Annotated in this window: 55 protein-coding genes (2 of these 55 only partly in view); 18 read left to right on the plus strand and 37 right to left on the minus strand. The window is 72.2% G+C overall.

Annotated elements, in window-relative coordinates; genetic code table 11:
- Positions 1–2,811: the 3' portion of a bifunctional [glutamine synthetase] adenylyltransferase/[glutamine synthetase]-adenylyl-L-tyrosine phosphorylase gene (locus ACIRGB_RS27580; RefSeq protein ID WP_403870468.1), read on the plus strand. The gene continues 186 nt to the left of window position 1, outside the view; only the last 2,811 of its 2,997 coding nucleotides appear in the window; its start codon lies off the left edge, out of view; it ends in the stop codon at positions 2,809–2,811.
- Between the two features lie 114 nt (positions 2,812–2,925).
- Here the strand turns inward: ACIRGB_RS27580 and ACIRGB_RS27585 are convergent, their stop codons facing one another.
- Together ACIRGB_RS27585 and ACIRGB_RS27590 are read right to left on the minus strand one after the other, a co-directional pair.
- Positions 2,926–3,789 (minus strand): phosphatase PAP2 family protein, encoded by an 864-nt coding sequence (locus tag ACIRGB_RS27585; protein ID WP_403870471.1) that lies wholly within the window; start codon positions 3,787–3,789, stop codon positions 2,926–2,928.
- Between the two features lie 97 nt (positions 3,790–3,886).
- Entirely contained in the window at positions 3,887–4,921 is a 1,035-nt protein-coding gene (locus tag ACIRGB_RS27590) for a LacI family DNA-binding transcriptional regulator (RefSeq protein WP_403870474.1), read from the minus strand.
- Positions 4,922–5,117: 196 nt separating this feature from the next.
- Here ACIRGB_RS27590 and ACIRGB_RS27595 point away from each other — a divergent pair, with 196 nt between their 5' ends.
- Positions 5,118–5,474, plus strand: coding sequence for a 5-carboxymethyl-2-hydroxymuconate Delta-isomerase (locus ACIRGB_RS27595; RefSeq protein WP_403870477.1), 357 nt, complete (start codon positions 5,118–5,120; stop codon positions 5,472–5,474).
- 3 nt (positions 5,475–5,477) lie between these two features.
- On the opposite strand, the gene ACIRGB_RS27600 is transcribed toward ACIRGB_RS27595, so the two are convergent.
- The 5 genes from ACIRGB_RS27600 to ACIRGB_RS27620 all read right to left on the minus strand — a co-directional run bounded on the left by ACIRGB_RS27600 (position 5,478) and on the right by ACIRGB_RS27620 (position 10,767).
- Positions 5,478–6,143 (minus strand): TetR/AcrR family transcriptional regulator, encoded by a 666-nt coding sequence (locus ACIRGB_RS27600; protein ID WP_403870709.1) that lies wholly within the window; start codon positions 6,141–6,143, stop codon positions 5,478–5,480.
- An 80-nt stretch (positions 6,144–6,223) separates the two neighbouring features.
- A complete protein-coding gene (locus tag ACIRGB_RS27605) occupies positions 6,224–7,291 on the minus strand; it encodes a PDR/VanB family oxidoreductase (protein WP_403870480.1) in 1,068 nt (355 codons plus the stop codon).
- Positions 7,288–8,178 carry a metal-dependent hydrolase gene (locus tag ACIRGB_RS27610; RefSeq protein WP_403870483.1) on the minus strand — a complete coding sequence of 297 codons (891 nt, stop codon included), beginning with the start codon at positions 8,176–8,178 and terminating at the stop codon, positions 7,288–7,290. The genes ACIRGB_RS27605 and ACIRGB_RS27610 overlap by 4 nt, the downstream gene beginning before the upstream one ends.
- Before the next feature lie 86 nt (positions 8,179–8,264).
- Entirely contained in the window at positions 8,265–10,196 is a 1,932-nt protein-coding gene (locus tag ACIRGB_RS27615) for a hypothetical protein (protein ID WP_403870485.1), read from the minus strand.
- Between the two features lie 61 nt (positions 10,197–10,257).
- Positions 10,258–10,767: a tetratricopeptide repeat protein gene (locus ACIRGB_RS27620; RefSeq protein WP_403870488.1), complete on the minus strand. Its 510-nt coding sequence runs from the start codon at positions 10,765–10,767 to the stop codon at positions 10,258–10,260.
- A 132-nt stretch (positions 10,768–10,899) separates the two neighbouring features.
- Between ACIRGB_RS27620 and ACIRGB_RS27625 the strand changes: the two genes are divergently transcribed.
- Positions 10,900–11,346 carry a hypothetical protein gene (locus tag ACIRGB_RS27625; RefSeq protein ID WP_403870491.1) on the plus strand — a complete coding sequence of 149 codons (447 nt, stop codon included), beginning with the start codon at positions 10,900–10,902 and terminating at the stop codon, positions 11,344–11,346.
- A gap of 93 nt (positions 11,347–11,439) precedes the next feature.
- Here the strand turns inward: ACIRGB_RS27625 and ACIRGB_RS27630 are convergent, their stop codons facing one another.
- The 8 genes from ACIRGB_RS27630 to ACIRGB_RS27665 form a co-directional block, all read right to left on the minus strand.
- Positions 11,440–12,921: a DUF1996 domain-containing protein gene (locus ACIRGB_RS27630; protein ID WP_403870494.1), complete on the minus strand. Its 1,482-nt coding sequence runs from the start codon at positions 12,919–12,921 to the stop codon at positions 11,440–11,442.
- 159 nt (positions 12,922–13,080) lie between these two features.
- Positions 13,081–13,734, minus strand: a complete 654-nt coding sequence (locus ACIRGB_RS27635; protein ID WP_403870497.1) for a LuxR C-terminal-related transcriptional regulator — start codon at positions 13,732–13,734, stop codon at positions 13,081–13,083.
- Positions 13,719–14,996 (minus strand): sensor histidine kinase, encoded by a 1,278-nt coding sequence (locus ACIRGB_RS27640; RefSeq protein ID WP_403870500.1) that lies wholly within the window; start codon positions 14,994–14,996, stop codon positions 13,719–13,721. The genes ACIRGB_RS27635 and ACIRGB_RS27640 overlap by 16 nt, the downstream gene beginning before the upstream one ends.
- A gap of 52 nt (positions 14,997–15,048) precedes the next feature.
- Positions 15,049–16,077, minus strand: coding sequence for an SDR family oxidoreductase (locus tag ACIRGB_RS27645; RefSeq protein ID WP_403870503.1), 1,029 nt, complete (start codon positions 16,075–16,077; stop codon positions 15,049–15,051).
- 76 nt (positions 16,078–16,153) lie between these two features.
- A complete protein-coding gene (locus ACIRGB_RS27650) occupies positions 16,154–16,741 on the minus strand; it encodes a winged helix-turn-helix domain-containing protein (protein ID WP_403870505.1) in 588 nt (195 codons plus the stop codon).
- A gap of 341 nt (positions 16,742–17,082) precedes the next feature.
- A complete protein-coding gene (locus ACIRGB_RS27655) occupies positions 17,083–18,012 on the minus strand; it encodes a DUF6891 domain-containing protein (protein ID WP_403870508.1) in 930 nt (309 codons plus the stop codon).
- A 56-nt stretch (positions 18,013–18,068) separates the two neighbouring features.
- On the minus strand, positions 18,069–19,100 hold the full coding sequence (gene glnII / locus ACIRGB_RS27660) for a glutamine synthetase (RefSeq protein WP_403870511.1): 1,032 nt from the start codon (positions 19,098–19,100) through the stop codon (positions 18,069–18,071).
- 137 nt (positions 19,101–19,237) lie between these two features.
- The gene (locus tag ACIRGB_RS27665; protein WP_403870514.1) at positions 19,238–19,714 is read right to left on the minus strand and encodes a MarR family transcriptional regulator; all 477 of its coding nucleotides are present in this window, start codon (positions 19,712–19,714) and stop codon (positions 19,238–19,240) included.
- Between the two features lie 113 nt (positions 19,715–19,827).
- Between ACIRGB_RS27665 and ACIRGB_RS27670 the strand changes: the two genes are divergently transcribed.
- Positions 19,828–20,700, plus strand: a complete 873-nt coding sequence (locus tag ACIRGB_RS27670; protein ID WP_403870517.1) for an alpha/beta fold hydrolase — start codon at positions 19,828–19,830, stop codon at positions 20,698–20,700.
- 3 nt (positions 20,701–20,703) lie between these two features.
- Here ACIRGB_RS27670 and ACIRGB_RS27675 read toward each other — a convergent pair whose 3' ends face one another.
- Both ACIRGB_RS27675 and ACIRGB_RS27680 read right to left on the minus strand, forming a co-directional pair.
- Positions 20,704–21,375: a hypothetical protein gene (locus tag ACIRGB_RS27675; protein WP_403870520.1), complete on the minus strand. Its 672-nt coding sequence runs from the start codon at positions 21,373–21,375 to the stop codon at positions 20,704–20,706.
- 117 nt (positions 21,376–21,492) lie between these two features.
- Positions 21,493–21,852, minus strand: a complete 360-nt coding sequence (locus ACIRGB_RS27680; protein ID WP_403870522.1) for an arsenate reductase family protein — start codon at positions 21,850–21,852, stop codon at positions 21,493–21,495.
- 175 nt (positions 21,853–22,027) lie between these two features.
- On the opposite strand from ACIRGB_RS27680, the gene ACIRGB_RS27685 reads away from it, so the two are divergent.
- Complete coding sequence (locus ACIRGB_RS27685; protein WP_403870525.1) at positions 22,028–22,342, plus strand: hypothetical protein; 315 nt, start codon at positions 22,028–22,030, stop codon at positions 22,340–22,342.
- 83 nt (positions 22,343–22,425) lie between these two features.
- On the opposite strand, the gene ACIRGB_RS27690 is transcribed toward ACIRGB_RS27685, so the two are convergent.
- The gene (locus ACIRGB_RS27690) at positions 22,426–22,797 is read right to left on the minus strand and encodes a winged helix-turn-helix transcriptional regulator (RefSeq protein WP_403870528.1); all 372 of its coding nucleotides are present in this window, start codon (positions 22,795–22,797) and stop codon (positions 22,426–22,428) included.
- Positions 22,798–22,890: 93 nt separating this feature from the next.
- On the opposite strand from ACIRGB_RS27690, the gene ACIRGB_RS27695 reads away from it, so the two are divergent.
- Positions 22,891–23,730, plus strand: coding sequence for an SDR family oxidoreductase (locus ACIRGB_RS27695; RefSeq protein WP_403870531.1), 840 nt, complete (start codon positions 22,891–22,893; stop codon positions 23,728–23,730).
- A 37-nt stretch (positions 23,731–23,767) separates the two neighbouring features.
- Here the strand turns inward: ACIRGB_RS27695 and ACIRGB_RS27700 are convergent, their stop codons facing one another.
- The gene (locus tag ACIRGB_RS27700; RefSeq protein WP_403870534.1) at positions 23,768–24,076 is read right to left on the minus strand and encodes an ArsR/SmtB family transcription factor; all 309 of its coding nucleotides are present in this window, start codon (positions 24,074–24,076) and stop codon (positions 23,768–23,770) included.
- Positions 24,077–24,137: 61 nt separating this feature from the next.
- Here ACIRGB_RS27700 and ACIRGB_RS27705 point away from each other — a divergent pair, with 61 nt between their 5' ends.
- Both ACIRGB_RS27705 and ACIRGB_RS27710 read left to right on the plus strand, forming a co-directional pair.
- Positions 24,138–25,127, plus strand: coding sequence for a zinc-binding dehydrogenase (locus ACIRGB_RS27705; protein ID WP_403870537.1), 990 nt, complete (start codon positions 24,138–24,140; stop codon positions 25,125–25,127).
- Between the two features lie 87 nt (positions 25,128–25,214).
- Positions 25,215–26,147: a zinc-binding alcohol dehydrogenase family protein gene (locus tag ACIRGB_RS27710; protein WP_403870711.1), complete on the plus strand. Its 933-nt coding sequence runs from the start codon at positions 25,215–25,217 to the stop codon at positions 26,145–26,147.
- 109 nt (positions 26,148–26,256) lie between these two features.
- Here the strand turns inward: ACIRGB_RS27710 and ACIRGB_RS27715 are convergent, their stop codons facing one another.
- Positions 26,257–26,649, minus strand: a complete 393-nt coding sequence (locus ACIRGB_RS27715) for a winged helix-turn-helix transcriptional regulator (RefSeq protein ID WP_403870540.1) — start codon at positions 26,647–26,649, stop codon at positions 26,257–26,259.
- Between the two features lie 119 nt (positions 26,650–26,768).
- Between ACIRGB_RS27715 and ACIRGB_RS27720 the strand changes: the two genes are divergently transcribed.
- The 5 genes from ACIRGB_RS27720 (at position 26,769) to ACIRGB_RS27740 (ending at position 33,041) form a co-directional block, all read left to right on the plus strand.
- The gene (locus ACIRGB_RS27720) at positions 26,769–29,009 is read left to right on the plus strand and encodes an LLM class flavin-dependent oxidoreductase (RefSeq protein WP_403870543.1); all 2,241 of its coding nucleotides are present in this window, start codon (positions 26,769–26,771) and stop codon (positions 29,007–29,009) included.
- Positions 29,006–29,908, plus strand: a complete 903-nt coding sequence (locus ACIRGB_RS27725; protein ID WP_403870545.1) for an LLM class flavin-dependent oxidoreductase — start codon at positions 29,006–29,008, stop codon at positions 29,906–29,908. The genes ACIRGB_RS27720 and ACIRGB_RS27725 overlap by 4 nt, the downstream gene beginning before the upstream one ends.
- A complete protein-coding gene (locus ACIRGB_RS27730; RefSeq protein ID WP_403870548.1) occupies positions 29,905–30,810 on the plus strand; it encodes a LuxR family transcriptional regulator in 906 nt (301 codons plus the stop codon). The genes ACIRGB_RS27725 and ACIRGB_RS27730 overlap by 4 nt, the downstream gene beginning before the upstream one ends.
- 158 nt (positions 30,811–30,968) lie before the next feature.
- On the plus strand, positions 30,969–32,408 hold the full coding sequence (locus ACIRGB_RS27735; protein ID WP_403870551.1) for an aldehyde dehydrogenase family protein: 1,440 nt from the start codon (positions 30,969–30,971) through the stop codon (positions 32,406–32,408).
- Positions 32,409–32,435: 27 nt separating this feature from the next.
- Positions 32,436–33,041, plus strand: coding sequence for an antibiotic biosynthesis monooxygenase (locus ACIRGB_RS27740; protein WP_403870554.1), 606 nt, complete (start codon positions 32,436–32,438; stop codon positions 33,039–33,041).
- A 223-nt stretch (positions 33,042–33,264) separates the two neighbouring features.
- Here ACIRGB_RS27740 and ACIRGB_RS27745 read toward each other — a convergent pair whose 3' ends face one another.
- From ACIRGB_RS27745 to ACIRGB_RS27775, 7 genes are all read right to left on the minus strand, one after another.
- Complete coding sequence (locus ACIRGB_RS27745) at positions 33,265–34,392, minus strand: Gfo/Idh/MocA family protein (RefSeq protein ID WP_403870557.1); 1,128 nt, start codon at positions 34,390–34,392, stop codon at positions 33,265–33,267.
- Positions 34,393–34,549: 157 nt separating this feature from the next.
- Complete coding sequence (locus ACIRGB_RS27750) at positions 34,550–35,272, minus strand: alpha/beta fold hydrolase (protein WP_403870560.1); 723 nt, start codon at positions 35,270–35,272, stop codon at positions 34,550–34,552.
- Positions 35,273–35,323: 51 nt separating this feature from the next.
- Positions 35,324–36,229, minus strand: coding sequence for an NADP-dependent oxidoreductase (locus tag ACIRGB_RS27755; RefSeq protein WP_403870563.1), 906 nt, complete (start codon positions 36,227–36,229; stop codon positions 35,324–35,326).
- A 49-nt stretch (positions 36,230–36,278) separates the two neighbouring features.
- A complete protein-coding gene (locus tag ACIRGB_RS27760) occupies positions 36,279–37,361 on the minus strand; it encodes an MBL fold metallo-hydrolase (protein WP_403870566.1) in 1,083 nt (360 codons plus the stop codon).
- Between the two features lie 47 nt (positions 37,362–37,408).
- The gene (locus ACIRGB_RS27765; protein ID WP_403870569.1) at positions 37,409–38,524 is read right to left on the minus strand and encodes an NAD(P)-dependent alcohol dehydrogenase; all 1,116 of its coding nucleotides are present in this window, start codon (positions 38,522–38,524) and stop codon (positions 37,409–37,411) included.
- Between the two features lie 195 nt (positions 38,525–38,719).
- On the minus strand, positions 38,720–39,811 hold the full coding sequence (locus tag ACIRGB_RS27770; RefSeq protein WP_403870572.1) for a Gfo/Idh/MocA family protein: 1,092 nt from the start codon (positions 39,809–39,811) through the stop codon (positions 38,720–38,722).
- Positions 39,812–39,888: 77 nt separating this feature from the next.
- A complete protein-coding gene (locus tag ACIRGB_RS27775) occupies positions 39,889–40,860 on the minus strand; it encodes an aldo/keto reductase (RefSeq protein ID WP_403870575.1) in 972 nt (323 codons plus the stop codon).
- Positions 40,861–40,970: 110 nt separating this feature from the next.
- Between ACIRGB_RS27775 and ACIRGB_RS27780 the strand changes: the two genes are divergently transcribed.
- The gene (locus ACIRGB_RS27780; RefSeq protein ID WP_403870578.1) at positions 40,971–41,651 is read left to right on the plus strand and encodes a MarR family winged helix-turn-helix transcriptional regulator; all 681 of its coding nucleotides are present in this window, start codon (positions 40,971–40,973) and stop codon (positions 41,649–41,651) included.
- Here ACIRGB_RS27780 and ACIRGB_RS27785 read toward each other — a convergent pair.
- Complete coding sequence (locus ACIRGB_RS27785) at positions 41,648–41,908, minus strand: hypothetical protein (protein ID WP_171987129.1); 261 nt, start codon at positions 41,906–41,908, stop codon at positions 41,648–41,650. The genes ACIRGB_RS27780 and ACIRGB_RS27785 overlap by 4 nt on opposite strands.
- Before the next feature lie 159 nt (positions 41,909–42,067).
- On the minus strand, positions 42,068–43,477 hold the full coding sequence (gene glnA, locus ACIRGB_RS27790; protein ID WP_403870582.1) for a type I glutamate--ammonia ligase: 1,410 nt from the start codon (positions 43,475–43,477) through the stop codon (positions 42,068–42,070).
- Between the two features lie 220 nt (positions 43,478–43,697).
- Here glnA and ACIRGB_RS27795 point away from each other — a divergent pair, with 220 nt between their 5' ends.
- The gene (locus ACIRGB_RS27795) at positions 43,698–44,165 is read left to right on the plus strand and encodes an RDD family protein (protein WP_052839906.1); all 468 of its coding nucleotides are present in this window, start codon (positions 43,698–43,700) and stop codon (positions 44,163–44,165) included.
- Between the two features lie 116 nt (positions 44,166–44,281).
- On the opposite strand, the gene ACIRGB_RS27800 is transcribed toward ACIRGB_RS27795, so the two are convergent.
- The 4 genes from ACIRGB_RS27800 to lipB form a co-directional block, all read right to left on the minus strand.
- Positions 44,282–44,986 (minus strand): DUF4191 domain-containing protein, encoded by a 705-nt coding sequence (locus tag ACIRGB_RS27800; RefSeq protein ID WP_403870585.1) that lies wholly within the window; start codon positions 44,984–44,986, stop codon positions 44,282–44,284.
- Positions 44,987–45,055: 69 nt separating this feature from the next.
- Entirely contained in the window at positions 45,056–45,286 is a 231-nt protein-coding gene (locus ACIRGB_RS27805) for a hypothetical protein (protein ID WP_403870588.1), read from the minus strand.
- A 244-nt stretch (positions 45,287–45,530) separates the two neighbouring features.
- Positions 45,531–46,484, minus strand: a complete 954-nt coding sequence (gene lipA / locus ACIRGB_RS27810; RefSeq protein WP_403870592.1) for a lipoyl synthase — start codon at positions 46,482–46,484, stop codon at positions 45,531–45,533.
- Positions 46,485–46,658: 174 nt separating this feature from the next.
- Complete coding sequence (lipB, locus tag ACIRGB_RS27815; RefSeq protein WP_403870595.1) at positions 46,659–47,459, minus strand: lipoyl(octanoyl) transferase LipB; 801 nt, start codon at positions 47,457–47,459, stop codon at positions 46,659–46,661.
- Between the two features lie 235 nt (positions 47,460–47,694).
- On the opposite strand from lipB, the gene ACIRGB_RS27820 reads away from it, so the two are divergent.
- Complete coding sequence (locus ACIRGB_RS27820; protein ID WP_403870598.1) at positions 47,695–49,158, plus strand: regulator; 1,464 nt, start codon at positions 47,695–47,697, stop codon at positions 49,156–49,158.
- A gap of 14 nt (positions 49,159–49,172) precedes the next feature.
- Here ACIRGB_RS27820 and ACIRGB_RS27825 read toward each other — a convergent pair whose 3' ends face one another.
- Both ACIRGB_RS27825 and ACIRGB_RS27830 read right to left on the minus strand, forming a co-directional pair.
- Positions 49,173–50,525 carry an NAD(P)/FAD-dependent oxidoreductase gene (locus ACIRGB_RS27825; RefSeq protein ID WP_403870601.1) on the minus strand — a complete coding sequence of 451 codons (1,353 nt, stop codon included), beginning with the start codon at positions 50,523–50,525 and terminating at the stop codon, positions 49,173–49,175.
- Between the two features lie 155 nt (positions 50,526–50,680).
- Positions 50,681–51,625, minus strand: coding sequence for a TIGR01777 family oxidoreductase (locus ACIRGB_RS27830; protein ID WP_403870604.1), 945 nt, complete (start codon positions 51,623–51,625; stop codon positions 50,681–50,683).
- A gap of 72 nt (positions 51,626–51,697) precedes the next feature.
- Here ACIRGB_RS27830 and ACIRGB_RS27835 point away from each other — a divergent pair, with 72 nt between their 5' ends.
- Entirely contained in the window at positions 51,698–52,222 is a 525-nt protein-coding gene (locus ACIRGB_RS27835) for a GNAT family N-acetyltransferase (protein WP_403870606.1), read from the plus strand.
- Here the strand turns inward: ACIRGB_RS27835 and ACIRGB_RS27840 are convergent.
- Positions 52,212–53,396: a MarP family serine protease gene (locus tag ACIRGB_RS27840; RefSeq protein WP_403870608.1), complete on the minus strand. Its 1,185-nt coding sequence runs from the start codon at positions 53,394–53,396 to the stop codon at positions 52,212–52,214. The genes ACIRGB_RS27835 and ACIRGB_RS27840 overlap by 11 nt on opposite strands.
- A 109-nt stretch (positions 53,397–53,505) precedes the next feature.
- Here ACIRGB_RS27840 and ACIRGB_RS27845 point away from each other — a divergent pair, with 109 nt between their 5' ends.
- Entirely contained in the window at positions 53,506–54,423 is a 918-nt protein-coding gene (locus ACIRGB_RS27845) for a peptidoglycan recognition protein (RefSeq protein ID WP_403870714.1), read from the plus strand.
- Positions 54,424–54,445: 22 nt separating this feature from the next.
- On the opposite strand, the gene ACIRGB_RS27850 is transcribed toward ACIRGB_RS27845, so the two are convergent.
- Positions 54,446–54,824 carry the 3' portion of a DUF4240 domain-containing protein gene (locus ACIRGB_RS27850; RefSeq protein ID WP_403870717.1) on the minus strand. Its footprint extends 143 nt past the window's final position, so the window shows 379 of its 522 coding nt (coding positions 144–522); its start codon lies beyond the right edge, outside the window; its stop codon occupies positions 54,446–54,448.

Consider the following 54,824-nt stretch of genomic DNA (forward strand, 5'->3'; position numbering starts at 1 on the left):
CTCCTGGAGGCGCAGCCCGACCCCACCGCCCGCCGGGAGCTGCTGGACACCCTGATAGCGGCCAAGCCGCTGCGCGACCGCCTCCTCGGGGTGCTCGGCGCCTCCGAGGCGCTCGCCGACCACCTCGCCCGGCACGCGGGGGACTGGCAGGCCCTCGTCACGTACGAGCCGCGCGACCTGCACCGCGGGGTCGAGGAGTTCGAGCGGGGACTCGCCGAGGCCACCGACCCGGTCTCCCTGCGCGTCGCCTACCGGCGCTGCCTGCTGTCCATCGCCGCCCGCGACGTGTGCGGCACCATCGACCTCGCCGAGACCGCCGCCGAGCTGGCCGACCTCGCCACCGCCACCCTGCGCGCCGCCCTGGCCCTCGCCGAGGCCGCCGCGCCCGAGGACGCCGCGCGGTGCCGGCTGGCGGTGATCGCGATGGGCAAGTGCGGCGGCCACGAGCTGAACTACGTCTCCGACGTCGACGTCATCTTCGTGGGCGAGCCCGCCGACCCGGACGCCGACGAGACCAAGGCGCTGCGCGCCGCGACCTCGCTGGCCTCGCACATGATGCGGATCTGCTCCGAGAGCACCGTCGAGGGCTCCATCTGGCCCGTCGACGCCAACCTCCGCCCCGAGGGCCGCAACGGCCCCCTGGTGCGCACCCTCAGCAGCCACCTCGCCTACTACCAGCGCTGGGCCAAGACCTGGGAGTTCCAGGCCCTGCTCAAGGCCCGCCCGGTGGCCGGCGACCCCGGGCTCGGCGGCGAGTACGTCGCCGCCCTCCAGCCCCTGGTGTGGCAGGCCGCCGACCGCGAGAACTTCGTCCCGGACGTGCAGAAGATGCGCCGCCGGGTGGTCGAGAACATCCCCGTCGCCGAGGTCGACCGGCAGCTCAAGCTCGGGCCGGGCGGCCTCAGGGACGTCGAGTTCGCCGTGCAGCTCCTCCAGCTGGTGCACGGGCGGGCGGACACCTCCCTGCACAGCGGCACCACGCTGGACGCGCTGGCGGCCCTCGCCGCGGGCGGCTACGTCGGCCGCGCCGACGCCGCCCAGCTCGACGAGGCGTACCGCTTCCTGCGCTCCATGGAGCACCGCATCCAGCTGCACCGGCTGCGCCGCACCCACCTCGTGCCCGAGGACGAGGCCGACCTGCGCCGCCTCGGCCGCTCGCTCGGCCTGCGCACCGACCCGGTGGCCGGGCTGCTGCGCGCGTGGAAGCGGCACGCCTCCGTCGTACGCCGGCTGCACGAGAAGCTGTTCTACCGGCCGCTGCTGGACGCCGTCGCCCAGCTCGCGCCCGGGGAGGCCCGGCTGAGCCCCGAGGCCGCCCGGGAACGCCTGGTCGCCCTCGGGTACGCCGACCCGGCCGCCGCGCTCCGGCACCTGGAGGCGCTCGCGTCCGGCGTCACCCGCAAGGCCGCCATCCAGCGCACCCTGCTGCCCGTGCTGCTCGGCTGGTTCGCCGACTCCGCCGACCCGGACACCGGCCTGCTGAACTTCCGCAAGGTCTCCGACGCGCTCGGCACCACGCCCTGGTACCTCAGGCTGCTGCGCGACGAGGGCGCCGCCGCCGAGAACCTCGCCCGGGTGCTCTCCGCCGGGCGGCTCGCCCCCGACCTGCTGATGCGGGCCCCGGAGGCCGTCGCGCTGCTCGGCGACGGTGCCGCCGGAGGACTGCGGCCGCGCGGCCGGGCCCAGCTGGAGCAGGAGACCCTCGCCGCGGTCCGGCGCGCGGACGACGCCGTGCAGGCCGTCACCGCGGTGCGCGGCGTACGGCGCCGGGAGCTGTTCCGCACGGCCGCCGCGGACATCGTCGGCTCCTACGGCACCGACGCCCAGCCCGTCGCGGCCGACCAGGGCGCCCTGGTGGACCTGGTCGGCGGTGCCGTGTCCGACCTGACGGCGGCGACCCTGGCGGGGACGCTGCGGGCGGTCGTGCGGGAGAAGTGGGGCGACGTCCTGCCGACCCGGTTCGCGATCATCGGCATGGGCCGCTTCGGCGGCCACGAGCTGGGCTACGGCTCCGACGCGGACGTGCTGTTCGTGCACGAGCCCCGGGACGGGGTGGACGAGCGGGAGGCGGGCGACGCCGCCAACAAGGTCGTCTCCGAGATGCGGCGCCTGCTCCAGGTGCCGAGCGCCGACCCGCCGCTGCTGATCGACGCCGACCTGCGGCCCGAGGGCAGGTCCGGACCGCTGGTGCGGACCCTGAAGTCGTACGCGGCCTACTACCGGCGCTGGTCGCTGGGGTGGGAGTCGCACGCGCTGCTGCGCGCCGAGTTCGTCGCCGGGGACGAGGAGCTGGGGCGGCGCTTCATCGAGCTGATCGACCCCCTGCGCTACCCGGCGGGCGGGCTCGGGGAGGACGCCGTACGGGAGATCCGGCGGCTGAAGGCCCGCATGGAGTCCGAGCGGCTGCCGCGCGGGGCCGACCCCAAGCTGCACGCCAAACTGGGGCCGGGCGGTCTCTCCGACGTGGAGTGGACCGTGCAGCTGTTCCAGCTGCGGCACGGGCACGAGGTCGCCGGGCTGCGGACCACCAGGACGCGTCCGGCGCTGGCCGCCGCCCGGGACGCCGGGCTGGTCTCGGCGGAGCACACCGAGATCCTCGACGAGGCATGGGTGCTGGCGACGCGGGTGCGCAACGCGGTGATGCTGGTGCGGGGGCGGGCGGCCGACACCTTCCCGACCGACCCGCGCGAGCTGGCGGCCGTGGGCCGCTACCTGGGCCACGGCCCGGGCCACGCGGGCGACATGCTCGACGCATACCGCCGCACGGCCCGAAGGGCCAGAACGGTGGTGGAGGACCTGTTCTACACGTGACGCCGCCCCCAACTGCGGGCAATCGTGCCGCTGGGGCGGCACGGGTGGGCGCAGGCGGCACCCCGCTACGCCGGGCTGCGCACCCACCCCCGGCATGCTCACGCCGGGCACCCCTCAAGCCCGCCCGGGCAACCACACCCTCCGCCGCCGCGCAGCGACCGGCACCACGCGAGGCAACCGGTACGGCATCCGCCCGTACCAGAAGCAAGCCACCCCGTACCCGAACGCCAGACACAGCAGACCCCCCACCGCGTCCAGCCAGAAGTGGTTCGCCGTCGCCACGATCACCACCAGCGTGAGCGCCGGATACACCAGCCCCAGCACCCGCACCCACGGCACCGACGCCAACGCGAAGATCGTCAGGCCGCACCACACCGACCACCCGATGTGCATCGACGGCATCGCGGCGTACTGGTTGGACATGTTCTTCAGGTCACCGGACGCCATCGACCCCCACGTCTGGTGGACCATCACCGTGTCGATGAAGTGCTCGCCGTTCATCAGCCGGGGCGGCGCGAGCGGATACAGGTAGTAGCCGACCAGGGCGACACCCGTGGTCGCGAAGAGCACCAGCCGGGTCGCCGCGTAACGGCCGGGGTGGCTGCGGAAAAGCCACACCAGGACACCCAGGGTCACCACGAAGTGCAACGTGGCGTAGTAGTAGTTCATGCCGACGATGAGCCAAGTCACCGAGTTCACCGCATGGTTGACGGATTCCTCGACGGCGATGCCCAGTTGCTGCTCGACGCGCCAGATCCAGTCGGCGTTGCGCAGGGCCGCCGTCCGCTGTTCCGGCACCGCGTTGCGCACGAGCGAGTACGTCCAGTAGCTGAGCGCGATCAGCAGGATCTCGAACCAGAGGCGGGGCCGGCGCGGGGTGCGGAGCCGACGCAGGAGGCTCTTCCCCGTCCGCTCTGTGACGGGGTGCGGAACGCCGTCCTCCTGGCGTTCCCGAGTCCTCACGGTCGCGTCACCCATAGGCATGAAGTCTGCCAGAAAAGCCCTCTCCCCCCGATCATCCCCCAGGTGGATACGACCCGCATCCGACCCGGAGCCGCCGCCGGCCCCGCAGGGGTCAGGGGCGGCCCCGCCCGCCCGGTGCCGACGCCGTCGAGCCGCGCACCACCAGCTCCGGCATGAACACGAACTCGCTGTGCGGCGCGGGCGTCCCGCCGATCTCCTCCAGCAGCGTCCGCACCGCCGCCTGCCCCATCGCGGGGACCGGCTTGCGGACGGTCGTCAGCGGCGGGTCGGTGAAGGCGATCAGCGGCGAGTCGTCGAAGCCGACGACGGAGACCTCCCCGGGCACGTCCAGCCCGTGCTGCCGGGCCGCCCGTATCGCGCCCAGCGCCATCATGTCGCTGGCGCAGACCACCGCCGTGCAGTCCCGTCCGATGAGCGCCAAGGCCGCCGCCTGGCCGCCCTCCAGGGTGTACAGCGAGTGCTGGACCAGCTCTTTCTCCACCGTCTCGGCGCTCAGCCCCAACTGCTCCTGGAGGCTGCGCACGAAGCCCTCGATCTTGCGCTGCACCGGCACGAACCGCTTCGGCCCGAGGGCCAGGCCGATCCGGGTGTGGCCGAGCGAGACGAGGTGCGTGACCGCCAGGCTCATCGCGGCCCGGTCGTCGGGGGAGATGAACGGCGCCTGCACCCGCGGGGAGAAGCCGTCGACGAGGACGAACGGCACGCCCTGCGCGCGCAGCCGCTCGTAGCGCTCCGGGTCGGCGGTGGTGTCGGCGTGCAGCCCCGAGACGTAGATGATGCCGGCGACCCCGCGGTCGACCAGCATCTCGGTCAGCTCGTCCTCCGTGGAGCCGCCCGGCGTCTGGGTGGCGAGGACCGGCGTGTAGCCCTGGCGGGTCAGCGCCTGCCCGATGACCTGGGCCAGCGCCGGGAAGATCGGGTTCTCCAGCTCCGGGGTGATCAGGCCCACCAGGCCCTCGCTGCGCTGCCGCAGCCGCACGGGTCGCTCGTAGCCCAGCACGTCGAGGGCGGCGAGCACGGACTGGCGGGTGGCGGTGGCGACGCCCGGCTTCCCGTTGAGGACGCGGCTGACGGTCGCTTCGCTCACCCCCGCTTGGGCGGCGATGTCGGCAAGCCGTGTGGTCACAGGGGTGGACTGTACCTGTCGGCCGCCGCCTTGCCCACCGATCGGGCGCCGCGGGCCGATCACCGCACCACGCCTCCCCTCCCGTGCGTACCAAGGACGACATGAGCCGGCAGCCGCCCCCGCGCACGGAGCGACGGAAGGGGGCAAGGGGGCTGCGGTTAGGGTGAGCCCTGCTGTTCACGCAACGGGAGGGCTCATGCCGCAGATCACCGTCGACTACTCCGACCGGCTCGCCGACGGCTTCGACCGGCCCGCCTTCGCGCGGGCCCTGCACGAGGCGGTCGTCGAGATCGCGGCCGCGAAGCCGCCGGCCTGCAAGACGCAGTTCCGCCCCACCGAGGACACCGTGGTCGGCCCCGACACCGAGGGGCACGCCGTCGTGCACGTCACGCTCGGACTGCTCGCCGGGCGCACCGACGAGACCAAGGCGCGGCTGACCGAGGCCGTCCTGGACCTGCTGCGGCAGTACGCCAAGCCGGGCGACGGCCTCGCCCTGCACGCCTCCGCCGAGGTTCGCGACCTGGACCCGTCGTACCGGAAGTTCGAGAGCTAGGGCCTATCCGGCCAGTGCGATCAGTCGGCCGACCAGGTCCCCGAAGGGGCCGTCGGCCGGCTCGTCCGCGATGACGCGGCGCAGGAGGGCGCCCATCTCCTCGTCGTAGGCGGCGCTCACCGCCAGCAGCGCGGCGAAGTCGTGCACCAGCTGCGCCTCCAGCTCGGCGCGCGGGATGCGGCGCCCGTCCAGCCAGAGCAGCGCCGTCGACTCCGCGAGCGAGATCCAGGAGCGGACGACCAGTTCCAGTCGCGCGGACGGCTCGGTGACGTCCAGATGCGAAAGGATCTGGACATACGCGGCCTGCCGTACGGAGTCCACGAGTGCGTTGGTCGTCGAGGAGCCGACGGCCGGGCCCCCGCGCATCAGGGCCGAGAAACCCGGGCCGTGCGCGTCGACGAAGTCGAAGTAGCGGCCCATCACGCGCAGCAGCCGCGCGCCCAGCGGGCCCTCGCGCGGTTCCGCGAACCGGGCCGCCAGGTCGTCCGAGGCACGCTGCAACGCGGCCTCGTACAGGCTGAGTTTGCCGGGGAAGTAGTGGTAGACCAGCGGGCGCGAGATGCCCGCAGCCGACGCTATCTCGTCGATGGAGACCTCGTCGGGCGAGCGGCGGCTGAACAGCTCGAGCGCGACGCCGATCAACTGCTGCCGCCGCTCCTCGACGCCCATTCTGCGGCGTACCCCGGTAGTCATACGAACACCTTACCGATCGAATCCAGCCCCGAACGGGCCGGACCGGGCATCGGTGTTCACATGTCGAGCACGAGCCGCGTACCGAAGCACCGGGACACACAGATGAGCATCGAGTCGCCGCGCTCCGCGTCGGTCAGCAGCTCGTCCCGGTGGTCGATCTCGCCCTCCAGCACCTTCTGTTGGCAGGTCCCGCACCAGCCCTGCTCGCAGGAGTACGGGGTGTTCGGCAGCTCGGCGCGCACGGCGGCCAGCACCGAGGAGCCGCCGGGCACGGTCAGGGTGCGCCCGCTGCGGCGCAGCTCCACCTCGAACTCCCCGTCGCCGCCGGCCGTCGTGCGCGGCGCGAACCGCTCCAGGTGCAGCGCGGCGCCCGCCGGGAGGCGTTCGGCGACGGCCGCCATCAGGCCCTCCGGGCCGCAGCAGTACACGGCCGCGCCCTCGGGCAGGTCCGCCAGGAAGGCGTCGAGATCGGGCCGCCCGTCCTCGTCCTCGGCGACGAGGGTGACGAGCCCGCCGTCCGGGTCCAGCTTCTCGATCTCCTCCAGGAACGGCATCGACGCCCGCGTCCGCCCGCCGTACAGCAGCCGCCAGTCGGCGCCCTCCGGCAGCGCCCGCAGCATCGGCAGGACGGGGGTGATGCCGATGCCCCCGGCGACGAACGCGTAGGCGGGCGCCTCGACCAGCGGGAAGCGGTTGCGCGGCCCGCGCACCTCCAGTTCCGTGCCCTCCTGCACCTGCTCGTGCACCTCGCGCGAGCCGCCCCGCCCGTCCTCGACGAGCCGCGCGGCCACGGTGTACGACGAGGTGTCCTCCGGGTCGCCACACAGCGAGTACTGCCGCACGAGACCCGAGGGCAGCACCAGGTCCAGGTGGGCGCCCGGCTCCCAGCGCGGCAGGTCGGTCCCCTCCAGGCGCAGCCGCACCACCCCGTCGGCCAGCCGCTCGTGCGCGGTCACCAGCAGCGTCAGCGCGCGGGAGCGGGGCCGCCCGGAGACCGGCGGGTCCAGCGCGGGCAGCGGCCACAGCGGCGAGCCCTGGACCCGGCGCCGCAGCGCCCGGCGGACGACGAGCGCGGCACCGGCCGCGAGGAGCAGAGCCGGCACCGACTTCGGACGCGGCCTCATGCGGCACTCTCCTGGGACTTCTCGGCGGCCGAGGCGGCCACGGCGGCGGGGGAGCCGGCGAGGTAGGCGACGGCCTGCTCGGTCGAGCACTCCTGGGACGGGTGGTACGAGCGGCTCAGATAGCCGGGTATGGACCGGGTGATCGCGCCGGTCGAGGGCAGCAGGCCCTGCCGGCCGCGCCGGTGGAAGTCCCGGAAAGTGGCCCGGCCGTCGACGAGCGTCGGGTCGTTCGCCATGAAGAACCTGGTCCCGCGCTGCCACAGGAACACCAGCGCGGCGAACGCCGTCGCCCAGGTCCGCACCCGGCGCGCGTAGTCCCCGTCCAGGTGCTGGAAGAGGTCGAAGGCGACGGACCGGTGCTCGACCTCCTCGGCGCCGTGCCAGCGCAGCAGGTCCAGCATGGTCGGATCGGCGCCCCGCCGGTCCAGCGCCTCGGCGTTGAGGACCCAGTCGCCGAGGAAGGCCGTGTAGTGCTCGATCGCCGCGATCAGCGCCACCCGCTCCAGCAGCCACCAGCGGCGCGGGCGGCCCGGCGGCAGGGTGCGGTCGCCGAGCAGCATCTCGAAGAGCCAGTCGACCTGCGCTGTGTACGGCGTCGGGTCGAGCCCCTGGTCCCGCAGGTGCGGCAGCACCTCGTCGTGGGCCTGGGAGTGCATCGCCTCCTGCCCGATGAACCCGATGACGTCCGCGCGCAGCCGCTCGTCCCGGATGGACGGCAGCACCTGTTTGTAGACGTGCACGAACCACCGCTCCCCGGCGGGCAGCAGCAGGTGCAGCACGTTGATGGTGTGGGTCGTGAAGGGGTCCCCCGGCACCCAGTGCAGCGGTGTGTCCTCCCAGGCGAAGGACACCTTCCGGGCCTTGAGCGGGACATGCTTGTTAGACATGGCGTCAATGTACTGACGGGTACGGTCCGGCGGAACCCTCCTGCCGGTACTTGTTGACGCCAGTGTCAAGTAGCTCGGTGCGGGCGCTAGCGCAGGCCGCCGATCGTCCGCCCGCCCTCCAGCGTGCCCTTCAGCTCGGCCCGCGCGCCCTGCTCGGCCTTGGCCGTCAGCAGGTTGCCGTCGGCGGCGTCCTCGATGCCGCCCGTCGCCTCGACCGACTCGGTGTCCGGGCCGCCCGCCGCGAGCAGGTACCAGTGCCCGCCCTCCGACTTCCACAGCACCCCGGCCAGCACCTGCGGATCACGCTCGCCGCACGCCGGCACGTCCTGCGCCTTCGCCGCCACCGCGCCCTGCGTCCCGCCCGGCGTCCGGAACTGCGCCAGCACCCGGGCCCCCTCACCGCGCCAGGTCTCGGCGCGGGTGCACACCCAGTCCCCCGACCCCGTCCCGTCGGGCAGCGGCTGCGTCGCGAACTCCCAGGCGTTCACCGACCGCACCCCCTGTCCGCGCACCGAGCCCAGCGAGCAGGCGTACGGCGCCCAGGCACCCAGCGCCTTCGCGCCCGAGGCGTCCTTCGCGGCACCGGGGCGCCCGGTGGTGAGCCGGGCCGGCACCAGCTCGCCCAGGTCGGTCACCACCCGGGTGTCCGAACCGTCGGTCAGCTCCAGCACGTTCCACGACGTGCACGCCCCGGACCGCTGCTGCACCGGGCTGGCCAGCGGGGACGTCACGCCGTCGGTGAGCGTCAGCTCCTTGGGCCCGGAAGCCGGCCCGGCGAGATCACGCCCGGCCGCCTCCGTCACCCAGGGCGCCGTCAGATAGCGGACGTTGCCGTCGGCCCGGCCCAGGACCACCGCGGTCGCCGTGGCCCGGCCGGCCCCGTCGGTCCGCGCGAAGTCCAGGGCGGCACCGGCGGAACCGTCCGTCGGCTCGGCGTACCGGACGAGGCGCAGACCGTCGTGCAGGATCACCACCCGCGCGGTGTCCACGTTCCCGGCGTACAGCAGCTGCGGCGGACCGGCCGGACCACCGGTCTGGGTCCCCGGCGTCGCGGACACCCCCACGCTCTCGCCGGGCCGGGCCCACACGGCCAGGGCGCGGCGCAGCAGCTCCTCGTCGCCGGTGAGGTCACCGCGCGCCGGCCACACCGAGAAGTCCGTGCGCGCGGACGTCTCCCACGCGGCGGGCGCGGCCTTCGTCAGCCTGCCCGGATCGAGCGCCGCCTCGGCCGCGGGGTTGCGCGCGTACGGCGGGGCGGCGGCGCCGTCCGGCCCCCAGCCGTCCCCGGGCAGGCCGAGCAGCGCCCCGCACACCACCAGCGCCGCCCCGGCGACCAGCGCGGCCTTCATGTGCTGCCGCCGACGCAGCAGATCGGTCGGCCGGGCCTGCAACGAGCAGGGGTCGAACTCGGGCGAGCCGAGCAGCGCGTACTGCCCCTGCACCCCGTCGGCCTCCCGCAGGGCGGCGTGCACGTCGGCGACCCCGGCGGCCGTCAGCACCTGCCGCACCCCGTCGTCGGGGAGCCGCTCCAGACCGCGCAGCACGTACGCCGCCCGGCCGGGACCGGAGAGGGCGGACAGCGCCTGGTCCAGGGCGAGTTCGTCCGCGCCGCCGGAGCGCGGGAAGAGCTTGAGGCCGCGTACGTGGGGCAGCAGCGGCGGCAACTGGGACCGCTTGGGCCACGCCCGCCGCCGCAGCGGAAACCCCGCCTCCAGCGCCGTGCGCACCACCCGCAGCCGCACCAGCGCGTACCCGGGGTCGACCTCGCGGCCGGTCGCCTGGGCCGGGATCACCGGGGTCGTCGTCCGGTTGCGGGGCAGGGCGCGCTGGGTGAGGGCGTGCGCGGACAGGACGCGGCGGCCCCGGCCGAGACCCGGCGGCAGCACCAGGTAGGCCAGCCGGGCCAGCCGCGGATAGTGCTCGACGAGCGCGGCCTCGGCCTGCTCGACGTCGACGACCGGGTCGGCCGAGGAGGCGGCGGACGGTGCGGGGCGCGGGGCGACATCCTGTGGCTGCACGTTCAGCAGAACGAGCCAACCGGGCGATGGTCACCGTACGCCCGGCCCGCGTGGGGTGACGTTACTCCTCCGGTTCCACCAGCAGCCGCGCGTAGGTGGCCATCGAGCGCTGGTAGCGCGGCAGATGGGGCGCGAGGGCGCCGAGCACCAGGGCCAGGCCCTCGCGGTCGCGGCCCATGCTGGACAGGCAGAGCGCGAGCGTGGCCCGCACGGCGTCGTCCAACTCGTCCGACGGCGCCACCAGTTCCGGCGAGAGCAGCTTCACGCCCTCCTCCGGGTGCCCGGTGTTGCGCAGGGAGCTGGAGAGCTGGATCTTCGCCCGGCGCCCCTTGTAGGGGCTGGCCTCGCCGAGCCCGCGCTCCAGCGCCTCGCGGTACAGCGGCACGGCCCGGTCGGAGTGGCCCGTCGAGTCCCAGGCGCAGGCCCGCTCGAACAGGCCGAGGGGGCTGTCGGCGGGCAACTCGTCGGCGAGGGCGTCGATGACCGCCCGGAAGTCGGCGGCATCCTCCTCGGCGTAGTCGTCGAATGCCGCCCAGGCGGCCGTCACGCGCTCTTCCCAGTCCTGGTCCACGGTGCCACTCTCGCACGCCCTGCGCACAACGGCACCCAGGCTCCTGAGTACTTCGCGCCCCGCGCCCGTATCGATGACGAGAGCCCCCAGGGGCTCCGTGCGGCATGTCGCCACAGCGGACCGGAGGAACACATGAGGCTGACCCGACCGATGCTCGCGCCGGCCGCCCTGGCGGCGGCCCTGGCACTGACGGGCTGCGGCGCCGGCGGGGACGGTGCGGACGCCGTGCCCGCGACGGCGGCCGGCAGCCTGGAACACCTGGCCGCCGAGGCCGAGTGCACCCCGGACATGCAGACCGACGCCGACACCATCCGCCAGGCCCTGTGCGGGAAGGGCGACGGGAAGTACGTCCTCGCCACCTTCTCCACCGACCGCGGCCAGCGCGAGTGGATCAACACCGCCAAGGACTACGGCGGCTACTACCTGGTCGGCCGCAAATGGGTCGCCGTCGGCCACCAGGACGTGGTGGCGGACCTGCGCGGCCGGCTCGGCGGGACGCTGGAACAGGGCGTCCGGCACGGGGGCGGCGGCGGTGGGCACTCGGCCGGGCACGGCGAGCACGCCGGGCACTCCGGCTGACCGGACGCGGACGCGCGACAACGCGAGAACGCGAAAAGGGGGCCGGTGACGGAAGTCCGTCACCGGCCCTCTTCCCCTACCGGGCCGGTACCGCTACTGGCAGTCCTCGCCGCGGTTGATGCAGTCGACCACCTCGTTCATCAGGTCCTCGTCCATGACGTTGATGAAGTCGTTGTGATCGGTGATCGGCTTGTGCAGCTGCTCCGGGAAGCTGTCCACGGCGTACGGGTTCCGCACCTGGCCGTTCTCGACGACCGGGGTGGGGATGTCGTACGCGAGACGCACCTGGAGCTGGGGCACGGCCTGGAAGCCGTTCGGGCAGCTGCCGTCCTCCTGGACGAACGCCATGTGGTCCCGGTGGTTGGCGCTGTCGATGTTCTGACCGTCCCAGCAGCTCTGGAAGTTGGTCGTCCGCAGCACCTGGCTGCCCTCGGGGCACAGCGGGTACTTGTCCGTCACCTGCCGGTCCTCGAAGCCCGAGCAGCTCCACGAGGTGTTGGCGTTCGCGTCGCCGTTGGTGAAGGACTTGGCGTCACCGGTGATGACGCGCAGGAACTTCGGCATCGCGACCACGTCGCCCTGCCGGCTGCCGACGAACGTCAGCTCGGCCTTGGCCGGCTTGAGGATCTTGCCGACGTTGCCCTCGGCGCCACCGCCCTGGTCGTTCGCGTCGAACTCCTGCGTACCGTCCTGGAGGCGCAGCACCGGCCAGTAGTACGTGGACCTGTCGCCCTGGTTCTGGCACGAGGTGTCCGCGTTCGCCAGGTCATCGTCGCTGGAGAAGGCGTCGTTGTCCTGGTTGCCGACGTAGTCGTGGGTGTGGTGCGCGCCGTTGTCGACGCCCGGGGCGGCGATCAGGTTGTCGCTGTTGAACAGGTTGTTCTCGTTGACGCCGCACTCCGTGGTGAAGGTGCCGGTGGAACCGCCGTCGGCGGCCAGGCCGTTGCGGCTGTTGCGGGAGTTGGGCTGGACGTCGTTGATGTCGATGAAGTCGTCGGCGACCGGACCGGCGACACCGTTGCCGTTGTCGTCCTGGTCCTGGCCGTCACCGTTCTGACCGCCATCGCCCTGGCCGTCGTCCTGGCCGCCGCCGTCCTGCTGCGGGTCCGCGGGGCGTCCCTGGCATCCGGCCAGCTCGTCCAGGTTGTCGTCGGCCTTGCCGCCGGCCCGGTTGATCTCCAGCTGGATCCGGTCGATGAGCGCCTTCCGCCGGTCCTTGAGCGGCCCGAGAATGCTGTTCTGCACGAACTGCGCGTCACCCTCCTGCGCCCGCCGCGTGGTGGCCAGGCGCTGGTAGGCGTCGGTGATCTGGCTGTCCATCGAGGCCAGTTCGCCGTCCACCTCCCCGCGCGCCCGGTCCGGCACGTCCCGGATCCGCTGACCGACGTCGGGGCAGTCGATCGTGGCGACCTGCGCGCCGGCCGACCTCGTCCGGTTCTGGCCGGAGTGCTCCTCGTGCGCCGAAGCGTAGAAATTGGCCCAGACCAGCCCGCCCCCGCCGACCGCCAGGGCCGCCGCCCCGGCTACGATCTTGGTGGCCAGCGGCGTACGGCGTTTTCTTGTGTTGCGTCCCATGGAACTCCTCAAACTTCCTTGCGGGGGCATCGCTTGCGGGGCATCGGGGGCGCCCGACAGGAGTGAAGCGGCTCCCCTCCATACGGAAGCCGCTCCAGAGGTGTTCACCCGTGGGGGGAATTGCCGGGTCCCGTGGGACCCGTGGGACGTGCGCAGGAGTCAGCGGCCGCGGTCCAGATACGCCAGAACGGCCAGGACACGGCGGTTGTCGTCGTCCGAGACCTCGAGGCTCAGCTTCGCGAAGATGTTCGCCGTGTGCTTCGCGATCGCCCGCTCCGTGACGACGAGCTTGGCGGCGATCGCCGCGTTGGTCCTGCCCTGCGCCATCAGCTCCAGCACCTCCACCTCGCGGGGGGTGAGCCGCTCCAGCGGCCGGTCCTCCGCTGCGCGCCGGCTGAGCAGCTGCTGGATGACCTGCGGGTCCATCGCCGTACCGCCTGACGCCACCCGCCGTACGGCGTCCACGAACTGCTCCGCGTCGAACACCCGGTCCTTGAGCAGGTACCCCACCCCGCCGCTCCCGTCGGCGAGCAACTCCCGGGCGTACAACTGCTCCACGTGCTGGGAGAGGACGAGGACCGGCATCCCGGGCCGGTCGCGGCGGGCCTGGAGCGCGCACTGCAAACCCTCGTCGGTGAGTGTGGGCGGCAGCCGGACGTCGACCACGGCGACGTCCGGCTTCAGTTCGGCCAGTGCCCGGGACAGCTCGGGGCCGGTCTCGACGGCCGCGGCGATCTCGAAGTCGTGGGCCTCCAGGAGCCGGACCAGTCCGTCGCGCAGCAGGAACAGGTCTTCGGCTAGGACAACGCGCAAGGGATCTCCATGGTGACCATGGTGGGGCCGCCCGCGGGCGAGCTGACGGCCAGGACACCGTCGAATGTACCGAGTCGCCGCTCCACCCCGGCCAGGCCCGAACCCGCCTCGATCCGGGCGCCGCCCTTGCCGTTGTCGGTGACGGAGGCGCGCAGCGTGCCGTCCTCGTGGTGGATGTCGATCCAGATCCGGTCGGCGCCGGAGTGCTTGACGGCGTTGGTGAGTATCTCGCTGACCGCGAAGTACGCGGCCGACTCCACGGGGGCCTCGGCGCGGCCCGGCAGGTCCACCTCGACCTCGACGGTGACGGGCAGCCGCAGGGCCAGGGCGCGTACCGCGTCGCCCAGGCCGCGTTCGGCGAGTACCGGGGGATGGATGCCGCGCACGAGGTCGCGCAGCTCGGTCAGGGCGTCGGCGGAGGACTGCCGGGTCCGCGCGAGCAGTTCCCTGGCCTTCGCCGGGTCCTTCTCCAGCAGCGCCTCGATGGTGCCCAGGTCCATGCCGACGGCGACCAGCCGGGCCTGCGCCCCGTCGTGCAGGTCGCGCTCGATGCGGCGCAGTTCGGCGGCGGAGGTGTCGACGGCGTCGCGCCGGGTCTCGGTCAGTACCCGCACCCGCTCGGCGAGTTCGCCCTGGCCGGACCCGAGCACCGCACCTGCGAGCTGGAAGTGGGCGCGCAGCAGGAGCGGGCTGAGCCGGCCCGCGGCGAGCAGGAGCACGGCGCCCAGGACGGCGGCGAAGAGGGCGGAGATCTGGCCGGTGACCGGGACGAAGCCGTACCAGTACCCGTCGGGCAGCACCCGCCACAGCCCGGCCCCGATGGCGAAGCCCTCCAGCGGGTAGAGCGGCAGGACGGCGGTCAGCAGCGCGGTGGCGAAGCCCGCCGTCATGTCGAGGGGCAGCCAGCCGATGTCCCGCCAGGTCGCCGGGTCCCGGAGCATCCCGAAGGTGCGGGCCCACGGATTGGCCTTCGGCGGCAGCGGCCGGTACATCCGCGGGATCCGCACCCCGCCCCACTCGGCGGCGAGCAGCCGCCGCCGGTCCGCGAACGCCCGTACCCCCGTCAGCACCCACGGCGTGGTGACGATGCCGATGCCGATCGGGACGAGGGCGATGGAGACCACCGTCAGGCAGAAGCAGATCACCGCGCCGGGCAGGGAGATGAGCGCCAGCGCCAGCCCCCGTACGGCCGGCAGCGCCATGCCCCTGGTCCGCGCGAGTGTCCGTGACCGCCGGGTGCCGCTCTTCGTCTCGATGCTCATGACGTCAGTCTCGCCGAGCCCACGGTGCGGGTCACGGGGCCGGACACCCCGATCAGGGGGTGGTGTCAGGTACACCTCGGCCCGGTCCGTCGGCGGCGAGCACCTTTGCCTCCGTCTCCGGGTCCAGGCCGACCGGGGGCCGGTCCGGGCGCTGGGGTGCGGTGCCGCCGAGGGTTTGCAGCCAGGCCCAGGTGTCGGCCGCGGTGTCGCGGGCGGGGCGACAGGCGAGGCCCGTCGCCAGGGCCCGGGAGACGTCCGCGGTGTGCAGCGCGTCGTGCAGGTCGCTGCCCGGGGGCGTCCACACCGGCAGCTGTACCCATGGCTCGATGCCGGCGGAGAGGACGGTCTCGGGGTCGGTCCAGCGCAGCTCCGCGGTGCCGCCCGTGACCGTCGCGCAGGCTTCGAGCAGGCCGCCCGTCGTGGTGTGCCCGGGCGGGGAGACCAGGTTGTAGGGCCCGCTCAGCTCCCGCTCCACCGCGCCGAGCACCCAGGCGGCGAGGTCGCGCACGTCGATGTACTGGAGGGGCAGGTCCCGTGGGCCCGGCGCGAGGACCGGGCCGCCGCGGGCCATTCGGTTCAGCCACCAGGGCAGCCGGCCGACGTTCTCGTAGGGGCCGAGGATCAGCCCGGCCCGCACGAGCACCGAGCGGTCCGCGCCGAAGGCGTCCAGGACGGCGAGTTCGGCGCCCCGCTTGTCCCGGGCGTAGTCGCGCTGCCCGGCGTCCGCCGAGGCGTCCCCGACGAGCGGGGCGTCCTCGGTGTACCCGGCGGGCGGGGCCCAGGCGTACACCGAGCAGCTCGACACGTACACGTACCGTCCGGCGCGGTCCCGCAGCAGCCGCGCCGCGTCCCGCACCGCGCGGGGCGCCGCCGACCAGGTGTCGACGACGGCGTCCCAGGTGCCCTCGGCCAGCGCGTCGAGCCCGTCGGGCGCGGTGCGGTCGCCGTGCAGCGCCCGCGCTCCGGGGGGCGGGGCGTGCCGTCCGCGGTGCAGGACGGTCACCTCCCAGCCGCGGCCGAGCGCCGCCTCGACCACGGACCGCCCCACGAACTCCGTACCGCCCAGCACCAGTAGTCTCATGCCGCCACTGTGCCGGGCGCGACGGCCGGGGGGAACGGGCCTCTGCCGTCAGCAGACGGATGCGGTGGCCGGGGGCTCAGCGGCCGGTGGGCGGCGTGTACTTGTAGCCGACGCGCCGCACGGTCTGGATGGTGTGCCGGTGCTCCGCGCCGAGCTTGCGGCGCAGCCGGGCCACGTGCACGTCGACGGTGCGGCCGTCGCCGACGTGTCCGTAGCCCCACACCGTGGTGACCAGCTGGTCGCGGGTGTGCACCCGGTTGGGATGGGTGACGAGGTGGGCGAGGAGTTCGAACTCCAGGTAGGTGAGGTCGAGTTCGCGTCCGTCCACGGCGGCGGTGCGCCGGGCGGGATCGATCCGGACGAGCGGGTTCTCCGCCTGGTCCCGGGCCGGGCCCTGGGGCAGGGCCTGCTCCGGGGTCCGGAACGGCGGCTGCTGGTCGGCCGGGACGAGGACGAGGTAGCCGACCATCGGCGGGTGTCCCGGCAGCGCCGGCAGGGTGTGCGCGGGTGCGGGCAGCCAGGTGGCGCCCGGTGGCAGCAGGTCCGCGACGTCCGCCACCTCGTCCGGGGCGACGGCGCGCAGCCGGTGCCGGGGGCCGCCGGAGTCGGGGCGGGCGGTGGGGGAGTCGAGGGTGACGGTGGACAGGGAACGGGTGGTCGCCATGAGACGTCAGCTCTTTCGCGCGAGAGGTTCGTCGGGTGGGGCGACGGGCGCGAGGTTCGGGGTCGGGCGCGTCGCGGGACGTACGTCGTGCGCACCGGCGGCAGGCGCGGAAGGCCTGTGCGATACCGCTGCTAGCGGGCCGGCGCGATCGTCGCGCGGCAACACACCCGGTCGAAGTCGTCGTGCTGACGGGAAGGCCAGAAGGGCTCGAGGTCATGGCGACCCGTCGCTGCGTACTTCCGGAAGCTGGCCATGGGCTCATTGAAGCAGACGGCGGCCGGGGAGAGGAGACTCCTCTCAGGGTGTGGACGCCGACTGGCCTGAACCTGTCGCCGGTCCGGTCAACCCTCCAGCCGTTTGCGCCAGTTCAGCGGGTCGACGGCGATCGCCCTGCCCGGATCGCCGTCCCACTCCGTGGACAGCCCGGACCCCGCGAACGCCGCCACGACCTCGTGTCCGACGGCCGCCGTCGTCTCCTGCGAGCCGTCGAAACCGCCGTAATGCAGCATGAGTCCGTGGCCCTCGGCGGCGGCCTCGGTGCTCTGCCGGTGGAAGAAGACGAAGCCCCGGGCGCCCTCGCGCTCCGCGGCTATCTCCGCGGTGCCGCAGCCCCGGCAGCAGGTGAAGTTCTCCCGGGCGGTGACACCGGCCGCGTCCAGGGCCCGGAAGACCCGGGTCAGGCGGTCCGGGTCGGTGGTCTCCTCGCCCCAGGTCTCCTGCTCGGCGAGCCGCTCCAGCCACAGCCGGTCCACCAACCGCCAGGCCTGGGCCCGGGACACCGGCCGCTCGCCGTACTCACCGCCGACGAGGTGGTCCTCCGCGATCTCGACCAGCGCCTTGCGGCCGTCGTATCCGCAGCGCAGCCGCTCCCGGATCAGCCGCTCGATCTGCCGCCGGACCTCGTCGGGCAGCTCCGGAACGTCCTCCCGGGGTCCCAGGTCGATCGGCTCCCAGGCGACGCCCGCGTCCCAGCCGGGCTCCTGGCGGGCCCAGCCGGTCAGGAGGCCGGCGACACGGTCGTGGTCGTCGAGGTCGGCACCGAAGAACGCGTCCGCGGCGGCCCGGTGCTCCAGCCGGTACTGCCCGCCCTCCTCGTGCCACACCTGCGCGAACACGTCGGGGATGTCCGGTATCCGCTGCACCACCAGGAAGCGGTCGCCGGCGTGGCCGATGCGCGCCACCAGCTCCCGCAGCTCCGCCGCCCGCGGCCGGGTGTGCGTGTGCCCGTTCTCCGTCTCGACCCTGAGGGCGAGGACACCGTCGATCTCCATGTCCCCACCCTCGCACGCGCCACTGACACCGCGGCCCGGGGCCGCGGCTGCCGGGCTCAGACCTGGCCGGCCTTCTCCAGCGCCGTGCAGCAGGTGTCGACGAGCAGGCGCGTCACCACGTACGGATCGACGTTGGCGTTGGGCCGGCGGTCCTCGATGTAGCCCTTGCCGTCCTTCTCGACCTGCCACGGGATGCGCACCGAGGCGCCGCGGTCGGAGACGCCGTAGGAGTACTCGTTCCACGGGGCGGTCTCGTGCAGGCCGGTGAGGCGGTCGTCGATGCCGGCGCCGTAGTTCTTGACGTGGTCAAGGGGCTTGGAGCCCTCACCGAGCGACTCGCAGGCGGTGATGATCGCGTCGTACCCCTCGCGCATCGCCTTGGTGGAGAAGTTGGTGTGCGCGCCCGCGCCGTTCCAGTCGCCCTTGACCGGCTTGGGGTCGAGGGTGGCGGAGACCTCGAAGTTCTCCGCGGTGCGGTAGAGCAGCCAGCGGGCCACCCACAGCTGGTCGGAGACCTCCAGCGGCGCCAGCGGGCCGACCTGGAACTCCCACTGGCCGGGCATGACCTCGGCGTTGATGCCGGAGATGCCGAGACCGGCCTTCAGGCAGTTCTCCAGGTGCGCCTCGACGACGTCGCGGCCGAAGATCTCGTCCGAGCCGACGCCGCAGTAGTAGCCGCCCTGCGCGGCCGGGAAGCCGCCCTCGGGGAAGCCGAGGGGGCGGGTGCCCTTGAAGAAGGTGTACTCCTGCTCGATGCCGAAGACCGGCTCCTGCGCGGCGAAGCGCTCGGACAGCTCGGCCAGCGCGGCGCGGGTGTTGCTCGGGTGCGGCGTCATGTCCGTGTCCAGGACCTCGCACAGCACCAGGATGTCCTCGCCGCCGCGGATCGGGTCGGGGCAGGAGAAGACCGGCCTGAGTACGCAGTCCGAGGAGCTGCCCTCGGCCTGGTTGGTGGAGGAGCCGTCGAAGCCCCAGATCGGCAGGGCGTCCAGGCCGGCGGGGGCGTCCGTGATGATCTTCGTCTTGGAACGGAGCTTGGCCGTCGGCTCGGTGCCGTCGATCCAGATGTACTCAGCCTTGAAGGTCACGGGGCCACATCCTTCGGGGGTGGGTCTCGGCGCACGTGCGGGTGCGGCGGCGCGCGGGCGGCAGGGGTGCCGCGTCTACTGCGGTGCAGCGTGCCAACGGGCGATTTCCCGACCGTTGCCCGTATGTGAACCCCGTGTTACTCGGGGTCGTTGTGGCCGGCCTCACGCCCGTCGTCCCGGGCCGCCTCCCGTACGCCGGTCAGGAAGCCCCTGATCGCCGCCCGTTCCCGCTCGTCGTACCCGCGCAGCAGCTCCACCGCCCGCCCGATCAGCGGTCCGAAGTGGGACCAGCCCAGCGCCACGGCCCGCTCGTCCACCTCGACGGTGACCCGGCGCCGGTCCCGTTCGTCGCGCACCCGGCGTACGTGTCCGGCCCGTTCCAGCCGGTCGACCAGTGCCGTGGTGCCCGCGGAGTTCAGCCCGAGCGCGGCGCCCAGGCGCCCGGCCGTCATCGCCTCGCCCGCCCGCGCGGCGTCCATGAGCGCGATGAGTGCCCGGACGTCGGTGGGGTGCATGCCGTTGCGCTGGGCGAACCGGGCGCTGTGCGCGCCCAGTTCGACCGCGACCGCGCGCAGGAGGTGGACGAGCTCCATCTCCGGTCCCTGGTCGGGCATGGGGACGCTCCCTTCGGTCCGTGCCGCGATCTTCTCGCTCGACAAGTATCTCGTTCGGCGAGATAATACCGGAGGAACAGAAACAGGGAGCAGACGAAACAGGGGGCACGCTCATGAGCGCTCGCGGTCCGTACGACGCCGGCCGTTTCCAGGACGCCTACGACAAGGTGATGGCCAAGTGGCCCGCGGGGACCGAGGCGGTGACCGTGCCCACCCCCTTCGGCGAGACGCACGTCAACGTGACCGGCCCGGCCGACGGCCGCCCCCTCGTCCTGCTGCCGGGCGGCGGGGCGGCGACCTCCGCGTCCTGGTACGCCCAGGCCGCCGAGCTGTCCCGCACCCACCGCGTGCACGCCGTCGACCTGATCGGCGCCCCCGGCCGCAGCACACCGGCCGGCGACCGCCACCCCCGTACGGTCGCCGACCTCACCGGCTGGCTGGACGCGCTCCTCGACGGCCTCGGCATCGAGGAGACGGACCTCGGCGGGCACTCCTACGGCGCCTGGATCGCCCTGCACCACGCCCTGCACGCACCCGCCCGGGTACGCCGCCTGTTCCTCCTGGACCCGACCCAGTGCTTCGCCGGGTTCAAGGCGGCCTACCTGCTGCACGCGCTGCCGATGCTGCTGCGGCCGACGCCCCGCCGGGTCCGCGCCTTCCTGGACTGGGAGACCGGCGCGACGCCTCTCGACGCGGACTGGCTCGCCCTCCAGGAGGCCGCCGTCGGCTTCCCGGAGCGAAAGCCGGTCACCGGACCGCGCCCGGCCCCGGAGGCGCTGCGCGCCCTGGACGTACCGGTCCTGCTGCTCCTGGCCCAGCACAGCAGGACGCACGACCCCGCCGAGGTGGCGGCCCGGGCGTGGACCCTGCTGCCGCACGTGGAGACGACCGTCCTGCCGGACGTCTCCCACCACGGGCTGCCGCAGTCCGCGCCGTCCGGGCTCGGCCGCCGCCTCGGCGACTTCCTGGCCGCGCCGGGCGCCTGAGCCTCAGCCGACCTGCTCGATCAGCGCCCGCCGGATCAGGAACTTGCCCTCCTCGCGGACCTGTTCGAACGCCGCGTCGTTGAGCAGCGCGCAGCTTCCCGAGACCGAGTTGACCTGCACGGTCGTGGACTTGCCGTTGTCGAGGTTGGTCACCCGGAGCGTGGTGCCCACCGGGAACCGGTCGCTGGAGGCGGCGGGCGCGCCGCCCTCGCCGGAGAGGGTGACGGTGGCACCGGCACAGACCTGCTCGCCGGCCCGGTCGTCCACCGGCGCCCCGGTGTCCTGGCCCGCCTCCTGCCCGGGCTGGGGCGGCTGCGTGGTCCGGGGCGGCTGCGCGCTCCGGGAGTCCTGAGCCGACTCCCCGACCGCGCACCCGGACGCCGCCTGCTTGCGCTCGATCTCCGCGACGACGGCCTCGCGGTTCTCGATCCGGGCCTGCGACTGCGCGTCGGGATCGGCCCGCTGGCCCTCGATGAACCGCTGGTTGTTGCCGAGCGCGGTGGCCAGGCCCTGGCAGACGCCGGAGTCCTGGGCGGCCTTCGGCCGCGCGTCCTGGGTGGGCTGCGCGGCGTTCGAGGCGTTCGCCATGACGAAGGCGCCGCCACCGGCCAGCGTGGCGGCGCCGACCAGCAGGGCGATCTTCTTCTTCGTGCCGGGAGTTCTCCTGCGCGACATCCGCGCCTCCTGAAGAGGTAGGGGAGCGTACGCCGCTATGTACGAGATACCGAACGGAGTTGCTCACCGGTCGCGTCGACGGGTGCGCGTAACCCGCGTCACACCTCCGGACCCGGCCTACCGGGACAGGGCGTTCCGGACCGCCTCGTCGGTGCGGCCCACCACGGCCGTTCCGTCGTCCGCCGTGATGATCGGACGCTGGATCAGCTTGGGGTGTCCGGCGAGCGCGGTGATCCAGCGGTCGCGTGACGCCTCGTCACGGGGCCAGTCCTTCAGGCCCAGTTCCTTGGCGGCGGGCTCCTGGGTGCGGGTGATGTCCCACGGTTCGAGTCCGAGCCGGGTGAGCACCTCGCGGATCTCCGCCGCGCTCGGTACGTCCTCCAGGTAGCGGCGGACGGTGTAGTCGGCCCCTTCCGCGTCGAGCAGGCTGATCGCGCTGCGGCACTTCGAGCAGGCCGGGTTGATCCAGATCTCCATGCCGCACACGGTAACCGGACGGGTCCGGAAACTCGTTCGCCACGTGGGTCTCAACGACCCCGAAAGCCCTGGTGGGCAGGGGCTTTTGTCAGTGGTGGGCGGTAAAATAGAAGCAGTGTTCGAGGGTGTCGCCGGGAAGTCCGGACGGCGCCCCGACCGCGACAGGAGGATGCCTGTGCCCGCTGCCGCACTGAAGCCGAAGCCGTTGCCCACCCAGTCCACCGCCAAGCGGTCCGTCCTGCTCGACCTGCCGTACGCACCCGTGGAGAAGCGCCCGCTGCCGGCGGGCCGCCCCCGTGAGTGGTACGTGACGCACAACCGCCGGCTCAAGGCGATGCGCCTCGCCATCGCCCTGCTCGACTCCGGCGTCTACCTGCCCGACCAGGCGCGCAACGAGAGGATACGGAGCGCCGCGCTGGCCATCGGGGTTCATCCGCCGTCGGACACGACGTGCCACATGGTGCGGGCGTTGATGCGGTACTCGCGGTGACCCCGGCGCCGGGCGCCGTGACCTTTCGCGGCGCCCGGCGCTGACGCCGCCCTCTCCGGGGGGCGCCCCCAAGTCCCCGGAAACTAGGGGGTGTCGAGAGCCGACAGCCGCTGGGTGATCCGGTCGAACAGGTCGGTGAGCGGCTCCCCGATGTCCCGGCCGAACTCGGTCAGCCCGTAGGTGACCTGCGGCGGCGTCGTCGGCTCGACCTTCCGCCAGACCAGGCCGTCCTCGACCAGGACGCGCAGGGTCTGGGCGAGCATCTTCTCGCTGATGCCCCGGATGCTCTCGCGCAGCTCGTAGAACCGCAGGTCGTTGCGCCGCAGTGCGATCAGCACCCAGATGCCCCACCTGCTGGTCACATGGTCGACCACGTCGCGCGCCAGGCAGTCGGTGTGAAACACGTCATACCGCTCGCCGGTCTCGACCAGCCTGTGCTGCACGCCTTCCGTCATGTCATGAGCTTACCTCCAGGTATGCCCTTACCGAAAGTTAGTCCGGGCTCCTAGCGTGCAGACCCACAGAGGACATCCGAGAAGGAGCTGGACATGATCGTGGTGACCGGGGCGACCGGAAACATCGGGCGGCCGCTGACGCGGGCGCTGGCAGCGGCGGGCGAGCAGGTGACGGCGGTGTCACGGCACCCGGCGGCGGTGCCGGACGGCGTGCGCCACCTGGTGGCCGACCTCGCCGACCCGGCCGGGCTGCGGCCCGCGCTGGCCGGGGCGAAGTCGCTGTTCCTGCTGCTCTCCGGCGACCTGCACGCCCTCGGCGCCCACCCCGCCGACATCGTCGGCGAAGCCGTCGGCAGCGGGGTCCGCCGCATCGTCCTGCTCTCCACGCTCGGCGTGGTGACCAGGCCCTTCGGGGCGACGCGGATCGCGATGCGGGAGCTGGAGGACACGGTGCGGGAATCCGGCCTGGAATGGGCCGTGCTGCGGCCCGGCGGCTTCGCCTCCAACGCCCTGTGGTGGGCCGAGTCCGTCCGGGAGCGACGGGTCGTCGCCGCGCCCTTCGGCGACGTCGGAGTGCCGGTCGTCGACCCCGCGGACATCGCCGCGGTGGCGGCGGCCTGTCTGCTGGAGGACCGGCACACCGGCGGCGCGTACGAGCTGACCGGCCCGGAGGTGATCACCCCGCGCGGGCAGACGGAGGCCCTCGCCGCCGCGCTGGGCTCGCCCGTGGCCTTCCACGAGCTGACCCGCGACGAGGCCAGGGCCGCCATGGCGCGCAGCATGCCGGCGGAGCTGGCCGACGACACCCTGGACATCCTCGGCAACCCGAGCCCGGCCGAACTGCGCGTCAGCCCGGACGTCGAACGCGTCCTCGGCCGCGCCCCGCGCCCCTTCGCCGACTGGGCCGCCCGCAACGTCGCCGCGTTCCGCTGAGACCGGCCGCACCGGGGCGCCGTACCAGGGCCAGGTGCTAGAACACGTCGCGCAGGGTCTCCAGGAGGCGGGCGATGTTCGCCTCGTCGCGGCGGTAGTAGGTCCACTTGCCGCGTCGGGTGGCGACCACCAGCCCCGCCTGCCGCAGCATGGCGAGGTACTGGGAGGTGGTGGACTGTCCCAGGCCCATGCGCCGCTGGATGTCGGTCACGCAGACGCCGATCTCGACGTCCTCGGCCTCCTGGCCGGGGAAGCTCATGGGGTCTTTGAGCCACACCAGCATCTGGCGGCGGGCGGGGTTGGACAGGGCCCGGAATACGGACAGCAACTGCTCTTCCGAGAACACGGCGTGATCGTAACCCATTCTCATATTGACGATTCGCGATACGACGATTTATCTTCGCCGTATGTCCTCTTCGATGCGTGTGATGGAACTCGTCCGTTTCGGTGGCGCGGACACCGCGTTCGCGGCACGGGAGCTGCCCATGCCCAGTCCTGGGCCCGGCCAGTTGCTGGTGAAGGTCATGGCCACCTCCGTGAATCCCCTGGATTTGCAGACCCGCCGCGGCGACTACCGCGACCAGGTGGCGCTGCCGGCGGTGATCGGCAACGACGTGTCCGGCGTGGTGGTCGAGACCGGCACGGGGGCGGGCGACTACCGGCCGGGCGACGAGGTCTGGTACCTGGCGCCGGTGTTCACCGGTCAGGGGACCTATGCCGAGTTCCACGTGGTCGACCAGGCCCTGGTCGCCCGCAAGCCCTCCCGCCTGTCGCATGTCGAGGCCGCCGGTCTCGCTCTCGTGGGGGTGACCGCGTGGGAGGCACTGGTCGAACGGGCCGGAGTGCGGGCCGGGGAGCGGGTCCTGGTGCACGGCGGCGCGGGCGGGGTCGGTTCGGTTGCCGTCCAGATCGCACGTGCGCTGGGGGCCGAGGTGGTCACCACCGCGCGGGCGAGGGATCACGACTTCGTCACCCGGCTGGGAGCGGACGTCACGATCGACTTCTCGGCCGGTGACTATGTGCCGCAGGTGCAGGCCCTGGGCGGGGTGGACGTCGTGTTGGACACGGTGGGCCGGGACACCCTCACCCGCAGTCCGCTGGTCCTGGCCGACCGAGGCCGCGTGGTGTCGATCGTGGACATTCCCGAGCCGCAGAACCTCCTCGCCGCCTGGGGCGTGAACGCGACCTACCATTTCCTCTTCGTCAGTCCCGGCCGGGCACAACTCGAGGCCCTCGGCCGCCTGGTCGACCAGGGCGAACTCCGGCCGGTGATCGGCGCCGTGCTGCCGCTGGCCGACGTCGCCCACGCCCACAGCCTCCTGGAAGGCGGCTCCGTCGACGAAGGACGCGGACGCCCGCGTGGCAAGATCGCTCTCGCCGTGCATCCCGTGGACTAGTCCCCGCACGCGGCGGCGGCCCGGACCGAAGGAATGGGGCACCTCGCGCACCCGTTGTCCTCTCGTATGAGCGAAACAACTGCGGTAGTGGCGGGCGCATACGGCGGTCCCGAGGTCCTGTCGGTGATCGATGTCGCCGTCCCCGAGCCGAGGCCGAACGAGGTACGGATCACGGTCCGCGCGGCTGGCGTCAATCCCTTCGACTACAAGTCGTACAGCGGCGCCTTCGGTGTCGATCCGGAGAGACTGCCGGTGCGGCTCGGTGTCGAGGCGGCGGGCGTGGTGACCGCGGTCGGTGCCGACGCGATCGGCCCCGCGGGTCCGATCGCGGTGGGTGACGAAGTGATCACCTACTCCGCGCCGGGTGCCTACGCCGCCGAAATCGTCGTGCCCGCCCGGTCCGTGGTGCCGAAGCCCGCCGCCCTGTCCTGGGAGCAGGCCGGCGGGCTGCTGGCCGCCGGGGTCACCGCCGTACACACGCTTGAGGCGATCGGCTTGGGCACGGGCGAGACGGTGTTGATCCACGGTGCCGCGGGAGGCGTCGGTCTCGTGGCCGTGCAGCTCGCGGTGGCACGCGGCGCGAGAGTCGTGGCCACGGCGAGCCGGGCCAAGCACGACCTCCTGCGAGAGCTGGGAGCGATCCCGGTCGTCTACGGGCCGGGGCTGGCGGACAGGGTGCGCGCGGTGGCGCCGGAGGGCGTGCACGCGGCCGCCGATCTCGTGGGCACCGAGGAGGCGGTGGACGTCTCCGTGGAGCTCGTGCCGGACCGCTTGCGTATCGCCACCATCGCGGGCCACGAGCGCGGGGCTCGCGCGGGAATCAAGCTCCTGGGTGGTGTGCCGGGCGCGGACCCCGGCACCGAGATCCGCCAAGCCGCCCGCCTGCAGCTCACGGAAGCCGCGGCAGCGGGCCGCCTGCGCATCGTGATCGCGGGCAGCTACCCCCTGCGCGAGGCCGCCACGGCCCACCGCGAGATCATGGCCGGCCACACCACGGGAAAGATCGTCCTGGTCCCGTAACCCGTTCCCGTCCCCGCACCGCTGAAGCCGCACCGCGAGCGGCCGCCCGCGCGATCACCGGTCCCCGTCCGCGACGGATCGGGTGCGTGGGCGGCATGCGACCAGCTCGTCAGGTACCCATGTCCCCGTTCTTGGCGCTCCATTCGATCAGCGGATGCAGGACACGCATCAGGCTGGCGCCTTGTTCGGTGGGCCGGTACGTGATCTGGACCGGCGTCGTCGGTACCACGAGCCGCTCCATGAGTCCGTGGCCCTCGAGCTCACGCAGACGCTGGGACAGAAGGTGGTTCGAGATTCCGGGGATCCGCGCCCGGTAGTCGACGAATCGGCGCGCGCCCCGCATCGCCGCCAGGAGCACCGCGGCGCTCCACTTCTTGCCCACGATCTCGACCGAGCGCTGAAAACTGCGGCACACGTCGTCGTCGATGTGTTCGTAGACCGCTTCCGGGCGGCTCTGGTCCGCGGTGGCGGAGGTTTCATCGGGTGGTCGAGGACCGGTCATACGGTCACGATACTGGAGCGTGTCACTTTTGATGACCTGGTCATGTCCCGTTTGTTGCCTGTGATCACCGCCGTGCAGCCTTGCTCCATGAACGCACACTCGGCCCGTCACCACGCGCGATGAACTACGGGCACGCACTGAGGTTCGGGCTGCACCTGCCCTCTGACGCCGACCGCGGACCCGGCCGGTTGGCCGAAGTGGCGGGCCTGGCCGAGCAGTGGGGACTGGACTTGCTGGTCGTCCCGGCCGGAACCGCCGGCGACGATCTCGAACCGTCGACTGTGGCGTCCTGGATCGCCGCGGCGACGGTCTCTCTCGGACTGGTGCTGGAGGCACGCCCCGCCACCCTCCATCCGGCGATGCTCGCACGAGCCGTCGCAAGCCTGGACCGGCTCACCGAAGGCAGGGTCGAACTGGCCTTCCGAGCGGACCCGTCAGCCGCCGCGTCCGGGACAGCCGATTCGGTCGCGGCACTGGGTGAAGCGATCGCCGTCGTTCGCGAGCTGTGGAATGTCCTCGACCGTGGCCTCGGCCGGTTCACCGGCCGCTTCCACCGTCTCGCGGGAGCTGAGAAGGCCGCGCCCGCGCACGACGTGCCGATCTCCGTGGACGGCCAGGGCCAAGACCTGCTCCGGCTGGTCGGACTGCGGGCCGACGAGTGGTCGACGGGGTGCGACGCCGCCACGCTGACGCAGGGCAACCGCGCGGTCGACGAGGCGGCGCGAGAGGCCGGCCGCGATCCCCGCGAGATCCGCAGACGGATCACGATCCGCGGTGGCTTCGGCGAGCGGACCGGCAGGTTCACCGGGACCGCCGCGGACTGGGTGAACGACCTGCTGCCACTCGTCGTCGAGCACGGGGTGGGCACCATCGTGCTGGACACCGAGGAGCGAGACGTCGCGGCAGGCTTCGCGAGCGAGGTCGCCCCGGCCCTGCGGGCGGCCGTGGACGCGGTGCTTTTGCGTGGATGGTCGGGCGCGCGGGTCCGGCGGTCCGCCGTGCGCGCCAGGCGCCGACCGGGGATCGACTACGAGGGCGCTCCGCCGGAGATGGCCGAGGTCGTCGAGCCCGGTGATCCGGCCTACGCCCGGCTGCGGTCCGGATACCTGCGCGGTGGTGCGCCCGGCATCATCCTGCGGGCGGCGACGAACGAGCAGGTGACCCAGGCGCTCGCGTTCGCCCGCCGGCATCCCGGCGTGGCCCTGTCCCGGCGGAGCGCCGGACACGGGGTCTCCGGCCGCTCCACCAATGACGGCGGCATCGTCATCGACGTGTCACTGATGAATGCGATCGAGGTGCTCGACAGGAAGACACGCCGGGTGCGCATCGGCCCGGGTGCGCGCTGGGCCGAGGTGGCGGCCGCACTGGAGCCCTACGGCTGGGCGTTGAGTTCGGGCGACTACGGGGGCGTCGGGGTGGGCGGCCTCGCCACGGCGGGGGGCATCGGGTACCTCGCGCGCGGGCACGGACTGACCATCGACCGCCTGCGGGCCGTGGAGATGGTGCTCGCAGACGGCTCCGTCGTGCGGGCCGACGATTCGGAGAACCCCGATCTCTTCTGGGCCGTGCGAGGGGCGGGCGCGAACTTCGGGATCGTCACCGCCTTCGAGTTCGAGGCCGACGACGTGGGTGCGATCGCCTTCGCCCGGCTCACCCAGGACGCGAGCGACCTCGAGCGCTACCTCGTCGAGTGGGGCCGGGCGGTCGAGGACTCACCGCGGGACCTCACCAGCTTCCTCATCGTGCCGCCCCCGCGCGGCGGACGACCAGCGCTCGCGGTGAGCCACACCATGGTCGACTCCTCGGACCCGGACACCGTGCGCGCCCGGCTGGAGCCACTGGCCGCGCTCTCCCCGATGTACGCCCAGGACGTCGTCATCACCTCCTACGCGGCCGTGATGGACAACGCGAGCGACGACCCACCGGTCTCCCACGGCGAACCGGTCTCACGCAGCGGTCTGCTCCGGCACGTGACCCCGCAGTTCGCCGCGGCGGCGGCTCGCATGATCCGCAGCGGCGCGATCGGATGGTTCCAGCTCCGCTCGGTCGGCGGCGCCGTCGCCGATGTTCCCGCGGACGCCACGGCCTACGCCCACCGCGACGCGAACTTCTCGCTCGTGGTGATGGGCGGTGCCGACGAGGTGGTCGACCGGGCCTGGGCCCGGCTGAGCCCCTTCCTCGACGGCCTCTACCTCAGCTTCGAGTCCAGCCTCCGGCCCGAGCGGATCGCCGCGGCCTGGCCCCCACGGACCCTCTCGCGTCTGCGTGAGCTGAAGAGCGTCTACGACCCCGAGGGCGTGTTCGGCGACAACTTCGCCCTCACGCCCGCCGCGAACCACCCCGGAGGAAGCACCCCATGAGCGACTACGGCCACGACCTGTGGTTCGGCAGCTTCGTCACCCCCACCGCCCGCCCGCCTCAGGAGCCGGTCGAGCTGGCCCTGACCTCCGAGAGGGCCGGCCTCGACCTGGTCAGCTTCCAGGACCACCCCTACCAGTCGGCGTTCCAGGACACCTGGACCCTGATGTCGTACGTCGCCGCACGCACCGAACGGATCCGGATCAGCGGCAACGTGCTGAACCTCCCGCTGCGGCCCCCGGCCGTGCTGGCCCGTGCCGCCGCGAGCCTGGACCGGCTGACCGGCGGGCGAGTCGAACTGGGCATCGGCGCGGGCGCGTTCTGGGACGGCATCGTCGCGATGGGAGGCCGCCGGCTCGAACCGGCCCAGGCCGTGCGGGCGGTGGAGGAGGCCGTGGCCGTGATCCGAGGGCTGTGGGCCACCGACGAGACCGGTCCCCTCCGTGTCACCGGGGAGTTCTACACCGTGAACGGCGCCAAGCGCGGCCCGGCACCCGCCCATCGCATCCCGATCCGCATCGGTGCCTACAAGCCGCGCATGCTCCGGCTGACCGGCAGGATCGCCGACGGTTGGCTGCCCTCCCTGGGTTTCCTGCCCGAGGGCCCGGCATCGCTGCGCGCGATGAACGAGCAGATCGACGAGGCCGCTTCCGCCGCCGGTCGAGAGCCCGCGGCGGTCAGCCGCCTGCTCAACCTGAGCGGCCGATTCACGTCCGGCGCCGACGGCGGCCTGTTGCAGGGGACTCCCGGCGACTGGGCCGAACAGATCGCCGACCTCGCCCTCCAGTACGGCGTATCCGGGTTCATCCTCGCCTCGGACGAGCCCGCCGAACTGAACCTCTTCGGCCACGAGGTCGCGCCGCGCGCCCGCGAACTCGTCCGGTCCGAACGCGTGACGTGACGCGGTGGGCGCGTGGCGGGCCCGGTGACGGAGCCGCGACGGCGGCAGCGCCGACGGAGCTGTTCGGACGCCGCGAGGAGACCGCGGTTCTCGACGGCCTGCTTGCGCAGGCCCGCGGCGGGAGCGGTGGCGCGCTCGTGGTGTGGGGCGAGCCGGGTATCGGCAAGTCAGCTCTGCTTCGCCACGTGCACGGCCAGGCCGCGGACTTCGTCCGGCTGAGCCACTCGGCCACCCGGCCCGAGTCGGACCTCGCCTTCGCGGGGCTGCACGGGCTGCTGCGACCGCCGGCCGACCGTGTCGAGCTGCTGGCGACGGCCCAGGCCGCCGCTGTGCGTACCGCGCTCGGGCTGAGCGGTGAGCCGACGGACCGCCTGGTGGTCGGGGCGGCCGTGCTGTCGCTGCTCTGCGGACTCGCCGAGCGGCAGCCCGTGCTCCTCGTGGTGGACGACAGGCAGTGGCTCGACGAGGCCACCGCGCTGTGCCTGGGGTTCGTCGCCCGACGTGTGGGAGCGCATCCCGTGGTCGTCGTGCTCGCCGATCACAGCGATCCGGCCGCCCGGCCCTGGGAAGGCGTGGCCGACGTGCGGGTCGACGCCCTGAGCGACGAGAGCGCGCGGCAGCTCGTGGCGGCCGTGGCGCCGCTCACCGACAAGGCGACGACGCGGAACATGGTCCGGGACGCCGGCAAAGCCTCGGACACCAGGGCGATGAACCGGCTCACCGCCCAGGAACAGCGAGTCGCCCAACTGGCCGCCGAACAGCTGACGGATCGCGAGATCGGCGTACAGCTGCGGATCAGCCACCGCACCGTGGGCCACCACCTCGGGAACGTGTTCGCCAAGCTCGGCATCAACACCCGAACCGAGCTGAGCCACCTCCACGCCGGTTGCGAGCCGCCGTGAGCGCGGGGAGGCCGCGGCGGAGCGGGCGCACGACACCTTTGGGGGAAACGACGGATTGCCCGCCCGATTCGCTCACCCGCCCTGATTTGTAGCGTCGCTGACGTTGTCCCGCGGACCCGCGGCGAACCGCCGTGCGACGCATGACGAGAGGTCACCTCATGCCCAAGTCCCAAACCCTGCCCCACGCGCGCCACTACATCGACGGGCAGTGGCAGGACTCCGGCTCCCGCGGCGAGTCACACAGCCCCGCGACCAACGGCCTGCTCGGCACCTTCGCCGACGGCGGTGCGCCGGAGGCGAGGGCCGCCGTGGCCGCGGCCCGAAGGGCCTTCGACTCCACCGCCTGGTCCCGCGACCGCCACCGGCGTGCGGCAGCGCTGCACGAACTGGCCGACCGGCTCGAGCAGCGCAAGGACGAACTGATCACCCTCCTGGCGCGAGAGAACGGCAAAGTGCTTTCCGAGGCGGCCATCGAAGTCGAAGGCACCATCCCCAAGCTCCGCTACCACGCGGCGCTGGCCCTCACCGACCACGGCAGGGCCGGCGAAGTACGGCCCGGTATGTACTCGATGACCCTGCGCGAAGCCGCGGGCGTCGCCGCGGTGATCGTGCCGTGGAACTCACCGGTCATCCTCTCGGCGCGATCCTTCGCACCCGCCCTGGCCGCCGGCTGCACCGTGGTCATGAAGATGCCGGCGCAGACCGGCCTGGTCAACGGAGTGCTGAGCGAGATCATCGCCGACACGCCGAGCCTGGACCCGGGCGTGTTCAACGTCTTCACCGAGAGCGGAAACGCGGGGGCTCCGGAGCTGGTCTCCTCCCCGGACGTCAACGTGATCAGCTACACCGGCTCCACCGCGGTCGGCCGCGTGATCATGGAACAGGCCGCCCCGACGCTGAAAACGCTGTCCATGGAGCTGGGCGGAAAGACGCCGATGCTCGTCTTCGACGACGCCGACCTGGACGCCGTCGTGCCCGTGCTCACCAAGGCCGTCACCATGTTCGCGGGCCAGTTCTGCATGACGGGCAGCCGGATACTGGTCCAGCGCGGCGTGGCCGACGAACTCCGGCGGCGGCTCGTCGCCGCCCTCGAGACGGTCCGGGTCGGGCCCGGCGACGACCCCGCCAGCGAAATGGGCGCCATGATCGACGAAGGAAACGCCCAACGGGTCGAACAGACCGTTGCCGCCGCGGCCGACTACGCCACCGTCCTCGTACGGGGCAAGCGGGATCGGGCGCTCCTCGGCCCGTCCCTGATCGAGGTCGCCGACGTGTCCTCGCCGATCGTGCAGCGCGAAGTGTTCGGGCCGGTCGCCACCTTCGAGGTGTTCGACTCCGAGGCCGACGCCGTGGCGCGTTCCAACGCCACCGAGTTCGGCCTGGCCGCGAGCATCTGGACCCGTGATGTCGACCGCCCCCTGCGCGTCGGCCGCGAACTGCAGGCCGGGACCGTCTGGACCAACACCTGGGCCATGATCCACGACCAGTTCGAGGAGGGCGGCTTCAAGCAGTCGGGAGTGGGCCGCCTGAACGGCCTCCGCGGGATCGAGGAATTCCAGGAGACCAAGCACCTCGTGCATGTGGCACCGCAGCTCTGACAGCTCTCGACGGCGGAAGGAGAATCGATGACCGAGACGGACGGCGTCGGCCCGGCCGACGCCGGCCCGGCCGACGTCACCCTGCTGACCGCGCGCGTGGTGGAACCCGGCTACGAGCAGGACTTCCGGGAGTGGTTCGGGCGGGTGACCGACACCGCCTCAGCGTTTCCCGGGCACCTGGGGGACGGGTTGTTCCGGCCTGCCACGGCCGCCGGGCCATGGGTTCTGATGCACCGGTTCCGCGACCAGGAGGCCGCGCGGCACTGGACGACGTCACCTGAGCGGGCCGCACTGTTCGACCACTGCGAGGGCCATCATCAGAGCGAGGTGGCACGTCGCGAACTCTCCGGAATGGCGACCCTGTTCACCACTGCGCACGACACGCCCACGACGGCGCCGCCTCGGTGGAAGATGGCGCTCGCCGCCTTCGCGGCCGTACTCCCGATCTCCCTGATCGGCAACGGTCTTCTGGGGCCGGCGCTCCGTGCCTGGCCGCTTGTGGCGCGGGTGCTGATGCTCGCGCTGCTGTTCAGTACGTTGATGACGTATCTGATGATGCCGGCTGTGACCCGCGTGCTGCGCCGTTGGCTCTATGCCGCCACCCCGACCGCCCGCGAGGGACCGACGCGCTGACGCGGTCCCGGGCGGACGAAGTCGACGAAGACGTGGTCGGGACACTCGTCCGGCCGCGCGCCCCGCTCCTGCCAGGCAACGTCCACTCCCTGGTACTCCTCCGGCGACCAGCCGGCCTCGAACCGGTCAGCGACCGGGCGAGCAGCAAGGGGGAGTACCAGGGTGGATGTGCCCAGCAGCACCCCCCTGCATGGCCGCTATGAGGGCCGGCAAAGCCTGGAGTTCATTCGGCCGGGCGGGACAGATGCTGCCGCTGACCTGTTTCAGCGGCCCGTGTGATCGCCTCGAGTACCCGGTGGCGATCGAGTGCGACCGCGAAATTGGGCGCATCGGCGGTTCCGTCGCGGAGGTCGGCGGCGAACTGGGCGTAGAGGCGGGCGACCCCCGCTGCGGGTGCGTCGAGTTGCAGGTCGGGAGCCGCATAAGCGGGGGGGACCTCTAGCACTCGGACAGGCTCGCTGCCGCGGCGCAGCGTGAGGGTGAGATCGGTGAAATGGAGGTAGCCCGACGCCGACTCCACCCGCACACTGCCCTCGGTGCCCTGGATCTCCCATACCGTCGCCGAGCCGGCGGACTGCCCGGCACTGTAGTGCAGCGAAGTGACGATCCCGCCTTCGAGAACGCCGGCGACGACGATCTCATCCGGCGTGTCCTTCGGCAGCGACGCGCCATCGGACAGGCGGACGCCGTCACCGCGCTGATTGGCGACGACGGCGGACAGACTCTCGAACGTGCCGAGCACGCGGGCAAGCGGTTCGAGCCCGTGGCCGAGCATGATGCTCAGAAGCGTGGCGCCATGCTGTGCGTCGGCCATGTACTCGACCGGCGGGTCATATCGGCCGACCCACATGGCGTCGGACACATGCGCTCGGATGCTCGTGCTGAGCGGCTTGCCGATCACGCCCTGCGCGATGAGGTCGCGAAGGAAGAGGATCGGCGGGTGCAGGCCGCCCTGCAACCCGACAACCGTCCGCAGCCCCCGCTCGCGGGCCAAGCCCTCCAGCGCTTCGGCCTCCGACAGGTTTCTTGCGAGCGGCCATTCGCAATAAACCATTTTGCCCGCGGCCAACGCGTCGGAAACAATCCGCTTGTGCTCCGGCACCTTGACCGCAACCACCACCAGGTCGACCTCCGGTCGCTCGACCAGAGCCTGATGTGTGTCGAAGGCGAGATCGACGCCCAGCCGACGAGCGGTCGCGTTCGCGCTCTCCATACGAGTCGTACTGACGGCGCGGATCTGGAACGCGTCGAGCGCCTGCAGCGCCGGGACGTGAGCAATCGCGCCCCAGCCCCAATCGGCACTGGCCCCGACAAGGCCGACGCCGATCCGGGTTTTTGCTGAATTCGTCATCAGGATGCTCCTGCCTTGTGCAGCCCGGCAACGCTCTCCGGGCTGCGTCACGAAGATTCGTTTCCGGATACATGCGTGGGCACTCGGGCTCACCACGGCGAGCGAGCAATTACTGCCGTTCGCGTAGCGGCGAGCCCGAGTGACCCAAGCGCAGGTTTTACACGTGAGCCCAGTGGGCCTCGAGTTCGCGCGCGACATCGGCCGGCCGCTCTATCATCGGCCAGTGCGAGCTGCGCAGCTTGAAGACGGCACGTGCGCGGGTGGCATTACCGAGCTCGTCGGCGAAGCGGTGAGGAAGAAACGGATCGTCCAGGCCCCAGATCACGAGCGCTGGTGCGGTCACCTTGCTCAGACCCGGCTTCCACTCCGCCCCGACCTCGATCGCCGAACGGTAAAGGGCGAGAATGCTTGCCCTCATAGTGGCATCCATATGCCGGACCGCTTCGTCTGCCGCGTCGCGCGGCATCTGCGCCTCGTTGAGGCTTGCTGCGAACTCCTCGAGGTCGAGGTCCGCCATCCACTGCTCGCCCTCGCCCGGCGTCTGCCAGATCTTGGCAAGATAGTGCCACGGATACTCCGGATCGATGGGGCCGCTGATGCCTGTCCATGTCCGCACCAGATCCGGTCGGACAGACGCGAGACGGCCGGTGAGCAGAGACCCCCAGTCATGACCGACCAGGTCGACGGGTTCGCCGATTTCCGCGATCTTCTCAATGAGCCAATCGAGATACTCTTCCTTCGTCGACGTGAATCCTTCCGGCAGGGGTACGCCAAACCCGGGGAGATCGATCGTCACGACATCTTCGCGTCGAAGATGGGAACGGAGGGTGTCCCAAAGCCGGTGGGTATCAGGTACACCATGGACGAGGACTGCAGGCATTTCGGGTTCTCCAATTGATTGTTGTCGTGGTTGAATGGCCGGTCGGCCAAGTCAGGGAAGGAGGATGACTTTGCCGTGGGTGTGGCCCGTGGCGACGAGGCGATGAGCTTCCGCGGCCTCGTCGAGTGGGAAGCTCCGGCCGATGCGTGCGGTCCATGCGCCGGCGGCGATCAGATCCAGGGCTTCTTGGACCGGGCCGCGGTCGCGGTTCCCGCTGCCCCCGGGGCTGAATGCGACGCCGTGTCGTGCGGCATCGCGGTCGGCGAGCGTCACGATCCGGCCGGGGCCGCCGAGAAGATCGACGAGGGCCGGAAGGAGCCCCTTGCCGGCGGTGTCGAGCGCGGCGTCGACCCCGCCCGGAGCGGCGGCACGGATGCGATCGACCAGGCCCGGGCCGTGGGCGACAGGGGTCGCTCCGAGACTCTTGACGAAGTCGGCGTTGGCGGTCCCGGCGACGCCGATCACCGTCACACCGCGCCGTCGCGCGAACTGCACGGCGGCGGCGCCCAGAGCACCGCTCGCGCCGGTGACCACGAGCGTTTCACCCGGGCGAAGGTTCAGAAGCCCGAGACCCCTTGCCGCGTTGTCGGCGCCGATGACAGTAGCCGCGGCCTCCTCGAAGGAAACGCCGTCGGGGATCGTCGCGAAGTTGCTGCTGACCGTGTACTCGGCGTAGGAGCCCTGGGTGGCGGAGTCCGGCCACCCGGCGACGCGGTCGCCGACCACGCCCTCGTCGACGCCCGGGCCGGCCGCCTCGACGACGCCGGCGAACTCGAATCCGAGGATGGCGGGAGCACGCAGGCCGAACGCTCCGGCGCGTGCCTGGATCTCCGCCGGGTTCACCCCGGCGGCGTGAACCCGCACCAGTACCTGACCCGGACCCGGCGCTGGTCGCGGAGCCTCCGCAACCCGCAACACGGAGGGTTCGCCGAACGAGGTGATGACGACGGCTTTCATAATGATCCTTCTCGTATACAAGGGTTTGCCCGCACCGTTCAGAACGGTGTCAGGTCAGGAAGACCGGAGGATTCTCGCCCCGCAGGCGGTAGTCCGGCCGGGGCCGTTCGAGGCGGATCGACTCCAGCACGGTGTACGCGTGGTACTTGGTCTGGGTAGTGGCTCCTGCCAGCCGTTCCCACCAGAGCCGGCCGTCGCTCGTCTGCTTCTCGAGGACGTGGCGGGTGGTGTAGTTCGCCATGGAGCTGATCCAGTTCTCGGTACCGACGAAGATCCTGTCCCAGCCGGTGCCGGTCACGATGTCGGCGAGCGCATCCGAGCGGCTGAACCGCTCGACCGCCGCGGTCGCCCCCTCGAGCACGTCGGTGAAGTACTCCACGCACAGCTTCACCTGCTCGTAGGTGCCGTAATGCATGTGGTGCCCGCCGACGAAGTAGTCGAAGTCGTATTCGAGGATCTGGGCCTGAGCCTCGTACCAGCCGGAGATGTTCTGCGAGGCGTCGCAGTGCATGAACGTGACGCTTCCCGGACTGACGATGTCCACGGCCGTGAGCACCTTCTGCCGCGGTGCGTAGATGAAGATGTTGCCGGGGCAGTGGTTCTCTCCCCGGTAGGAGAGTTGCAGGCTCACACCGCCCACTTCGAGGACGAGTTCGTCGTCGAACGTCTTCGTCGGCAGGGGGCGCTTCGGGTCGGGGAAGCGCTCCAGGAGTTCCTTGGTGATGCGGTGGGCGACGATCTCGACGTCGGGACCGAACACGGAGGCCGCGCCGATGTGATCGGCGTGCCAGTGGCTGTAGATGACGTGGGTCACCGGTCGGTCGGTGACGTCCTCGATCGCCGCCAGCATGTTCTCGCCCAGCGTCGGGGGTGCGTCGATCGCGACCACGCCCTCCTCGGTCACCACGAATGCGGCGTCGTAGCCGGCACTGGTGACCCAGTAGAAGCCGCCGCGCAGTTCTTCCACGTGATAGCCGTACTTCTGGAAGTGCTCGCTCTGGAAATACGGGGGGTAATAGCCCGCGGGGTCCACCGGGTCGTCCGCCCCCGCGCGGGGGAACCCGTAGGGGTCGATCCCGTAGAAGCTCGGGGTTTCTTCGACGTTGATGGGTTTCTGACCGCTCTGGCACATCGACGGGACGCCTTTCTGTGTTCTGGGGAAGCTGTCGAACGGGTGGTCTATCCCGGTGACGTGAAGCGAAGGACCGCCTTGGTGACGCGGCCTGAGCCCGCATCCTCGAACGCGGTGTTGATATCGGCGAAGTCGTAGAAGGACAGCAGTCGGTCGATGGGGAACCGGCCCGCTCGATAGAGCTGGGCAAGGTCGTTGATCAGGAGCGACGAGACGGCGTCGCCCTGGATGATGCCCTGAAGCGACTGGCCGAGCGTGAGCCGGCCGGCGTCGAGCACGGCGCCCGCTCCTTCGTGGAACGCCACGAAGCCGAATCGGCCCATCGGTGCCAGGGCGCCGACCCCGGCGTCGAGGTTCTCCGCGCGGCCGCTGGTGTCGAGGACGTACTCCAGACCGCGTTCGTCGACGGTCCGGAGCGCGCCGGTCAGATCCTCGACCCGGCCGGGGTCGACGAGGTGCGTCGCTCCGAGATCGCGGGCCAGATCGAGGCGGCCGGGGTCGACGTCGACGGCGACGATGGTGGTGGCACCCGCGACATGTGCCGCCATCACCGCCGCCAGGCCCACCGCTCCCACGCCGAAGACCGCGAAGGACGCTCCCGCCGGCACGGCGAGGGCCTTGAGTACGGCCCCCGCCCCCGTCTGCAACCCGCACCCCAGCGGAGCCAGGACGTCGAGGGGCAGATCGCGGGGGACCTTGATCGTGTTCCGTTGGTGCGTCAGGGCGTGGGTGGCGAACGAGGACTGGCCGAAGAAGTGACCGTGCGGCTCAGCCCCGTGGGCGACGTGGAGACCGTTCGAGCCGTCCAGGCGGGCACCTGCGAAGTTGGCCGCCCAGACGTTGTCGCAGTAGGCCGGGTGCGAGGACATGCACGGCTTGCAGCGGCCGCACGAGTGGTAGGAGAGGACGACGTGGTCACCGGGCTCGACGGTGGTGACAGCGGCCCCCACGCGTTCGACGACCCCTCCTCCCTCGTGCCCCAGCACCACCGGCAGCGGCGTCGCCATGCGCTGTGCCCGCACGTGAGCGTCGGTCGCGCATATTCCGGTCGCGACCATGCGAACGAGTACCTCGTCGGACCGCGGGTCCTCGATCTCGATGTCGCGGAGATCGAAGGGCCCGTCCCGCGCTTCGAGAACAGCGGCGCGCGCGGAGGTGGTCATGCGCCGTGAGCCCGCGGCGAAGCGCCGCGAGCGCCATGGTGACGAGGGACTGACATCATCAACGACTCCCTGATCGGGGTGGTGGGTCTCAGGAACCCTTCAGCGAGTCCGAACCTATGTCGGCCACCCGTGCCCGCGGATCGGTCGCCGTATCCGTCACGGCAGTGAGGCACCGTGCCGCGAGGTGCGGTGGCGTCAGCGCCGGACGCCGGTCCGGGCGGCCTGTTCGACTCGGGCGATGAGACGGCTGTTGTGGGCGGCGTGCTGGAATCCCGGGGTGTGGTGGGTGCCGTTCGTGATGTCGCGGGCCAGGCTGGCGTAGACCTCGCCGACGTTGATGGAAGCGCCCGTCCAGATGTCGGCGGCGGTGGGTCCCGCGCCGGTGGCGACCGGGCGGTCGGGCGCGGTGAAGTCGACGCTCGACGAGAGGGTGAGGTCGCCGACCTGGACGCCCGCGGGGTGGTTGCCCGTCAGCTTCAGCCAGCCATCCGATCCGCGTACTTCCAGAATGAAGTGGGCGTCGGGTGCGGGCACGCCCGCCAGGATCTGCACCCCGACCGGCGCCCCCGAGGAGGTCTTGGCGATGGCGTCGAGGTGATCCGGGACCTCGCGGACGGATATCGCGCCGGTGTCTACCAACTTCACCTGGGGCCAGAGGAGTTCGGTGCGGGCGTCGATCTCGGTGATGTCGCCGAGAACGGCCTCGACCACATCCAGGACGTGGCCCGCGGCGATGGTGAGGAAATTGGCTCCGGACGCTGCCTTGTCGAAGTACTCGTACGCGCTCACCGACTCCGGGCCGTTGCCGAAGGTCGTCGCGGCGACTCGCGCCGAGAGCAGCCGCCCGAGCCGGCCCTCAGCGATGATCTCCGCCGCGCGGCGTACCGAGGGGTTGAGCCGGCCCTGCAGGCCGATCGCGGTGTGCAGTGAGCCGGCCGCCTCAGCCATCTCTTCCGTCTGCGCGAGGGTCGCGCCCAGCGGCGACTCCGCGTACACGGCCTTGTTCGCCGCGAGGGCCGCCAGGACGAGCTCGCGGTGAGCGGGGACCTTCACCGCGACGGTGACGAGGTCGATCGAAGGGTCACCGATGAGCGCGTAGGGGTCCGCGAACCAACGCTCGGCGCCGAACGCCTCGGCAGCGCCGCGCGCGCTCTCCTCGTGCCGCGTCGCCACACCGGCCAGGTGGAAGTCGGGCTGTGCCGCCAGCGCGGGTATGTGCGAGGCGCCGGCCCAGCTCGCCTTCGTGTCCGCGCCGATGATGCCGACCCGGATGAGATTGCTTGACATGATGTGGTGTTCCGTTTCTTTCGCTGAAGCAGGACGTGGTGTGGTGTGCGGGGCGAGTCGGCGCGTGCGCGCTTGACTCACTGGTCGACGGCGGCCATGTCGGGCTCGGCATGGCGTTCGCCGGACGCCGGTGTGAGGTGGTTCAGGCGGGCGATCTGGCCCGGGGTGAGCCGGATGCCGTCAGCGGCGCTGTTCTCCTTGAGGCGGTCGATGCGTGTCGTCCCCGGAATGGGCGCGATGCCGTGTCCTTGCGCGAGCAGCCAGGCCAGAGCGACCTGCGCGGGCGTGGCCCCGACCTCGTCGGCGACCTCGCGTACCTCGTCGACGATGCGCAGGTTGCGCGTGAGGTTGTCGCCGGTGAACCGGGGATTGGAGCGACGCCAGTCGGTGGCGTCCAGGCCGTCCAGGGTGCGGATGCCACCGGTGAGAAAGCCGTGTCCCAGCGGTGCGTAGGGAACCAGTCCGATGCCGAGCTCACGCAGCGTGGGCAGCACCTCGGCCTCCGGGTCCCGCGTCCACAGCGAGTACTCGCTCTGGACGGCGGCCACGGGATGGACCGCATGGGCCCGGCGGATGGTCGCCGCTGCCGCCTCCGACAGTCCGATGTGGCGGACCTTGCCCGCCTCCACCAGCTCGCTCAGCGCCCCCACCGTCTCCTCGATGGGAGTGGTGGGGTCGACCCGGTGCTGGTAGTAGAGGTCGATGCGGTCGGTTCCGAGCCGCCGCAGTGAGCCGTCGACAGCCGTGTGAATGTTGGCGGGGGTGCTGTCCGGGCCCGGCCGACCGGTGTGGGAGACGAGGCCGAACTTGGTGGCGAGGACGACTTCGTCCCGGCGGCCCTTGATCGCGCGACCCAGCAGTTCCTCGTTGACGTAGGGGCCGTACACCTCGGCGGTGTCCAGATGGGTGACACCGAGGTCGACGGCGTGACGAATGGTGCGGATCGACTCGGCTTCGTCCCGGCCGGCGCCGGTGTAAAAGGCCGACATCCCCATGACACCCAGGCCGATGCGCGGGACATCGAGCCTGCCGAGCGACGTGGACTGCATCTGTTGTCCATTCCGTGTGGGGCGGGCCTCAGCACCGCAGAGCGAACTTGACGCGTCAAGTTCTACTCCTTCGAACTTGACGCGTCAATAAGTGGGTCTAGGATGTCCTCATGGCGAGCACGGCAGATGACACGAACGGCGGGCGCCGTCGGCGTCCACGGAACGGGCTGGCATCCGAGGCGACGGCTCGTGCCGACGAAGGCTCAGGCTCGGGGGAGTCCACCGGTCCGGTTGCCGGGACGCGATGGCTGAACGGCGACGAACTGGCGGCGTGGCTGGCCAACTCCGCGATCATGATCAGCCTGCCGGCCGCGCTGGATGCGCGCATGCAGCGCGAGGCTCAGCTGACCTTCTTCGAGTACATGGTGCTCTCGGTCCTCTCCGAGCAGCCGGACCGCACCATGCAGATGAGCGCCCTGGCCGCGCGAACGGCGGCGTCACTGTCGAGGCTGTCCCATGTCGTCGGCCGGCTCGAGAAGCGCGAACTGCTCGCACGGAAGCGGATCCCCGGTTCCGGAAGGCGCACCGCCGCGACGCTGACCGAGGCCGGTTACGACGTAGTGGTGGCGGCGGCGCCGGGACACGTCGCCGCAGTCCGCGAGTACCTGATCGATGGTCTCGGTCCTCAGGAGCTGGCGGCACTGCGCCGCATCGGTGCCGCGGTGGACGCGGCCATCAAGCGCGGGCAACCCGACGCGGGCTCTGCGGCTTCGCCTCCGGGGGACGGCGCGGCGGACGGCCGGTCACCCACGCTTCATCCGGCGTCACAGCCTCCGGCCGACACCCCCTAGTACGGCGCCCGGAAGTTGATGTAGCCGAGCAGCACGATCACCGCGGCCACGCAGCCGAGGACCACGGCGGTGGACACCCACGACGACCGGCGCCCGGAGCCCACGTGGTCGGGGTCGGCGCGGAAGGGGACCGGGCCGGGAGGGTTCTCCTTCCAGCGCGCGGCGAGCATCCGGGCGCGCGCCGAGGGCTCCTTGTGCTCGGCGCCCTCCGCCCACCTCAGGTCGTACTCGCGCTCCTCGTCGTCGCGCTCCGGCATCTCCGGCACTCTCCCCGTCCCCCTGACTCGAACAGCCGTGTCAACAGCCATGATCCCGGCCCGCCCGCGCCCTGTGAAGGGTTTCGGCCACGCACGACGGCGCCCCCGCCCCCGGGAAACGGGGACGGGGGCGCCGGCCGGATCGGCGTGAGCCGTCGATCACACGTCGAAGTACATCTCGAACTCGTGCGGGTGCGGACGCAGCTGCAGCGGCGCGATCTCGTTGGCGCGCTTGAAGTCGATCCACGTCTCGATCAGGTCCGGCGTGAAGACATCGCCCTGGAGCAGGAACTCGTGGTCGGACTCCAGGCGGTCGAGGACGGCGCCCAGGGAGGTCGGGACCTGCGCCACGTTCGCGTGCTCCTCGGGAGCCAGTTCGTAGAGGTCCTTGTCGATCGGCTCGGCCGGCTCGATCTTGTTCTTGATGCCGTCCAGGCCCGCGAGCAGCAGCGCCGAGAAGGCCAGGTACGGGTTGCCGGAGGCGTCCGGGGCGCGGAACTCCACGCGCTTGGCCTTCGGGTTGGAGCCCGTGATCGGGATGCGCATCGCGGCGGAGCGGTTGCGCTGCGAGTACACCAGGTTCACCGGCGCCTCGAAGCCCGGCACCAGGCGGTGGTAGGAGTTCACCGTCGGGTTGGTGAAGGCCAGCAGCGACGGGGCGTGCTTGAGGATGCCGCCGATGTAGTACCGCGCGGTGTCCGACAGACCGGCGTAGCCCTGCTCGTCGTAGAAGAGCGGCTCGCCGCCCGACCACAGCGACTGGTGGACGTGCATGCCCGAGCCGTTGTCACCGAAGATCGGCTTCGGCATGAAGGTCGCCGTCTTGCCGTTCTTCCAGGCCACGTTCTTCACGATGTACTTGAAGAGCTGGAGGTCGTCCGCGGCCGCGAGCAGCGTGTTGAACTTGTAGTTGATCTCCGCCTGGCCGGCGGTGCCCACCTCGTGGTGCTGGCGCTCGACCTGGAGGCCGGACCGCTCCAGCTCCAGGGAGATCTCGGCGCGCAGGTCGGCGAAGTGGTCGACCGGCGGGACCGGGAAGTAACCGCCCTTGTAGCGGACCTTGTAACCGCGGTTGTCCTCCAGCGCACCGGTGTTCCAGGCGCCGGCCTCGGAGTCGATGTGGTAGAAGGACTCGTTCGCGCTGGTGGCGAAGCGGACGGAGTCGAAGACGTAGAACTCGGCCTCGGGACCGAAGAACGCCGTGTCGGCGATGCCCGTGGAGGCCAGGTACGCCTCGGCCTTCTTCGCCACGTTCCGCGGGTCGCGGGAGTACTGCTCGCCCGTGATCGGGTCGTGGATGAAGAAGTTGATGTTGAGCGTCTTGTCCCGGCGGAACGGGTCGATGCGCGCGGTGGACAGGTCGGGGCGCAGCGACATGTCCGACTCGTGGATGGCCTGGAAGCCGCGGATCGAGGAGCCGTCGAACGCCTGCTCGTCGTCGGGGTCGAACGCGGCGGCGGGCAGCGTGAAGTGCTGCATGACGCCCGGCAGGTCGCAGAACCGGACGTCGACGAACTTGACGTCCTCGTCGGCGATGTACTTCTTGGCCTCGTCGGCGTTCTGGAACATCCAGCTCCTCCTACTCCCGACCGTCCCGCCGGGGTGGTAGATCGTTCGTGCGGCCAGTGCGGGTGGCACACGCTTCTTCGACCCTAGGGACGGGTGATTTCTCGGGCGTGACCCATTTGTTTCACAGAAGTTAACCGGCTCCCTCCCCAGCCTAGGCCGGATGGAGGGCCCGCACACCCCGCCGTTCCCGGTACGTATACGGGCGCAGTACCGTGTTCGGGTGGACAACAGGCAAGCAATCGGGTCGTGGCTCTCCGGCCCCCGCGCGGCCGTGGAAGAGGCCGGCGCCGATCTCGGACACCGCGGCGAGCAGCTCGGTCTGCCCGAGGAGGGACCGGGTTCGATCGCCCGCCCGGGCAGGCGGCTCGGCGCGCTGGCCGTCGACTGGGCCCTGTGCTCCCTGATCGCATACGGGCTGATCACGGGCAGCTACGGACAGACGGCGAGCAACTGGGCGCTGCTGATCTTCTTCGTGCTGAGCGTGCTGACCGTCGGCACGGTCGGCTTCACCCCGGGCAAGCGCCTGCTGGGCCTGCGGGTCGTGGACCTCGCCACCGGCCGCCCCAGCCCGCTGCGCGCCCTGCTGCGCTCGGTCCTGCTGTGCCTCGCCCTCCCGGCGCTGATCTGGGACCGCGACGGCCGGGGCCTGCACGACCGGCTGGCCCGCACCGTGGAAGTCCGGATCTGACACCCGCACCACGAGGCCGGCGGGACGACCGGTCAGGACGACCGGTACGGCGAGGGGGGCGGCCCGATCACTCGGGCCGCCCCCCTCGCCGTACCGGCGTCTCGGAGTCCTACGGGTCAGCGCTGCCTGGGGTTGCCGCCCCTGGGCATCCGCATGCCCTTGGGCATCGGGCCCTTGGGCAGCGGCATGTTGCTCATCAGGTCGCCCAGGGCGCGCAGCCGGTCGTTGGTCACGGTGACCTGCGGGCCGGTCAGGACGCGGGGGAGCTTGAGCATGGTCGTGCGCAGCTTCTTCAGCTCGACCTGGCCCTCGCCGCTGCCCACGAGCAGGTCGTGCACGGGGACGTCGGCGACGATGCGGTTCATCTTCTTCTTCTCGGCCGCGAGCAGGGACTTCACCCGGTTCGGGTTGCCCTCCGCGACCAGCACGATGCCCGCCTTGCCGACCGCGCGGTGCACCACGTCCTGATTGCGGTTCATCGCCACCGCGGGGGTCGTCGTCCAGCCCCGGCCGATGTTGTCCAGTACGGCCGCCGCGGCGCCCGGCTGTCCCTCCATCTGGCCGAAGGCCGCCCGCTCGGCCCGGCGCCCGAAGACGATCGCCGTCGCGAGGAAGGCGAGCAGCAGGCCCAGGATGCCGAGATAGATGGGGTGACCGATCAAGAAGCCGATCGCGAGGAGGACACCGAAGACGACGATGCCGACACCCGCGAGCACAAGACCGATCTTCTTGTCGGCCTTGCGGGTCATCTTGTAGGTCAGAGCGATCTGCTTCAGTCGCCCGGGATTCGCAGCGTCCGCTGCAGGTTCCTTCCTCGCCATGGCACGAAGTCTACGTGCCCCCGAAAGCGCCGACGACGGCAGTGTCCGGCGGGGGGAAGCGGGACGCGGTCAGGAACGGCCGGCGACGGACTGCCGCAGCGCGCGCTCCGTCTCGATCCGGTCCTTGGCGCGGCGGCGGTCCTCCAGGACCGAGTTCCAGGCGTTGCGCCGGGCGGTGCGCTGGCCGCCGCTCATCAGCAGCGACTCGACGGCCCGCAGGGCGGTGGTGAACGACGGGATGGCGGTGGCGCGGACGGCGGTGGTGCGGGCGGCGGTGGGGCGAACGGGCGCGGCCTGCATGGTGGAGGTCCCCCCTCGGTACGGCTCCGGGTACGGAGACGGGTGTACGTGGTGGTGTACGTGCTGTGATTCCAGGGTCACTGATTGGTGTTACCAGGGCGTGACCCGCCGGTCAAACGCACATGAATCCGCGCTGCCGGGTCCCGGAACGGGCGCGCGGCCCCGACCGGTGTCCTCATCAGCGAGGACGGTCGGGGCCGCGGCGTCTCGGCCCTTACCGGCCGGTAGTGGCTTGTGCGGGACTTCACACGGTGGCGGACCGGCGCTGCTCCATGGCCATGCCGTAGAGCCGTCCGGCCCGGTACGAGGAGCGCACCAGCGGGCCCGACATCACGCCGGAGAAACCGATCTGCTCGGCCTCCTGCTGGAGCTCCACGAACTCCTGCGGCTTGACCCAGCGCTCCACGGGGTGGTGGCGCACGGACGGGCGCAGGTACTGCGTGATGGTGATCAGCTCGCAGCCGGCCTCGTGCAGCTGCTTCAGCGCCTCGCTGATCTCCTCACGGGTCTCGCCCATGCCGAGGATCAGGTTCGACTTGGTGACCAGGCCGTAGTCGCGGGCGTCGGTGATGACCTTCAGGGAGCGCTCGTAGCGGAAGCCGGGGCGGATGCGCTTGAAGATCCGCGGGACGGTCTCGACGTTGTGCGCGAAGACCTCGGGGCGGGAGTCGAAGACCTCCCGGAGCAGCTCCGGGACCGCGTTGAAGTCGGGGGCCAGCAGCTCGACCTTGGTGCGGCCGGCCTCGCGGCCGGCGGTCTGCTGGTGGATCTGGCGCACCGTCTCCGCGTACAGCCACGCGCCGCCGTCCGGGAGGTCGTCGCGGGCGACGCCGGTGATGGTGGCGTAGTTCAGGTCCATGGTGACCACGGACTCGCCGACGCGGCGCGGCTCGTCGCGGTCGAGCGCCTCGGGCTTGCCGGTGTCGATCTGGCAGAAGTCGCAGCGCCGGGTGCACTGGTCGCCGCCGATGAGGAAGGTCGCCTCGCGGTCCTCCCAGCACTCGTAGATGTTGGGGCAGCCGGCTTCCTGGCAGACCGTGTGCAGGCCCTCGCTCTTCACGAGGTTCTGCATCTTGGTGTACTCGGGGCCCATTTTCGCCCGGGTCTTGATCCACTCGGGCTTGCGCTCGATGGGGGTCTGGCTGTTGCGGACCTCCAGGCGCAGCATCTTGCGTCCGTCGGGTGCGACTGCGGACACGACCGGCTCCCTAGCGTTTGATTCTTCGGCGCCTTTAAGCGTACGCCCGTTGTTTTGAATGCCCGGCGAGGGTGCTGGCCTCCGGGGGCTGCCGCCCCCAGGCCCCCGCTTCGGCCCTGAACGGGCCTCGTCTTCAAACGCCGGACGGGCTGGATTTATGCCCCGGTGCTGGATTTATGCCGCCGGTGTCTTCTCGATGACCCGGGGCTTGAGTTCCGCGTGCTCCAGGACGTCCCGCAGGTGGCGTTCGGCCACCGGGAGGACCTCCTCGATGGTCACGTCGCGGCCGAGTTCATTGGCCAGGGACGCGACGCCCGCGTCGCGGATGCCGCAGGGGATGATCTTGTCGAACCACTTGTTGTCGGGGTTCACGTTCAGCGCGAAGCCGTGCATGGTGACGCCCTTGGCGACCCGGATGCCGATCGCGGCGATCTTGCGGTCCTCGCGGCGCTGGCCGGCGTTGGACGGGGCGTAGTCGGGGCCGTTGAGGCGGGGGTCGAACTCCTCGTCCGTCAGGCGCGGGTCGAAGTCCAGGGAGAGGCCGCCGAGCTTCGGGCGCCGCTCGACCGGGTCGCCGAGGACCCAGACGCCGCTGCGGCCCTCGACCCGGGTGGTCTCCAGGCCGAACTCCGCGCAGGTGCGGATCAGGGCCTCCTCCAGGCGGCGGACGTGGGCCACCACGTCGACCGGACGCGGGAGCTTCTGGATCGGGTAGCCCACCAGCTGGCCCGGGCCGTGCCAGGTGATCTTGCCGCCCCGGTCCACGTCGACGACCGGGGTGCCGTCGAGGGGGCGTTCGCTGTCCTCGGTGCGCCGGCCGGCGGTGTAGACCGGCGGGTGTTCGAGGAGCAGCACGGTGTCGGGGACCTCGTCGGCGAACCGCGCGGCGTGCACCCGGCGCTGTTCGTCCCACGCCTCCTGGTACTCGACGCGTTCGGCACCGAAGCCCATCCGGACGAAGCGCAGCTCACTCACGGCACGTGCCTCCCTGCAAGGTCGTAAGGCACGAAGCGTGCCCACGCCACTGTACGACCGCCCGCTCGTCGTCAGCCGGGCGGGCAATCCTCACACGATCGGATGAATGCCGGGCGAATTGTGCGATCTGGTGCTTACTCTCCGCTACATTCACGCCGTTCACGAGGCCATAAGGGCTGCTCACAGGCGCTCCGGGCACTTCGAACGCCCGGAAGGCAGGAGACCGCACCGCACCATGACGGAACGACCCGCGCAGCGCACTCCCAACCGCCAGCTCGCCGCGCTCATCGCCGAAGCGGGGTTCTCGAACGCGGGTCTCGCGCGTCGCGTCGACCAGCTCGGACTCGAACACGGCCTGGACCTGAGATATGACAAGACGTCCGTCACCCGGTGGCTGCGCGGTCAGCAGCCCCGCGGCACCACCCCGGCCCTGATCGCCGAGGTCTTCACCCGGCGCCTGGGCCGCCGCCTGACCGCCCAGGACCTCGGCCTGGACGCCTGCGCGCCCGTCTACGCGGGCCTGGAGTTCGCCGGGAGCCCGGAGGAGGCGGTCGACATCGTCGGCGGGCTGTGGCGCAAGGACTCCGGCAGCCACGCCGAACTGCGGAAGATCGCCTTCACCCCGGCCGGGCTCGTGGTGCCCAGCCGGGACTGGCTGATCGGCCGCGCCGACGAGAAGGTGGCCCGCACCGAGGTGCCCGTGCGCATCCCCGCGCAGGGCCGCCCCGCGACCCCCGGGTTCGCCGTCCCGCTCGACCCGGCCCGGCGCCGGGCCCCCGCCGAGCGCGGCCCCGGCCAGAAGGTCAGCGGCGGCGACCTCGCCGCGCTGCGCTCGGTCGGCGAGCTGTTCCGCAGTCTCGACGACCGGTACGGCGGGGGCCACGCCCGCCAGGCCCTGGTGCGCTACCTGGAGCACGAGCTGGAGCCGATGCTCCGCGGCACCTACGGCGAGCAGACCGGCCGCCGGCTGTTCGCCGCCGCCGCGGACCTCACCCGGCTCGCGGGCTGGACCTCGTACGACATCGCCGCGCACGGGCTCGCCCAGCGGTACTTCGTGCAGGCGCTGCGGCTGTCGCAGGCGGCGGCGGACCGGGCGTACGGCTCGTACGTGCTGGTCACCATGAGCCGGCAGGCCGTCTACCTGGGCCACGGGCGGGAGGCCGTGCAGCTCGCCCGGGTGGCGCAGCAGGGCGTGGGGACCTCCGCGCCGCCGGTCGTGCAGACCCTGCTGCACGCCGCCGAGGCGCGGGCGCACGGCGTCCTCGGCGAGGTGCGGGCGTGCACGGCGGCACTGGTGCGGGCCGAGCGCGCGATGGAGGCCGCCCGGCCCGGCGACGAGGTGCCGCACTGGGCGCGCTTCTTCGACGAGGCGCAGCTCGCCGACGAGTTCGGGCACTGCCACCGCGACCTTCAGCAGTTCCGCGCCGCCGCCCAGCACGCGGAACGCTCGCTGCAACTGCGCGCCCCCGTCTACGCCCGCAGCCGGCTGTTCTGCCGGGTCGTCCTCGCCACCGCACGGCTCGGCCTCGGCGAGCTGGACCAGGCCTGCCAGCTGGCCGCCGAGGCGGCGGGGCAGGCGGCCGAGATGCGCTCGGTGCGGGCCGCGGAGTACGTCCGCGACTTCGAACGCCGCCTGGAGCCCTACCGGGACGCCGCCCCGGTCCGGGGCTACCGGGACAAGGTGGCCGCCCTGGGATAGCGCCGGACCCCGTCCTAGGCGGCGTGGGCCGTCGCCGTCCGTTCCGCCGAGTGCATCGGGCGGCCCGCGCCCAGGTCGGTCAGGATCGCCGCCGCGGCCCGGTGGCCCGAGTGCAGCGCGCCCTGGGCGGTGCTGGTGTCGCGGTGGTCGCCGCACACGTACAGCCCGGCCAGCAGCCGTACCGGCCTGCGCGGGTCGTGCGGCGGGCGCATCGCGGGCACCGCCTCGGGCGTGTGGTGCACGGCCAGGGTCTCCCAGCGGGCCGTCGGGGTGCCGTAGAGGCGGGAGAGGTGGATGCGCACGGCGGTGTCGAGGTCGGGCGGGGGAGGGCCGAGGACGGTCGAGGAGACCAGGGTGCGTCCGGCGGGCGCACGGGACGGGTCCACCTGGCTGATCTGCGCCGTGTGGGCGACCGGGCCGCCCCGGTCGGCGTCGAGCAGCAGGGCCGCGCCGGTGGTCGCCGGCTCGTCGGTCGTGTGGTGGACCACCGTCACCGGGTGGAAGTCCGGCACCCGCAGACCCGGCAGCAGTTCGGCCGCCGCGCGGGCGTCGGTCGCCACCAGGACGGCCCGGCAGCGGATGACGCCGTGCTCCGCGGTGGTCACGGCGTTGGTCGCGACCGAGGTGACCCGGACGCCGGTGTGCACGGTGCCCGGCGGCAGAGACCGCGCCAGGTGCTCCGGCAGCGCCTCGGCGCCGCCCTCCGGCAGCGCGAGCCGCCCGCCGGCGAAGGCGCGCAGTGCGAGGTCCGCGCACCGGCTGGACGTCGTGAGGTCCGGGTCGTACAGCAGGGCGGCGAGCAGCGGGCGCAGGAAACCGTCGATCGTGCGGGCCGGCAGCCCACGGGTGGCCAGTGCCCGGGCGGCGGGCAGCTCCGGCCGGACCAGCAGCCGCTCGGCCGGCGTGTGCGCGAGCCGGGCCAGGGCGGCACCGAGCCGGGCCTGGTCCACGGCGGTGCCGAGCGGGGCACCGGCCCGGGCGCGGGGCGCGGGCACCGAACGGGGGGCGCTCGCGAGGGCGCGCACCGCATGGAGTGCGCCCCGCGCGCTCCGTACGCCCGCCGGGGCGCCCGCGCGGTGGTGCCGGCCCTCGCTGTGCAGCAGGACCCCGGGGGCGAAGGGCAGCAGCGCGAGGCCGTCGAGCCCGGGGGTGCGGCGCAGTTCGGGATACGCCGTGGACAGCGGCTGTCCGATTCTGTCGAGCCGGAAACCGTCGACCTTCTCGGTGGCCATCCGGCCGCCCACCGTAGGGGCGGCCTCCAGGACCGTGGTCGTCACTCCTGCGCTGGTCAGCCGTTGCGCCGCGGCGAGTCCGGCGATCCCGGCCCCCACGACGACGACGTCCGCCTGGTACGCGGGCTCAAGCACGTGCCCCTCCTCGAGGTTGCGCGGCCGCTGGAGACGTCATGCCCCCAACAGGCTTGAGGAATACCCGAGTTCGAGACGAGGTTAGGACCCGGAAGGGTCAACGGGAATCGCCCGGACGCGGCACACGGTCGCACGGTGGTCGCATACGGGCTCGTCTACAGCGCCGCCCGGATCGCCCCGTCGATCTCCGGGAACGCGAAGCGGAAGCCCGACTCCAGGAGGCGGGCCGGCAGGACCCGGGCGCTGCCGAGGACATCGCCCGCCATCTCGCCGAGCGCCGCCCGCAGGACCGGCGCGGGCACCGCGAACGGCGCCGGACGGTGCAGCACCCGGCCCATGGCCACCGTCACCTCACGGTTCGTCACCGGCCGCGGGGCGGTCAGGTTGAAGGGGCCGGACAGGTCGTCGCGGTCCATGAGGTGCCGGATCGCCGCCACCTCGTCGTGCAGCGCGATGAAGGACCAGTACTGCGACCCGTCGCCCAGCCGCCCGCCGAGCCCCGCCCGGAAGAGCGGGAACAGCCGGCCCCAGGCGCCGCCCCCGCGCGCGACGACCAGACCGGTGCGCGGGAACACCGTCCGCACCCCCGCCTCCCGGGCAGGCGCCGCCGCGGCCTCCCACTCCACGCACAGACCGGGCAGGAAGCCCTCTCCCGGGGGCGCGCTCTCGTCCACGGGCCGGTCGCCGGTCTCCCCGTAGTAGCCCATCGCGCTGCCGTTCACGAAGACGCGCGGCGGCCGCTCCAGCGCGGCGACGGCCTCCGCGAGCGCCGTCGTGCCGTGCACCCGGCTGCTGCGGATGCGGGTCTTGTACGCGTCGGTCCAGCGGCGGTCGCCCACCCCGGCCCCGGCCAGATTGACCACCGCGTCGCAGCCCTCCAGCCCGGCCGCGTCCACCCGCCCGTTCTCGGGGTCCCAGCGGATCTCGTCCGGGCCCTCGGGCGCGCGCCGCACCAGGCGGCACACCTCGTACCCGTCCGCCGCCAGGGACCGCGCCAGCGCGCCGCCGATGAGACCGGACGCGCCGGCCACCGCGACGCGGGGGCGTCCCCTGCCGGCGCGTTGGTTGCTGGGAGCGCCGTTCACCCGTCCGTCGTCCATGGACCCATCCTGCCGGGTGGCCCGCGGAAAACCACGGAACGGTCCCGGTCACCGCGTCGTACAGTGACCGTCATGCCAGCCCCGCACATACGCCGCGCCAGGGCGGAGGACGAACAGCCGCTGCGCCGGATCGACCTCGAGACCTGGTCCCCGCTGCACGCCGTCTCACCCCCGCCGGGGCCGGACGACCCCTTCTTCCGTGACAGCTGCGGGCCCGACGCCCACCTGGTCGCCGAACTCGACGGCGCCGTCGTCGGCTACGTCCGCCTCGGCTTTCCCACCCCGTTGGCCTCCAACACCCACGTCCGCCAGATCCGCGGCCTCGCCGTCGCCGGCGCGGCCCGCGGCCACGGCGTGGGGCGGGCGCTGGTCCGGGCCGCCGTCGAGGAGGCCCGGCAGGAGGGCTTCCGCCGCATCACCCTGCGGGTGCTCGGGCACAACACGGCCGCCCGCAAGCTTTACGAGTCGGAGGGCTTCGTCGTCGAGGGCGTACAGCCCGAGGAGTTCCACCTCGACGGGCGGTACGTCGACGATGTGCTGATGGGGCAGAGGCTGAGCGGGGTGGACGGCCCCGCCCAGGGCGCGCTCACGTCGTGACCGGCTCGCCCGTGTTCACCGGACGCGTGGCGTTTGCCGCGGCGCGCGCCTCGGGAGCCACCTCGGCCGCCGTCAGCACGTAGCCGGTCTCCGCGTCGGAGGTGGAACGGGCGAACACCACGCCGTACACCCGGCCGTCGGTGGTCAGCAGCGGTCCGCCCGAGTTGCCGGGGCGGACCGTGGAGCGGATCGAGTAGATCTCCCGGGTGACGTTCTCGTCGTTGTAGATGTTCTGACCGGTGGCGCGGACCCGGTCGGCCACCGTCGCCGCCCGCAGATCCAGGTCGCCGTTTCGCGGATAGCCCGCCACCACCGCGCCGTCGCCGCGCGAGGCGTCCTCGTCGAACCGCAGCACCGGTGCCCTCAGGTCGGGCACGTACAGCACGGCCACGTCCTTGTCCGGGTCGAACAGCACCACCCGCGCCTCGTACGCCGGGCCCACGCCGCCCACCCGCACGGTCGGGGCGTCGATGCCGGCCACCACGTGGGCGTTGGTCATCACGTGCTCCGGCGCGTACACGAAACCGCTGCCCTCCCGGCCCTCGGTGCCGGTCACGCCCTCCACCTTCACCGTGCTGAGCCGGGCCGCGCGGGTGGCCGCGGGCGTGACGCTGTCGCCGGAGGGCTCGGCGGCCTCGGCGGCCGACTCGTTCTCGAACGGGTTGAAGACCTGCGGGAACCCCGCGTCGGCGAGGGCCGAGGTCGCTCCGGAGAACCACGCCGGGGTGGTGTCCGGCATCACCCGCTGCACCGCGCCCAACAGCGACGAGTCCCGGATCGCCGAGGTGAGCACCGTGGCCGAGGAGGCCGCCAGGACGCTCGCCGCCACCCACGCCACGATCAGCGCCGCCGCCGAGTTCGCCACCGCCCCGCCGACGCCGTCGGCCACCCGGAGCGGACCGGCGTCCAGCTCCCGGCGCAGCCGCAGCGCGAGACGCCCCGCCAGCTCGTGGCCCACCATCGCCGGCAGCAGCACCGTGACCACCGCGACCACCGTCGCCGCCGTCGAGCCCCGCGCCACCAGGTCCGTCACCCACGGCAGGACCCACACGCCGAGCGCCGCGCCGCCGACGAAGCCCGCCAGCGACACACAGCCCGCCACCAGTCCGCGCCGGTAGCCGGAAGCCGCGTAGGCCAGCACCACCAGTGCCAGCACGATGTCGAGCAGGTCCACGCGAACCGCCTTTCTACCGGACCCCGGGACCCTCAGTACGCGCCGTACCGGGCCGATGATCAGCCTGAGTCGCGCGACTGTCCGAAAAGCGGCCACCCGTGCGAGCGGAATGTGTGCGGTCACCCCTGAAACGTCGCGCACCGGGACGATGGTTCCACCGCGTGGCACAGCCCACATCGCGGACAGAGCGGAACGGCCGGACAGTAGGACCATGCGAGTCTTCCGAGGACCGCGCCGGGCCCGGGAGCGACGGCCCGCCCGCATACCCGGCGCCGCCCGCCTGCCGGCCGCGGTCCGGGTGCTGCTCGGCGCCCTGCCCGGCCTGGCCGCCGTCGCCGCGCTCTTCCTGTGCGCCGACGGCGTGCAACGGGCGGCCGACGCGGGGGCGGCCCCGGCCGCCGCCACCGACCGGTACGCCGCGCCCCGGCCCGCCATCGTGCCCCGGTCCGACTGGCTGGGCGCCGCCGCCCGCGCGCAGCCCGCCCCCCGCTACGACGACCAGGTGATCGCGGTCTTCGTCCACCACACGGACACGCCGAACGGCTACGACTGCGCGGACGTGCCGGCGATACTCCGCGGGGTGTACCAGGGGCAGACCGGTGCCCGGGACTGGGACGACATCGGCTACAACTTCGTCGTCGACCGCTGCGGCACCGTCTACGAGGGCCGGGCCGGCGGGATCGACCGGCCCGTCACCGGCGCCCACACCCAGGGCTTCAACCACCGCACCACCGGGATCGCCGCCCTCGGCACCTACACCGCCGGGGTGCCCGTGCCCCGCGAGCTGACCGACGCGATCGCCGCCGTGGCCGCCTGGAAGCTCGGCGAGAGCGGCACCGACCCGCGTGCGAAGGTCGCCCTGGTCTCCAGCAACGGGCTCAGCCGCTACGCCGCGGGCGCCACCGCGAACCTGCCCGCGGTGGCGGGGCACGACGACGGCTACGCGACGAGCTGTCCGGGCGCGGCCCTCGCCGCCCGCCTCGGTGACATCAGGGACACGGCGGCCCGCCTCCAGGGCCGGGTCTGACCGTCCCGGCGGGCGCTGCGCGTCACTCCGGTCCGAACCTCGCCCACAGGCGGGGCAGGCGCTCGGCGAGGGCCCGGTCGTCCTCCAGGTCGATCGGCGTGCCCAGCGGTTCGGCGGGCGCGGGGGCGATGCCCAGGTCCGGGGCGACGGTGCCGGTGAGCTGCTCGTAGGCCTCGTCGGCCGCGTAGCCCAGCTCCTCGCCGTCGCCGTCCAGCTCCTCGTCGAAGTCGTCCAGCAGCTCGGCGAGCGAGTCGGGGTCGTGCACCGCGCCCTCGTACACCTCGCGGCCCTGGCCGATCAGCCAGCACCGGAAGAAGTCGAAGGCGTCGTCGCTGGCCCCGCCGAGCAGCACCCAGGCGGCGCCCCACAGGTCCCAGGTGCAGGCGCGGTTGTAACGGGCC

This window comes from Streptomyces sp. NPDC102490 (assembly GCF_044765285.1).
Taxonomy (GTDB): domain Bacteria; phylum Actinomycetota; class Actinomycetes; order Streptomycetales; family Streptomycetaceae; genus Streptomyces.

Excerpts from the sequence above, each read along its gene's own strand:
- ACIRGB_RS27605 (WP_403870480.1), bottom strand. The coding sequence starts at position 7,291 with ATGAGGCCGCGTCCGAAGTCGGTGCCGGCTCTGCTCCTCGCGGCCGGT.
- ACIRGB_RS27735 (WP_403870551.1), top strand. The coding sequence starts at position 30,969 with ATGCCCAAGTCCCAAACCCTGCCCCACGCGCGCCACTACATCGACGGG.
- ACIRGB_RS27645 (WP_403870503.1), bottom strand. The coding sequence starts at position 16,077 with ATGAGACTACTGGTGCTGGGCGGTACGGAGTTCGTGGGGCGGTCCGTG.
- ACIRGB_RS27585 (WP_403870471.1), bottom strand. The coding sequence starts at position 3,789 with ATGGGTGACGCGACCGTGAGGACTCGGGAACGCCAGGAGGACGGCGTT.
- ACIRGB_RS27690 (WP_403870528.1), bottom strand. The coding sequence starts at position 22,797 with ATGACGGAAGGCGTGCAGCACAGGCTGGTCGAGACCGGCGAGCGGTAT.
- ACIRGB_RS27835 (WP_403870606.1), top strand. The coding sequence starts at position 51,698 with ATGCCAGCCCCGCACATACGCCGCGCCAGGGCGGAGGACGAACAGCCG.
- glnA (WP_403870582.1), bottom strand. The coding sequence starts at position 43,477 with ATGTTCCAGAACGCCGACGAGGCCAAGAAGTACATCGCCGACGAGGAC.
- ACIRGB_RS27650 (WP_403870505.1), bottom strand. The coding sequence starts at position 16,741 with ATGGCGACCACCCGTTCCCTGTCCACCGTCACCCTCGACTCCCCCACC.
- ACIRGB_RS27780 (WP_403870578.1), top strand. The coding sequence starts at position 40,971 with ATGGCGAGCACGGCAGATGACACGAACGGCGGGCGCCGTCGGCGTCCA.
- ACIRGB_RS27785 (WP_171987129.1), bottom strand. The coding sequence starts at position 41,908 with ATGCCGGAGCGCGACGACGAGGAGCGCGAGTACGACCTGAGGTGGGCG.
- ACIRGB_RS27695 (WP_403870531.1), top strand. The coding sequence starts at position 22,891 with ATGATCGTGGTGACCGGGGCGACCGGAAACATCGGGCGGCCGCTGACG.
- ACIRGB_RS27820 (WP_403870598.1), top strand. The coding sequence starts at position 47,695 with ATGACGGAACGACCCGCGCAGCGCACTCCCAACCGCCAGCTCGCCGCG.
- ACIRGB_RS27655 (WP_403870508.1), bottom strand. The coding sequence starts at position 18,012 with ATGGAGATCGACGGTGTCCTCGCCCTCAGGGTCGAGACGGAGAACGGG.
- ACIRGB_RS27750 (WP_403870560.1), bottom strand. The coding sequence starts at position 35,272 with ATGCCTGCAGTCCTCGTCCATGGTGTACCTGATACCCACCGGCTTTGG.
- ACIRGB_RS27680 (WP_403870522.1), bottom strand. The coding sequence starts at position 21,852 with ATGGAGATCTGGATCAACCCGGCCTGCTCGAAGTGCCGCAGCGCGATC.
- ACIRGB_RS27675 (WP_403870520.1), bottom strand. The coding sequence starts at position 21,375 with ATGTCGCGCAGGAGAACTCCCGGCACGAAGAAGAAGATCGCCCTGCTG.
- ACIRGB_RS27765 (WP_403870569.1), bottom strand. The coding sequence starts at position 38,524 with ATGACCACCTCCGCGCGCGCCGCTGTTCTCGAAGCGCGGGACGGGCCC.
- ACIRGB_RS27600 (WP_403870709.1), bottom strand. The coding sequence starts at position 6,143 with ATGGGCGTCGAGGAGCGGCGGCAGCAGTTGATCGGCGTCGCGCTCGAG.
- ACIRGB_RS27665 (WP_403870514.1), bottom strand. The coding sequence starts at position 19,714 with ATGCCCGACCAGGGACCGGAGATGGAGCTCGTCCACCTCCTGCGCGCG.
- ACIRGB_RS27720 (WP_403870543.1), top strand. The coding sequence starts at position 26,769 with ATGAACTACGGGCACGCACTGAGGTTCGGGCTGCACCTGCCCTCTGAC.
- ACIRGB_RS27630 (WP_403870494.1), bottom strand. The coding sequence starts at position 12,921 with ATGGGACGCAACACAAGAAAACGCCGTACGCCGCTGGCCACCAAGATC.
- ACIRGB_RS27805 (WP_403870588.1), bottom strand. The coding sequence starts at position 45,286 with ATGCAGGCCGCGCCCGTTCGCCCCACCGCCGCCCGCACCACCGCCGTC.
- ACIRGB_RS27845 (WP_403870714.1), top strand. The coding sequence starts at position 53,506 with ATGTGTGCGGTCACCCCTGAAACGTCGCGCACCGGGACGATGGTTCCA.
- ACIRGB_RS27745 (WP_403870557.1), bottom strand. The coding sequence starts at position 34,392 with ATGACGAATTCAGCAAAAACCCGGATCGGCGTCGGCCTTGTCGGGGCC.
- ACIRGB_RS27725 (WP_403870545.1), top strand. The coding sequence starts at position 29,006 with ATGAGCGACTACGGCCACGACCTGTGGTTCGGCAGCTTCGTCACCCCC.
- ACIRGB_RS27830 (WP_403870604.1), bottom strand. The coding sequence starts at position 51,625 with ATGGACGACGGACGGGTGAACGGCGCTCCCAGCAACCAACGCGCCGGC.
- ACIRGB_RS27775 (WP_403870575.1), bottom strand. The coding sequence starts at position 40,860 with ATGCAGTCCACGTCGCTCGGCAGGCTCGATGTCCCGCGCATCGGCCTG.
- ACIRGB_RS27755 (WP_403870563.1), bottom strand. The coding sequence starts at position 36,229 with ATGAAAGCCGTCGTCATCACCTCGTTCGGCGAACCCTCCGTGTTGCGG.
- ACIRGB_RS27640 (WP_403870500.1), bottom strand. The coding sequence starts at position 14,996 with ATGAGCATCGAGACGAAGAGCGGCACCCGGCGGTCACGGACACTCGCG.
- ACIRGB_RS27595 (WP_403870477.1), top strand. The coding sequence starts at position 5,118 with ATGCCGCAGATCACCGTCGACTACTCCGACCGGCTCGCCGACGGCTTC.
- ACIRGB_RS27740 (WP_403870554.1), top strand. The coding sequence starts at position 32,436 with ATGACCGAGACGGACGGCGTCGGCCCGGCCGACGCCGGCCCGGCCGAC.
- ACIRGB_RS27760 (WP_403870566.1), bottom strand. The coding sequence starts at position 37,361 with ATGTGCCAGAGCGGTCAGAAACCCATCAACGTCGAAGAAACCCCGAGC.
- ACIRGB_RS27770 (WP_403870572.1), bottom strand. The coding sequence starts at position 39,811 with ATGTCAAGCAATCTCATCCGGGTCGGCATCATCGGCGCGGACACGAAG.
- ACIRGB_RS27625 (WP_403870491.1), top strand. The coding sequence starts at position 10,900 with ATGAGGCTGACCCGACCGATGCTCGCGCCGGCCGCCCTGGCGGCGGCC.
- ACIRGB_RS27800 (WP_403870585.1), bottom strand. The coding sequence starts at position 44,986 with ATGGCGAGGAAGGAACCTGCAGCGGACGCTGCGAATCCCGGGCGACTG.
- ACIRGB_RS27610 (WP_403870483.1), bottom strand. The coding sequence starts at position 8,178 with ATGTCTAACAAGCATGTCCCGCTCAAGGCCCGGAAGGTGTCCTTCGCC.
- ACIRGB_RS27715 (WP_403870540.1), bottom strand. The coding sequence starts at position 26,649 with ATGACCGGTCCTCGACCACCCGATGAAACCTCCGCCACCGCGGACCAG.
- ACIRGB_RS27705 (WP_403870537.1), top strand. The coding sequence starts at position 24,138 with ATGTCCTCTTCGATGCGTGTGATGGAACTCGTCCGTTTCGGTGGCGCG.
- ACIRGB_RS27670 (WP_403870517.1), top strand. The coding sequence starts at position 19,828 with ATGAGCGCTCGCGGTCCGTACGACGCCGGCCGTTTCCAGGACGCCTAC.